The 56,262-nt window shown below is 59.5% G+C and carries 56 protein-coding genes (2 of these 56 cut by a window edge); 28 read left to right on the top strand and 28 right to left on the bottom strand.

Going from position 1 to position 56,262, the window contains the following annotated elements; translation table 11 throughout:
• The 7 genes from dnaJ to AC07V8_RS14455 form a co-directional block, all read right to left on the bottom strand.
• On the bottom strand, window positions 1–675 hold the 5' portion of the coding sequence (dnaJ, locus tag AC07V8_RS14485) for a molecular chaperone DnaJ (protein ID WP_098494138.1). 453 nt of this gene lie to the left of the window's left edge; the window shows 675 of its 1,128 coding nt (coding positions 1–675); it begins with the start codon at window positions 673–675; its stop codon lies off the left edge, out of view.
• Window positions 676–809: 134 nt separating this feature from the next.
• Window positions 810–2,744, bottom strand: coding sequence for a molecular chaperone DnaK (dnaK, locus tag AC07V8_RS14480; RefSeq protein WP_494678821.1), 1,935 nt, complete (start codon window positions 2,742–2,744; stop codon window positions 810–812).
• A gap of 106 nt (window positions 2,745–2,850) precedes the next feature.
• Window positions 2,851–3,399, bottom strand: a complete 549-nt coding sequence (gene grpE, locus AC07V8_RS14475) for a nucleotide exchange factor GrpE (protein WP_199110782.1) — start codon at window positions 3,397–3,399, stop codon at window positions 2,851–2,853.
• Between the two features lie 207 nt (window positions 3,400–3,606).
• Entirely contained in the window at window positions 3,607–3,840 is a 234-nt protein-coding gene (locus tag AC07V8_RS14470; protein ID WP_494678820.1) for a hypothetical protein, read from the bottom strand.
• A gap of 63 nt (window positions 3,841–3,903) precedes the next feature.
• On the bottom strand, window positions 3,904–5,019 hold the full coding sequence (gene hemH, locus AC07V8_RS14465; protein ID WP_494678819.1) for a ferrochelatase: 1,116 nt from the start codon (window positions 5,017–5,019) through the stop codon (window positions 3,904–3,906).
• Window positions 5,020–5,049: 30 nt separating this feature from the next.
• On the bottom strand, window positions 5,050–6,729 hold the full coding sequence (recN, locus tag AC07V8_RS14460; RefSeq protein ID WP_494678818.1) for a DNA repair protein RecN: 1,680 nt from the start codon (window positions 6,727–6,729) through the stop codon (window positions 5,050–5,052).
• A 122-nt stretch (window positions 6,730–6,851) separates the two neighbouring features.
• Complete coding sequence (locus AC07V8_RS14455) at window positions 6,852–7,781, bottom strand: NAD kinase (RefSeq protein WP_494678817.1); 930 nt, start codon at window positions 7,779–7,781, stop codon at window positions 6,852–6,854.
• Between the two features lie 55 nt (window positions 7,782–7,836).
• On the opposite strand from AC07V8_RS14455, the gene AC07V8_RS14450 reads away from it, so the two are divergent.
• The 3 genes from AC07V8_RS14450 (at window position 7,837) to AC07V8_RS14440 (ending at window position 10,054) form a co-directional block, all read left to right on the top strand.
• Window positions 7,837–8,577, top strand: a complete 741-nt coding sequence (locus AC07V8_RS14450; RefSeq protein ID WP_494678816.1) for an HAD family hydrolase — start codon at window positions 7,837–7,839, stop codon at window positions 8,575–8,577.
• Between the two features lie 66 nt (window positions 8,578–8,643).
• The gene (gene hrcA, locus AC07V8_RS14445; RefSeq protein WP_098494144.1) at window positions 8,644–9,666 is read left to right on the top strand and encodes a heat-inducible transcriptional repressor HrcA; all 1,023 of its coding nucleotides are present in this window, start codon (window positions 8,644–8,646) and stop codon (window positions 9,664–9,666) included.
• A gap of 16 nt (window positions 9,667–9,682) precedes the next feature.
• Window positions 9,683–10,054, top strand: coding sequence for a TfoX/Sxy family protein (locus AC07V8_RS14440; RefSeq protein ID WP_494678815.1), 372 nt, complete (start codon window positions 9,683–9,685; stop codon window positions 10,052–10,054).
• An 18-nt stretch (window positions 10,055–10,072) separates the two neighbouring features.
• Here the strand turns inward: AC07V8_RS14440 and fur are convergent, their stop codons facing one another.
• A complete protein-coding gene (fur, locus tag AC07V8_RS14435) occupies window positions 10,073–10,498 on the bottom strand; it encodes a ferric iron uptake transcriptional regulator (RefSeq protein ID WP_038493139.1) in 426 nt (141 codons plus the stop codon).
• Window positions 10,499–10,572: 74 nt separating this feature from the next.
• Here fur and AC07V8_RS14430 point away from each other — a divergent pair, with 74 nt between their 5' ends.
• From AC07V8_RS14430 to bfr, 19 genes are all read left to right on the top strand, one after another.
• The gene (locus AC07V8_RS14430) at window positions 10,573–11,145 is read left to right on the top strand and encodes an outer membrane protein assembly factor BamE (protein ID WP_494678814.1); all 573 of its coding nucleotides are present in this window, start codon (window positions 10,573–10,575) and stop codon (window positions 11,143–11,145) included.
• 105 nt (window positions 11,146–11,250) lie between these two features.
• Window positions 11,251–12,057 (top strand): 4-hydroxy-tetrahydrodipicolinate reductase, encoded by an 807-nt coding sequence (dapB, locus tag AC07V8_RS14425; protein ID WP_494678813.1) that lies wholly within the window; start codon window positions 11,251–11,253, stop codon window positions 12,055–12,057.
• A gap of 91 nt (window positions 12,058–12,148) precedes the next feature.
• A complete protein-coding gene (locus AC07V8_RS14420) occupies window positions 12,149–12,841 on the top strand; it encodes a MotA/TolQ/ExbB proton channel family protein (protein ID WP_098494148.1) in 693 nt (230 codons plus the stop codon).
• A 58-nt stretch (window positions 12,842–12,899) separates the two neighbouring features.
• Complete coding sequence (locus AC07V8_RS14415) at window positions 12,900–13,331, top strand: ExbD/TolR family protein (protein WP_494678812.1); 432 nt, start codon at window positions 12,900–12,902, stop codon at window positions 13,329–13,331.
• 312 nt (window positions 13,332–13,643) lie between these two features.
• On the top strand, window positions 13,644–15,182 hold the full coding sequence (locus tag AC07V8_RS14410; protein WP_494678811.1) for a DUF535 family protein: 1,539 nt from the start codon (window positions 13,644–13,646) through the stop codon (window positions 15,180–15,182).
• 281 nt (window positions 15,183–15,463) lie between these two features.
• Window positions 15,464–18,118, top strand: coding sequence for a leucine--tRNA ligase (leuS, locus tag AC07V8_RS14405; protein WP_494678810.1), 2,655 nt, complete (start codon window positions 15,464–15,466; stop codon window positions 18,116–18,118).
• 59 nt (window positions 18,119–18,177) lie between these two features.
• Window positions 18,178–18,798, top strand: coding sequence for an LPS-assembly lipoprotein LptE (locus tag AC07V8_RS14400; protein WP_494678809.1), 621 nt, complete (start codon window positions 18,178–18,180; stop codon window positions 18,796–18,798).
• 21 nt (window positions 18,799–18,819) lie between these two features.
• Window positions 18,820–19,839, top strand: coding sequence for a DNA polymerase III subunit delta (gene holA / locus AC07V8_RS14395; RefSeq protein WP_494678808.1), 1,020 nt, complete (start codon window positions 18,820–18,822; stop codon window positions 19,837–19,839).
• 54 nt (window positions 19,840–19,893) lie between these two features.
• The gene (locus AC07V8_RS14390; protein ID WP_494678807.1) at window positions 19,894–21,159 is read left to right on the top strand and encodes a glutamate-5-semialdehyde dehydrogenase; all 1,266 of its coding nucleotides are present in this window, start codon (window positions 19,894–19,896) and stop codon (window positions 21,157–21,159) included.
• 115 nt (window positions 21,160–21,274) lie between these two features.
• Window positions 21,275–21,697: a CopD family protein gene (locus AC07V8_RS14385; RefSeq protein ID WP_494678806.1), complete on the top strand. Its 423-nt coding sequence runs from the start codon at window positions 21,275–21,277 to the stop codon at window positions 21,695–21,697.
• Window positions 21,698–21,716: 19 nt separating this feature from the next.
• The gene (locus AC07V8_RS14380) at window positions 21,717–22,319 is read left to right on the top strand and encodes a 2-hydroxychromene-2-carboxylate isomerase (protein ID WP_494678805.1); all 603 of its coding nucleotides are present in this window, start codon (window positions 21,717–21,719) and stop codon (window positions 22,317–22,319) included.
• Between the two features lie 164 nt (window positions 22,320–22,483).
• Window positions 22,484–23,719 carry a THUMP domain-containing class I SAM-dependent RNA methyltransferase gene (locus AC07V8_RS14375; protein WP_494678804.1) on the top strand — a complete coding sequence of 412 codons (1,236 nt, stop codon included), beginning with the start codon at window positions 22,484–22,486 and terminating at the stop codon, window positions 23,717–23,719.
• Window positions 23,720–24,053: 334 nt separating this feature from the next.
• The gene (hemP, locus tag AC07V8_RS14370; protein ID WP_061946525.1) at window positions 24,054–24,251 is read left to right on the top strand and encodes a hemin uptake protein HemP; all 198 of its coding nucleotides are present in this window, start codon (window positions 24,054–24,056) and stop codon (window positions 24,249–24,251) included.
• Window positions 24,252–24,339: 88 nt separating this feature from the next.
• Window positions 24,340–24,660 (top strand): hypothetical protein, encoded by a 321-nt coding sequence (locus AC07V8_RS14365; RefSeq protein ID WP_494678803.1) that lies wholly within the window; start codon window positions 24,340–24,342, stop codon window positions 24,658–24,660.
• Window positions 24,661–24,752: 92 nt separating this feature from the next.
• Complete coding sequence (locus tag AC07V8_RS14360) at window positions 24,753–24,983, top strand: (2Fe-2S)-binding protein (RefSeq protein ID WP_494678802.1); 231 nt, start codon at window positions 24,753–24,755, stop codon at window positions 24,981–24,983.
• A 23-nt stretch (window positions 24,984–25,006) separates the two neighbouring features.
• Window positions 25,007–25,693 carry an energy transducer TonB gene (locus AC07V8_RS14355; protein ID WP_494678801.1) on the top strand — a complete coding sequence of 229 codons (687 nt, stop codon included), beginning with the start codon at window positions 25,007–25,009 and terminating at the stop codon, window positions 25,691–25,693.
• Window positions 25,694–25,760: 67 nt separating this feature from the next.
• Window positions 25,761–26,498 (top strand): MotA/TolQ/ExbB proton channel family protein, encoded by a 738-nt coding sequence (locus AC07V8_RS14350; RefSeq protein ID WP_494678800.1) that lies wholly within the window; start codon window positions 25,761–25,763, stop codon window positions 26,496–26,498.
• Window positions 26,498–26,914: an ExbD/TolR family protein gene (locus tag AC07V8_RS14345; protein ID WP_494678899.1), complete on the top strand. Its 417-nt coding sequence runs from the start codon at window positions 26,498–26,500 to the stop codon at window positions 26,912–26,914. Before AC07V8_RS14350 ends, AC07V8_RS14345 begins: the two co-directional genes overlap by 1 nt.
• A 288-nt stretch (window positions 26,915–27,202) precedes the next feature.
• Window positions 27,203–27,673, top strand: a complete 471-nt coding sequence (bfr, locus tag AC07V8_RS14340; RefSeq protein ID WP_092415272.1) for a bacterioferritin — start codon at window positions 27,203–27,205, stop codon at window positions 27,671–27,673.
• A 59-nt stretch (window positions 27,674–27,732) separates the two neighbouring features.
• Here the strand turns inward: bfr and AC07V8_RS14335 are convergent, their stop codons facing one another.
• From AC07V8_RS14335 to AC07V8_RS14290, 10 genes are all read right to left on the bottom strand, one after another.
• Window positions 27,733–28,077, bottom strand: coding sequence for a DUF167 domain-containing protein (locus tag AC07V8_RS14335; protein WP_494678799.1), 345 nt, complete (start codon window positions 28,075–28,077; stop codon window positions 27,733–27,735).
• Complete coding sequence (locus AC07V8_RS14330; RefSeq protein ID WP_494678798.1) at window positions 28,074–28,616, bottom strand: YggT family protein; 543 nt, start codon at window positions 28,614–28,616, stop codon at window positions 28,074–28,076. The genes AC07V8_RS14335 and AC07V8_RS14330 overlap by 4 nt, the downstream gene beginning before the upstream one ends.
• 346 nt (window positions 28,617–28,962) lie before the next feature.
• Entirely contained in the window at window positions 28,963–29,715 is a 753-nt protein-coding gene (locus AC07V8_RS14325) for a histone H1-like DNA-binding protein (protein WP_494678797.1), read from the bottom strand.
• A 503-nt stretch (window positions 29,716–30,218) separates the two neighbouring features.
• A complete protein-coding gene (locus tag AC07V8_RS14320; protein ID WP_494678796.1) occupies window positions 30,219–31,403 on the bottom strand; it encodes a ribonucleotide-diphosphate reductase subunit beta in 1,185 nt (394 codons plus the stop codon).
• Between the two features lie 141 nt (window positions 31,404–31,544).
• A complete protein-coding gene (locus AC07V8_RS14315; RefSeq protein WP_494678795.1) occupies window positions 31,545–34,469 on the bottom strand; it encodes a ribonucleoside-diphosphate reductase subunit alpha in 2,925 nt (974 codons plus the stop codon).
• A gap of 500 nt (window positions 34,470–34,969) precedes the next feature.
• Entirely contained in the window at window positions 34,970–35,608 is a 639-nt protein-coding gene (gene ampD / locus AC07V8_RS14310; protein WP_494678794.1) for a 1,6-anhydro-N-acetylmuramyl-L-alanine amidase AmpD, read from the bottom strand.
• A gap of 12 nt (window positions 35,609–35,620) precedes the next feature.
• Complete coding sequence (locus tag AC07V8_RS14305) at window positions 35,621–37,102, bottom strand: sigma-54-dependent transcriptional regulator (RefSeq protein WP_494678793.1); 1,482 nt, start codon at window positions 37,100–37,102, stop codon at window positions 35,621–35,623.
• A 23-nt stretch (window positions 37,103–37,125) separates the two neighbouring features.
• Window positions 37,126–38,865, bottom strand: a complete 1,740-nt coding sequence (locus tag AC07V8_RS14300) for a two-component system sensor histidine kinase NtrB (protein ID WP_494678792.1) — start codon at window positions 38,863–38,865, stop codon at window positions 37,126–37,128.
• A gap of 104 nt (window positions 38,866–38,969) precedes the next feature.
• Window positions 38,970–39,236, bottom strand: coding sequence for a PP0621 family protein (locus AC07V8_RS14295; RefSeq protein WP_494678791.1), 267 nt, complete (start codon window positions 39,234–39,236; stop codon window positions 38,970–38,972).
• Entirely contained in the window at window positions 39,233–40,042 is an 810-nt protein-coding gene (locus AC07V8_RS14290; protein WP_211444918.1) for a cytochrome C assembly family protein, read from the bottom strand. Before AC07V8_RS14290 ends, AC07V8_RS14295 begins: the two co-directional genes overlap by 4 nt.
• A gap of 280 nt (window positions 40,043–40,322) precedes the next feature.
• Between AC07V8_RS14290 and ffh the strand changes: the two genes are divergently transcribed.
• A complete protein-coding gene (ffh, locus tag AC07V8_RS14285; protein WP_211473707.1) occupies window positions 40,323–41,690 on the top strand; it encodes a signal recognition particle protein in 1,368 nt (455 codons plus the stop codon).
• 322 nt (window positions 41,691–42,012) lie between these two features.
• The gene (locus tag AC07V8_RS14280; protein WP_211444916.1) at window positions 42,013–42,381 is read left to right on the top strand and encodes an SWIB/MDM2 domain-containing protein; all 369 of its coding nucleotides are present in this window, start codon (window positions 42,013–42,015) and stop codon (window positions 42,379–42,381) included.
• A 114-nt stretch (window positions 42,382–42,495) separates the two neighbouring features.
• Here AC07V8_RS14280 and AC07V8_RS14275 read toward each other — a convergent pair whose 3' ends face one another.
• From AC07V8_RS14275 to AC07V8_RS14255, 5 genes are all read right to left on the bottom strand, one after another.
• Complete coding sequence (locus AC07V8_RS14275; protein ID WP_494678790.1) at window positions 42,496–43,167, bottom strand: hypothetical protein; 672 nt, start codon at window positions 43,165–43,167, stop codon at window positions 42,496–42,498.
• Window positions 43,168–43,264: 97 nt separating this feature from the next.
• Entirely contained in the window at window positions 43,265–44,698 is a 1,434-nt protein-coding gene (locus AC07V8_RS14270) for an alkaline phosphatase (RefSeq protein WP_494678789.1), read from the bottom strand.
• Between the two features lie 73 nt (window positions 44,699–44,771).
• A complete protein-coding gene (locus tag AC07V8_RS14265; RefSeq protein WP_494678788.1) occupies window positions 44,772–46,217 on the bottom strand; it encodes an alkaline phosphatase in 1,446 nt (481 codons plus the stop codon).
• Between the two features lie 280 nt (window positions 46,218–46,497).
• Window positions 46,498–47,118 carry a lytic transglycosylase domain-containing protein gene (locus AC07V8_RS14260; protein ID WP_494678898.1) on the bottom strand — a complete coding sequence of 207 codons (621 nt, stop codon included), beginning with the start codon at window positions 47,116–47,118 and terminating at the stop codon, window positions 46,498–46,500.
• A 107-nt stretch (window positions 47,119–47,225) separates the two neighbouring features.
• Window positions 47,226–48,965, bottom strand: coding sequence for a proline--tRNA ligase (locus AC07V8_RS14255; RefSeq protein ID WP_494678787.1), 1,740 nt, complete (start codon window positions 48,963–48,965; stop codon window positions 47,226–47,228).
• A gap of 260 nt (window positions 48,966–49,225) precedes the next feature.
• On the opposite strand from AC07V8_RS14255, the gene AC07V8_RS14250 reads away from it, so the two are divergent.
• A complete protein-coding gene (locus AC07V8_RS14250) occupies window positions 49,226–49,795 on the top strand; it encodes an RNA pyrophosphohydrolase (protein WP_211444911.1) in 570 nt (189 codons plus the stop codon).
• Window positions 49,796–49,803: 8 nt separating this feature from the next.
• Window positions 49,804–50,388, top strand: coding sequence for a CNP1-like family protein (locus tag AC07V8_RS14245; RefSeq protein WP_494678786.1), 585 nt, complete (start codon window positions 49,804–49,806; stop codon window positions 50,386–50,388).
• Between the two features lie 89 nt (window positions 50,389–50,477).
• Here the strand turns inward: AC07V8_RS14245 and proB are convergent, their stop codons facing one another.
• From proB to rplU, 4 genes are all read right to left on the bottom strand, one after another.
• Complete coding sequence (gene proB, locus AC07V8_RS14240; protein ID WP_211444909.1) at window positions 50,478–51,596, bottom strand: glutamate 5-kinase; 1,119 nt, start codon at window positions 51,594–51,596, stop codon at window positions 50,478–50,480.
• A 124-nt stretch (window positions 51,597–51,720) separates the two neighbouring features.
• Complete coding sequence (gene obgE, locus AC07V8_RS14235; RefSeq protein WP_494678785.1) at window positions 51,721–52,830, bottom strand: GTPase ObgE; 1,110 nt, start codon at window positions 52,828–52,830, stop codon at window positions 51,721–51,723.
• A 273-nt stretch (window positions 52,831–53,103) separates the two neighbouring features.
• Complete coding sequence (rpmA, locus tag AC07V8_RS14230) at window positions 53,104–53,361, bottom strand: 50S ribosomal protein L27 (RefSeq protein WP_014007873.1); 258 nt, start codon at window positions 53,359–53,361, stop codon at window positions 53,104–53,106.
• Window positions 53,362–53,402: 41 nt separating this feature from the next.
• Window positions 53,403–53,714 carry a 50S ribosomal protein L21 gene (gene rplU, locus AC07V8_RS14225; protein WP_098494182.1) on the bottom strand — a complete coding sequence of 104 codons (312 nt, stop codon included), beginning with the start codon at window positions 53,712–53,714 and terminating at the stop codon, window positions 53,403–53,405.
• Between the two features lie 300 nt (window positions 53,715–54,014).
• On the opposite strand from rplU, the gene grxD reads away from it, so the two are divergent.
• Complete coding sequence (gene grxD, locus AC07V8_RS14220; protein WP_061944363.1) at window positions 54,015–54,326, top strand: Grx4 family monothiol glutaredoxin; 312 nt, start codon at window positions 54,015–54,017, stop codon at window positions 54,324–54,326.
• Window positions 54,327–54,334: 8 nt separating this feature from the next.
• Window positions 54,335–54,934, top strand: coding sequence for a UbiX family flavin prenyltransferase (locus AC07V8_RS14215; protein ID WP_494678784.1), 600 nt, complete (start codon window positions 54,335–54,337; stop codon window positions 54,932–54,934).
• 60 nt (window positions 54,935–54,994) lie between these two features.
• Here the strand turns inward: AC07V8_RS14215 and AC07V8_RS14210 are convergent, their stop codons facing one another.
• Window positions 54,995–56,262 carry the 3' portion of a M61 family metallopeptidase gene (locus AC07V8_RS14210; RefSeq protein WP_494678783.1) on the bottom strand. The gene runs 586 nt beyond the window's last position, so only the last 1,268 of its 1,854 coding nucleotides appear in the window; the start codon falls outside the window, past its right edge; the stop codon is at window positions 54,995–54,997.

The raw sequence follows: 56,262 nt of genomic DNA, 5'->3' as shown, positions 1-56,262 counted from the left end.
GTCGATGCCGGACGGGATTTTCACTTCCAGCGTCTTGTTGCGCTTGATGCGGCCGGCGCCGGCGCACGATGGGCATGGTTCGGGAATGATCTTGCCGCTGCCGTGGCATTTCGGGCAAGTCTGCTGGATGCTGAAAAAGCCTTGCTGCATGCGTACCTGGCCGTGGCCGCCGCAGGTCGGGCAGGTGATCGGCTCGGTGCCGGCCTTGGCGCCGCTGCCGTGGCAAGGTTCGCACTCATCCCAGGAAGGTACGCGGATGGTGGTGTCGAAACCGTGCGCAGCCTGTTCCAGCGTGATTTCCAGGTTGTAGCGCAGATCGGCGCCGCGATACACCTGCGGTCCGCCGCCGCGGCCGCCGCGACCGCCGCCGCCACCGAAAATGTCGCCGAAGATGTCGCCGAAGGCATCGGCAAAACCACCCGCGCCGCCACCGCCGCCGCCCATGTTGGGATCGACGCCGGCATGGCCGTAGCGGTCGTAGGCATCCCGCTTTTGCGGATCGGACAGCATTTCGTAGGCTTCTTTCGCCTCTTTGAATTTTTCTTCCGCACCTTTGCTATCCGGATTGCGGTCCGGATGGTGCTTCATTGCGAGCTTGCGGTACGCCTTCTTGATTTCATCATCAGTAGCGTTTTTCGCAACACCCAATATTTCGTAAAAATCACGCTTCGCCATCTTTTTGCACCCTGTTGTTTAAGCGAAAACGCCGAACAGGGCATCGCGAGCGATGGCATCTGTCCGGCGCGTCTTCGCGATGGTCACAATCCCGATCCAAAAATCAGACTGGCGAGCCATCGCTGACGAAGACCTTACTTGTCTTTCACTTCCTTGAAGTCGGCGTCAACCACATCGTCTTCCTTCGGCTTGGCTTCCGCACCGGCTGCGCCTGCTTCGGCGCCGCCGGCTGCAGCTTGCTGCGCCTGCATGTCGGCGTACATCTTTTCGCCCAGCTTTTGCGCCGCGGTGGTCAAGGAGGCTGTCTTGTTGTCGATGGCGGCCTTGTCGCTGCCCTTCAATGCTTCTTCCAGTTCCTTGATGGCGGTTTCGATGCTTGCCTTCTCGCCGGCTTCCAGCTTGTCGCCGTATTCAGCCAGGGACTTCTTGGTCGAATGCACCAGCGCGTCGCCCTGGTTGCGGGCTTCGGCGGCTTCCTTCAGGCGCTTGTCTTCTTCGGCATTCGCCTCGGCGTCGCGCACCATCTTCTGGATCTCTTCTTCCGTCAAGCCGGAGTTGGCCTTGATGGTGATCTTGTTTTCCTTGCCGGTTGCCTTGTCCTTGGCGCCGACGTGCAGAATACCGTTGGCGTCGATGTCGAAGGTGACTTCGATCTGCGGCGTGCCGCGTGCTGCCGGCGGGATGCCTTCCAGGTTGAACTCGCCCAGGCCCTTGTTGCCCGCGGCCATCTCGCGCTCGCCCTGGAACACCTTGATGGTCACGGCCGGCTGGTTGTCGTCGGCAGTCGAGAACACTTGGCTGAACTTGGTCGGGATGGTGGTGTTCTTCTGGATCATCTTGGTCATCACGCCGCCCATGGTTTCGATACCCAGCGACAATGGCGTCACGTCCAGCAGCAGCAAGTCCTTGCGGTCGCCCGACAGAACCGAACCCTGGATCGCGGCGCCAACGGCGACAGCTTCATCCGGATTCACGTCCTTGCGCGGATCCTTGCCGAAAAACTCTTTCACCTTTTCCTGCACCTTCGGCATACGGGTCATGCCGCCGACCAGGATGATGTCGTCGATGTCGGAAACCTTGACGCCGGCGTCCTTGATGGCGATGCGGCAAGGCTCGATGGTCTTGGCGATCAGCTCTTCCACCAGCGATTCCAGCTTGGCGCGGGTCATTTTCAGGTTCAGGTGGACCGGTGCGCCATTGGCCATGGCGATGTACGGCTCGTTGATTTCAGTCTGTTGCGAAGACGACAATTCGATCTTGGCGCGCTCGGCCGATGCCTTGATGCGCTGCAGCGCAATCGCGTCCTTGCCCAGGTCGATGCCGTTGATCTTCTTGAACTCGTCCAGGATGTAGTCGATGATGCGCTGGTCGAAGTCTTCGCCGCCGAGGAAAGTATCGCCGTTGGTGGACAGCACTTCGAACTGCTTTTCGCCATCGACATCGGCGATTTCAATGATGGAAACGTCGAAAGTACCGCCGCCCAGGTCATACACGGCAATCTTGCGGTCGCCCTTTTCCGCCTTGTCCAGGCCGAATGCCAGCGCAGCCGCGGTCGGCTCGTTGATGATGCGCTTGACGTCCAGACCCGCGATGCGGCCGGCGTCCTTGGTAGCCTGACGCTGGGCGTCGTTGAAGTAAGCCGGCACGGTGATCACGGCTTCGGTGACTTCTTCGCCGAGGTAGTCTTCAGCGGTCTTCTTCATCTTGCGCAGCACTTCCGCGGCGATTTGTGGCGGCGCCAGCTTCTGCTCGCGTACGCCTACCCATGCATCGCCGTTGTCGGCTTTGATGATCTGGTAAGGCATCAGCGCGATGTCTTTCTGCACTTCTTTTTCGTCGAATTTGCGGCCGATCAGACGCTTGGTGGCGTACAGCGTGTTGGTCGGATTGGTCACAGCCTGGCGCTTGGCAGGAGCGCCGACCAGGATTTCGCCGTCTTCTTGATAAGCGATGATGGATGGCGTGGTGCGCGCGCCTTCCGAGTTTTCGATCACTTTTGGCTGACCGTTTTCAATAACCGAAACGCAAGAATTGGTGGTACCCAAGTCAATGCCGATAATTTTACCCATGGTGTATGTCCTTTACTGAATATCTGATGAATGTTTGGATGGTCTGAATATAGGGAGCGAAGGCGCGCTTTCAAGCGCTAAACTGTTCGCTCCTGGCGTTTTTTTTCTATTTTCCTTGCGCCACGACGACCAGGGCTGGACGCAACAGACGATCGGCAATGGTGTAGCCCTTTTGCAGCACGGTCACCACGGTATTGGCATCCTGCTCCGCAGGCACGGTCGAGATTGCCTGGTGTTTCATCGGATCGAGCTTCTCGCCGACTTCCGGCGAGATTTCCAGCAAACGGTTTCTTTCGAAGGCGGACGACAGCTGCTTGAGCGTCATTTCCACGCCTTCCTTGAGCGATTCCAGCGAAGGGGTTTCGATCTTCAAAGCCATTTCAAGGTGGTCCTTGACCGGCACCAGCGCCTCGGCAAAACCCTCGATCGCAAATTTGTGCGCACGAGCTATATCGTCCTGGGCCCGGCGGCGGATGTTTTCCGACTCGGCCTTGGCGCGCAGGAAAGCGTCCTGCATTTCCGCGATCTTGGCTTGCGCCTCGGACAGCTGGACTTCCAGCGCCGACTCCGGAATCACCGTTGCATCATCGGCAACAGAGTCTTTTTCTGTTTGCGCCGTCTGTACCGGCTCGTTCTGATTTTCCATGTGTTCCATTCAAAAATCTCCAACAATCAATAACTTATTAACCTGTAGCAGTGCAAATGAGGCTATGCCCTTACTTTTTCAAGGGTTAAAAAACCGCTTGCATGAGATATCGGGCAAGAGCGCCTTCAGCAATGGATTCTGGCAACAAATTGAAACAAAATTTACCAGAACCGGGTTTGCTGCAACGCCACATAGGAGCTATGCTGAAAGCGTGGTTCAAGCAAGAACCGGCTCTTCGGAAGAGTCGCCTGCCCCACTAACAAAAAGGGGAATATCGTGAAACTGCCGTTGATTTCCGCACTTCTGATCGTGTACACCTTGCTCGCGGCTGGGATGATCAGCTATTCGCAACTGGTTGCGCTGTACTAGATTTTGCATTCCGCCCAAAGCTTCCGGGTGCTTGCAGAATAAATAATATTTTATTTCTCCGCCCGAAGTTTGGGCGCTCATTATAGTTGCGCCTTGCCGCCGCGGCGCACCGGCACCCTAAATTTCTGCTGCAAACCCGCTGAATTACTGGCTCGCTCCCAGGGCCAGCGCTTGTTTTTTTGATACTTCCGCCTGCCGTTTCACCTCTTCCCGCTCATCCTCGCTCAGATGGGTAGGCCAGCCTATCATCTGCTCTTCGACCACCGTCGCCATGGCGGCAATCCAGCCGGGCGCCTGGTTCAGGCAGGGAATGAAATGGAACTCCTTGCCGCCCGCATGCAGGAAATCCTGCTTGGCCTCGATTGCAATCTCTTCCAAAGTCTCAAGACAATCGCTGGTGAAGCCCGGACACATGACGTCGACCCGCCTGACCCCTTGCCTGGCGAGCGCCTGCAGGGTCGGCGCGGTGTAAGGCTGCAGCCATTCCGCCTTGCCGAAGCGCGACTGGAAGGTGAGCTGGTACTGCTCCGGTCCCAGCCCCAGCTGCTGGGCCAGCAGACGCGCTGTCTTCTGGCATTCGCAGTGGTAGGGATCGCCCAGCAGCAAGGTACGTTTCGGCACGCCATGAAAACTCATGATCAGCTTGTCAGGCGCGCCATGCATGGCCCAATACGCCAGGACCGAATCTTTCAGGGCCTGAATGTAGGCTTCGTGATCGTGATAGTGCTTGATGAAACGCAGTTCCGGCACATTGCGCACTTGCGCATAGTGGGCGAACACGGCGTCGTAGATCGATGCGGTGGTGGTCGCCGAATACTGCGGATAGGCCGGCAGCACCAGGACGCGCTCGCAGCCATCGGCTTTCAGCTGCTCCAGCACCTCGCCTATGGCAGGACTGCCATAGCGCATGGCGTAGGCCACCTGGACCCGATGTCCGCGCTGGCCCAGATAACCGCGCAACAGCGTAGCCTGCTTGCTGGTATGGACTTTCAGCGGCGAACCGTCGTTGCTCCAGATCGAGGCATATTTATGCGCCGACTTGCTGGAACGGAACGGCAGGATCACGCAGTGCAGGATCAGCCACCAGATCGCCCGCGGGATTTCCACCACGCGCGGATCCGACAGGAATTGCTTCAGGTAGCGCCGCACCGCCTTGGTGGTAGGCGCATCCGGCGTACCCAGATTGACCAGCAGCACCGCGGTCTTGCCGGGTTTGCCGCCGTTGCCATGTATGAACGGTGGTTCTTTCAGAAATGCCATGCGGAGATATCCAGGAAAATAAGAGCGGGATCAGAGCGCCAGCAGCTCGCGCGCGTGCTTGCGGGTGGTCGCGGTGATTTCCAGGCCGCCCAGCATGCGGGCGATTTCTTCAATCCGGTTCTTGGCGTCGAGACCATCGATCGCCGACACCGTTTTATTGCCCTGGCTTTGCTTGCTGACCTGGAAGTGCTGGTTGGCCTGGCTGGCGACCTGCGGCAAATGGGTAACGCACAAGACTTGGCGGTCCTGGCCCAGGCGTTTCAGCAAGCGCCCCACCACCTCGGCGACGCCGCCGCCGATGCCGCTGTCGACTTCGTCGAAAATCAGGGTCGGGGTGGCGGTCGAGCTGGAGGTAATCACTGAAATCGCCAGCGCGATACGCGCCAGCTCGCCGCCGGACGCCACCTTGGCCAGCGCCCGCGGCGCTACGCCGGCATGGCCGGCCACCAGGAATTCCACTTGCTCGACGCCGTAGCTGGCCGGCTCGCAGGGGTTCAGCGCCACCGCAAAGCGGCCGCCGCTCATGCTCAAGTCCTGCATCGCCGCCGTCACCGCCGTGCCCAAGGCCAGCGCCGCCTTGGCGCGCGCCTTCGACATCTTTTGCGCCAGCGTCAGATAGGCCGCTTTCAGCTTTTCTTCCTGCGCGCGCATGGCGTCGAGGTCGCTGGCGTCGGCCAGCTGGCGCAACTGGCCGGACAGCGTCTCCAGTTCCTGCGGCAGTTCGTCCGGCGCCAGGCGGAACTTGCGCCCGGCCGAATGGATCGCTTCCATGCGGTCTTCCACCTGGTGCAGGCGCGCCGGATCGAGCTCGACCCGGCTCAGGTAATCATTCAAGGCATACACCGCTTCCTGCAGCTGGATGCGGGCCGGCTCCAGCGCTTCCAGCACCGGCTTGAGGCTGCTGTCGACATCCACCAGCTTGCCGATTTTCTGGTTCAGCGCCGACAGCTGCGACAGCATCGGCGGCGTGTCGTCAGCATCGTTCTCGGAAATCACGTTGAGCGCTTCCTGCGCCCCTTCGATCAGGCTGGCGGCATGCGACAGGCGGCTGTGCTCATTGGTGATTTCATCCCACTCGCCCGGCTTGACCGCCAGCTTTTCCAGCTCTCCCACCTGCCATTCGAGCCGCTCGCGTTCCAGCAGGACGTTCTTGGCATTGGTTTCAAATTCTTCGCGCTGGCGCGCCAGCGAGCGCCAGCTTTTGAAAGCGGCGGCCAACGCCAGCAGATCGTCGGACAAGCCGGCCTGGCCATCCAGCAGCAGCCGTTGCGCATCGTTTTTCAGCAGTGACTGGTGCGCGTGCTGGCCGTGGATATCGACCAGCATTTCGCCCAGCTCGCGCAGCTGGCCGGCAGTGGCGGCAACGCCATTGATGAAGGCTTTCGAGCGGCCGGCGTTATCGATCACGCGGCGCATCAGGATCAGCCCGTCTTCGCTGCCGAATTCATTGCGCTCAAGCCAGGCGATAGCCTCGGTATCGACGCCGGCGGCGCCGTCGGCCAACACGAATTCCGCCGTGACGTCGGCCTTGGCGGCGCCCTCGCGCACCACGCTGGCGTCGCCGCGGCCGCCCAGCGCCAGCGCCAGGGCATCGATCAGGATCGACTTGCCGGCGCCGGTTTCGCCGGTGAATACAGTAAAGCCAGCGGCGAACTCAAGCTCGATGGCATCGACAATGACAAAATCGCGGATGGAAAGTGTGCGCAGCATGGAAGTCTGGGATGGGCTCAAAAATGGATGTCAATATAGCGCGGACCGCCATGGCAGTGGCAAAGTCGCAAGGAAATACAAAATACAGCAACGGCGTGGCTTAACAGCTTACATGATAGCGATTACTTCAGTTGTCCTTCCGCCGACGGGTACTCGTTCCAGTGAAGTTTCTGGCGCAGGGTAGCGTAGTAGCTCCAGCCCGCCGGATGCAAAAAGGTAATGGTGTGCTCGGAGCGCCGGATCAGGATGCGGTCGCCGTGCTGCAGGCTGGCCAGCGACTGCATGTCGAAATTGGCGCTCATGTCGCGGCCGTTGACGATCTCGATCACAATTTCACTGCTGTCCGGGATCACGATCGGCCGGTTCGACAGCGCATGCGGCGCAATCGGCACCAGCACGATGCCGCCCAGCGAAGGATGCAGCAACGGCCCGCCGGCGGACAAGGCATAGGCGGTAGAGCCGGTCGGCGTCGCCACGATCAGGCCGTCGGAGCGCTGGTTGTACATGAAGCGGCCGTCGACTTCGACCATCAGTTCGGCCATGCCGGAACCGGCGCCGCGCGTCACCACCACGTCGTTGAAGGCCAGCGCGCTGAAAATCTGCTGGCCGTCGCGCATCACCGCGCTCTGCAACAGGCTGCGTCGCTCAGACTCGACCTGGCCGTCGAGCATCTCGCCCAGCACCGGCAGCATCCGCTCCAGCGAAATATCGGTAATGAAACCCAGCCGGCCCTGGTTGATGCCGATCAGCGGCACATCATAGGGCGCCAGCTGGCGCGCAATCCCCAGCATGGTGCCGTCGCCGCCGACAATGATGGCAGCGTCGGCCTGCTCGCCGATCTGCTCGGGAGTCATGGCGGCGATACCGGGCAAGGCGACATTCTGCGCCGTCTCCGCCTCCAGCACCACGTGATGGCCGCGCCCTTGCAGGAAATCGACGATTTCGGTCAGCGATTCGGAAATGCCGGCGGCAAAATACTTGCCGACGATCGCAATGGTCTTCGGCACAGGTTCAGCCAAATTCGCTGGAGAAGGTAATTTTATAGGCCACATGCTGGCGATTAGACCATAATTTAGGCTTGCAATGAAGGAGACGCACGTGGCTCTGATGAATAATTCAACACCCTCCCCCCATTCGCAGCCGGGCAAGCCGCAGATCGTCAAAGCGGTTCTGTTCGATCTTGACGATACGCTATGGCCGATCGCGCCGGTGATCGCGCGCGCCGAACAAATCCTGTTCGCGTGGCTGCAGGCCAATGCCGAGGCGGTTACCCGCCAGTTCAGCATCGACAGCCTGCGCCAGCAGCGGCTGCAGCTGGCAGCCACCGATCCGGTGTTCCGCTTCGACCTGTGGAAGCTGCGCCATGCGGCGCTGAGCGCGGCCTTGCGCAGCGTCGGCGAAGATCCGGCCAAGGCGGATGCCGCCATGGCCGTGTTTTCCGAAGCGCGCCATGCGGTGACGCCGTTTGCCGACGTCCAGCCGGTATTGAGCCGGCTGCAGCGCCGCCTGCCGCTGGGTACCGTCTCGAACGGCTTTGCCGATCTTGGGAAAATCGGCCTGGCCGGCCATTTCCAGGCCTCGATCGCGGCCCACAGCTTCGGCAGCGGCAAGCCCGATCCGGCGATTTTCCACGCTTCCTGCGCCGCCCTCAAGGTAGCGCCGCAGGAAGCCCTGTACGTCGGCGACGACCCCATGCTGGACGTGGTCGGCGCCCAGCAGGCCGGCTTGCAGGCGGTGTGGATCAATCGCTTTGAGCGCGCGCTGCCGGACGGCGTCCAGCCGCAAGCCAGCTGCACCAGCCTGGATGAACTGGAGGCATGGCTCGAACAAACGCGATTTGCTGGCTAAAACAGTGTATAAGTGCAGTCATAAGGCGCTGGCATGCAAGCACAGCGCTCGCTAAAATAGACCCATATGCAACTAGATAATCGCGCTCAAACCCTGCTCAAGGCCCTGGTCGAACGGTATATTGCCGACGGCCAGCCGGTCGGCTCGCGCGCCCTGTCCAAGATCTCGGGACTGGAGCTGTCGCCGGCGACCATCCGCAACATCATGGCCGACCTCGAGGAAATGGGCTTCGTCGCCAGTCCCCATACTTCTGCCGGACGGGTGCCGACGCCGCGCGGCTACCGCATGTTCGTCGATACCCTGCTGACGGTCGAGGCCATCGACGAGACCGCGCTCGAATCGAAAATGCAAAACAGCCTGCAGCCCAGCTCGCAGCAGAAAATCATCACCAATGCAGCGCAAGTGTTGTCATCCTTATCGCATTTTGCCGGCGTCGTGCTGAGTCCGCGACGCGAATCGATTTTCCAGCAGATCGAATTCCTGCGGCTGTCGGAAAAACGCATCCTGCTGGTGATCGTCAGCCCCAGCGGCGACGTCCAGAACCGCTTGCTGCTGACCGATGTCGACTACAGTCCGGCGAAACTGGTGCAGGCAGCCAACTATATCAACCAGCATTACGGCGGCCTCAGCCTGGACGACGTCCGCCTGCGCCTGCAAGGCGAATTGCGCAAGCTGCGCGACGACATGACCTGGCTGATGCAGGCCGCGGTGGAAGCCGGCAGCGATGCCATGACCGACAACAGCGACGAAGTGGTGATTTCCGGCGAACGCAATCTGCTCAGCGTGACCGACCTGTCGTCCAACATGGATTCCTTGCGCAAGCTGTTCGACATGTTCGAGCAAAAAACCGGCCTGATGCAGTTGCTCGATATTTCCGGCAAGGCCACCGGCGTGCAGATCTTCATCGGCGGCGAATCGCAGCTGGTGCCGATGGATGAGATGAGCGTGGTGACGGCGCCGTATGAAGTCAACGGCAAGATCGTCGGCACGCTGGGCGTGATCGGGCCGACGCGGATGGCTTATGAACGGGTGATCCCGATCGTGAATATCACCGCCAAGCTGCTGTCGAACGCCCTGAGCCACAGCTGACCCCAAGCGCCGCCGCATGTCGCGCAACGACGCCATCATCGACTATATCCGCGAGCTGCTGGAGCCGTTTGGCGCGATCAGCGCGCGCCGCATGTTCGGCGGTTACGGCATCTATCACGACAGCGTGATGATCGGCCTGGTCGCCGACGGCACCTTGTTTCTCAAGACCGATGAACAGACCCGGCCGCAGTTTGCCGCCGCCGGTTGCCGGCCTTTCGTTACCGAGAGCAAGGGGAAGGCGATTGAGATGAGCTACTGGTCGGCGCCGGAAGACGCCATGGATTCGGCCGACGCCATGACGCCGTGGGCGCGGCTGGCTTATGCGGCGGCAGTGCGCAAGGCTAACGCCAAGCCGGCGCCTAAGGCAGCCAAGACACGTACGCGCTGAGCGGCAGCAAACAAGGGATCAGGCCTTTTTCTTGCGGCAGTCGCGGCAATGGCCGTACAGGGCCAGCGCATGGTCGGCGATTTCAAAGCCATGTTCCTTGGCGACGATTTTCTGGCGCTTTTCAATTTCTTCGTCGTAAAACTCTTCGACCAGGCCGCAATCCAGGCAGACCAGATGGTCGTGGTGCGAGCCTTCGTTGAGTTCGAACACGGCCTTGCCGGTTTCAAAGTGGTTGCGTTGCAACAGGCCTGCTTGCTCAAATTGCGTCAGTACGCGGTACACAGTTGCCAGGCCGACATCAAGATTTTCGCTGAGCAAGATCTTGTAGACGTCTTCAGCGCTCAGGTGCCGCACTTCGCTGTTCTGGAAGATTTCCAGGATTTTCAGGCGTGGCAATGTGGCTTTGAGGCCGCTGGCTTTTAGTTCGGATGGATTGTTCGGCATGTTTTGGTCACAAATGGATGATCTGCTTTATCATATAGCGTTTTAGCACAGTTGCTCAATCAATTGAGATCCTTATGCGAATGTTGCTCTCCCCTGTCCGTACCTCCGCTTTGACCGCTAGCTTTGTCCTGATGGCCGCACTGGCCGGCTGCGCCTCGAAAAATCCCTTGCTGGACAGCCCTGCCGCAACTGCGCCGGGCGACGCTGCCACAGCGACTGCCGCCGCCGACACCAGCGGCGTGCAAACCATCAAGCATCGCCGCTTCCTCGGCGTTTTTTCCCCGTATCGTATAGATATACAACAGGGGAACTTCGTTTCCAAGGAAATGCTGGCCCAAGTTAAAGAAGGCATGACACGCGAACAAGTGCGTTTTGCGCTCGGCACGCCTTTGGTGACCGACATCTTCCACGATGACCGCTGGGACTATGTGTTCCGCCTGCAAAAGGGCAATGGCGAAGTCACCACCAGCCGGGTCAGCGCTTTCTTCAACGGCAACCTGCTGGCGCGCATAGAAGGCGGCAACCTGCCTACCGAGAACGACTACCTGGACCGGATCTCCGGCGGCGCGGCGGAAGCCAAGAAGAGCGTCAAGAATGTCGAAATCGCACCAACCGTGCCTAGCGCGCCTGCCCCTGCCAAAAACTAAGCGCGCATCGAGGGGAAGGCCGGCGTTGCCCTGCAGCCCACAGCTCTCCCCTCAGCCGGCCAAGTTCAAGCAATCAAGATCCACTGTTCAGATCGCCGAATTAACATGACTCAGATGAAAATAGCCGTTGCAGGCGCCTCCGGACGTATGGGACGCATGCTGGTCGAAGCAATCCAGAACGCCGACGACGCCATGCTGGTGGGCGCGCTTGGCGTGCCGGATGCGCCGGAACTGGGCAGCGATGCCGCCGCCTTCCTCGGCAAGCCTGCCGGCGTCCCGATCGAAGCCGACTTGGCCAAGGGCCTGGCGCACGCTGCCTACCTGATCGATTTCACCCGCCCCGAAGGCACGCTGAAGCATCTCGAATACTGCGCCGCCCACGGCATCAAGATGATTATCGGCACCACCGGCTTCGATGAAGCCGGCAAGGCGGCGATCGCGGCAGCGGCAAAAAAGACCGCCATCGTGTTCGCTCCCAACATGAGCGTCGGCGTCAATGTCACCATGAAGCTGCTGGAACTGGCCGCCAAGACCTTTTCCCATGGCTACGATATCGAAATCATCGAAGCGCACCATCGGCACAAGGTCGATGCGCCTTCCGGCACGGCGCTGATGATGGGTGAAGTGATCGCCGCGGCGCAAGGGCGCAAGCTGGACGATGTCGCGGTCTATGCCCGCGAAGGCGTCACCGGCGAACGCGATCCGTCCTCGATAGGCTTTGCCGCGATCCGCGGCGGCGATATCGTCGGCGACCATACGGTGCTGTTTGCCGGCATCGGCGAGCGCATCGAGATCACGCACAAGTCTTCCAGCCGCGTGACCTATGTGCACGGCAGCCTGCGCGCCGCCCGCTTCCTGAGCGACAAAAGCAGCGGCCTGTACGACATGCAAGACGTGCTGGGCTTGCGCTGATTTTCCGTGCCGGTCTGGCAGCTGCCAGGCCGGCTGCTGCACTGCTGTGATGCTGCCGCCGTCACGGCGCTAATCTTCTCGGATCGACGCCATGGATCAATCTCTCGGACTAGCCCGCTACTGGGCGCAAACTGACGCCATCTCCCACTCGGTTGCCTATGTGCTGGTAATCATGTCTGTGGTCAGCTGGTTTTATATCCTGTCGAAAGCCTGGAGTTCGTGGCGCATCCGCCGCAGCGCCGCCGCGCTCGACGATTTCTGGCAGGCGCCGACGCTGGAAGTGGCGATTGCCGGCATCAAGCCTTTCGATTCCGAAAACGTCTTTTCGCCGCTGGCCAGCCAGGCAGCCGACGCCGCCGCCATCAAACCGCCCGCCCCGGGCACTCCGGCGGCTTCCCTGAATGCCGCTTCCGATCCGGGCGAACTGATCACCCGCACCTTGCGCCGTGAAATCAATCGCGTTTCGTCGCGCCTGGAAAGCGGCCTGACCCTGCTGGCGTCGGTAGGCTCGACGGCGCCGTTCGTCGGCCTGTTCGGCACGGTCTGGGGCATTTACCATGCGCTGGAAGCGGTTTCGTCCAGCGGCACCATCCAGATCGACAAAGTCGCCGGTCCAGTGGGCGAAGCGCTGATCATGACCGCCCTCGGCCTGGTGGTGGCGATTCCGGCGGTGCTGGCGTATAACGCCTTTACCCGCGTCAACCGGATTACACTGTCGGAACTGGATGCATTTGCGCATGACCTGCATGCTTACCTGACTACCGGCAGCCGGGTCGGCAAATAATTCAACGCGGCCGGATAACGGCAATCCGACAATCCATTTAACCGATTCGAGGCAAATCATGGCTTTTGGCGGCTTCAACGATAACCAGAACCAGGCGCCGATGGCGGATATCAATATCACGCCTATGGTCGACGTCATGCTGGTGCTGCTGGTGATCTTCATCATCACCGCGCCGCTGTTCACCCACGCCATCAAGGTTGACCTGCCCAGCGCGCAGTCGGCGCCAGCGCCGGAAAAGCCCGAGACCATCTCGCTCTCCATAGACCGCAGCGGCAAGATGTTCTGGAATAACGACCAGGTGAGCGAAAACGAACTGGCCAACCGCATCGTGGCCTCGGCGCAGCAGCAGCCGCAGCCGGAACTGCAATTGCGCGCCGACAAGGATACCCGCTACGAAATCCTGGCGCAGGTGATGTCGCTGGCGCAAAACAACGGCCTGGCCAAGATCGGCTTTGTCACGGTGCCCTCCAAGAACGACGCCGCCAAGTAATCCCTCACTCCGCTTTACACACTGAGATCTGGCCGCCCGGCCAGAGTCCCCTCTGTATCTGTTTGTATCTGCCGCCAGCTGATTGCAGCCGCGCGCTTTGTCCTCGTGCCTGTCATCCCTAGCAATAATTTCCCGCTGGAAACCCAATAATTTGCTTTGAATAGCGCCGGATAGCACTTTTACATGTAACATCATATTTTCATTTGTATCTTTATATATCAACAAACTACAATAACAAATGATAGTAACGAATAATTTCAATCTGACAATTATTTCCGCATTGCCTCGCCACCTTTCTGATCGCCCAAGCATATGACACTGTCCTCTTACAATCACTTGCTAGGGACGACCGGCCATTCCGGATTCATCGGCCTGCCCTTGCTGCTGGCGCTGACGATTGCCGAGTGGGGCGTGTATCTGGTGCCGACCAGCCTGCTGGCCCTGTGGATCAGCGGCGGCAAAGAAACCCGCATCACTTCCCTCAAGGCGGTAGTGACCATGGCGGCGGCCGTACTGGCCAGCAAAGCCGTTGCGCTGCTGTGGGCCGCTACGCAACCGACGGTAGAAGACGGCGGTTATACCTACCAGCCCCAGGGCGAGCATTACCTGAGCCCAAGCGTCACGATTGCCATCATCCTGGCCACCGGCCTGACGCTCTGGACCGCACGGGCCATCAAGATCAAATGGGTCGGCGTGCTGCTGGTAGTGCTGTCGCTCGCCGTCAGCTGGGCCAAGGTCTTTCTCGGCATGCACTATCCGCTGGATATCTTCGGCGCCGGCCTGGTCTCGCTGGCCATGATGCTGGCCATGAATTCGAAGTACGGCAAGATGGCCAGCGACGGCGCCGTCAGATTCATCAACAGCCGCCTGCGAAGCCTGGCATTGCTGTCGGAGCTGTCGCACTTTTTCTCAATCCCGGCGACGCCGCACAAGCCTGGCCATCGCCATGGCCGGCAACGCGTTACCTTGCTTAGCTGCCTGCAGCACTCGCCGCGCGGCTTGTCCTACTACGCCAAACAGATCAAGCTGAGCGCCCGCACGCTGCTGCACTACCGCCAAACCCGGCGCTGGCTAGCCTACTGGAACGCATCGCCGATGCACGCCAGCCTGGCGCAGGCGACGCCGCGGCTGCTGCAGAAAATCTACCGGCCATATCAATCGTTGCGCCTGCGCAGCGAAGAAAGGATGGATCTTCTGGTAAGCCATTACAACTTTATTTTCCGGCAAGACCTTGCCGCCCTGGTGCTGCAAGCGGCAAAATCGCCGCTGCTGCTGGGCAGCTTCAGCGGCAAGTCCGGGGTCGTCTACGAGATCCGGCTGTCGGCGATCGCCACGCTGGACCGGGAAGGCGAACTGGCGCTGGATTTGTGCTGCGACCAAAAGCGCCTGTTCTCGGTTGCCTTTACCTTCCATGGCAGCGAACTGCGCCCGGCCATCGGCATCGGTTGCCTGCAAGGGCCACGCGGCGACGACGCCCAGGAACGCGTGCGCCACGCCACCCGCGACATGTTCGGCATGCGGCCTAAGGGCTTGATGGTGCGCCTGGTCAGGGAAATCGGCCGCGCCTATGGCTGCCGGCAGCTGATCCTGGTGGGAAACCAGAATCGGGTGATGTTCCATCAGGTGCGCGCCGGCCAGGTTTTTGCCGATTATGATGATTTTTGGCAAGAAATTGGCGCAGTGCGCCGCGCCGACGGCGAGTACCAGCTCTGCTGCGACGACATTCCGTCGCCTAACCTGCAGGAAATCCCTTCCCACAAGCGCTCGGAAGCGCGCAAGCGCATCGATCTGACGGAACGCGCGGTACAGGCCGCATTAGGCGGCTTTTCCGGTAAATTCGAGCGCGCCTAGAGCCTCGTGTTCCAGCCACCGGCGTCAAGCGTTGCGTGACGCCACGCGTCCCATGCGCTAAAGCGGCATCCGAACCAGTATAATCATCGGTTCGGGGTCGATGAGGCAATGTTTCGCGGATCGTGAAATACTGCCCCAGCCCAGCAAGTTCCCATTCCGAACCGCACCAATAACGATCAGAAGCGCCCCGCTCGTCCCGGCCTGCATTTCCGCCGACGGCATGGCTGCTGCTGGCGCCGTTTGCGGTGCGGGCGGATAACATTCACTTTTTAGCTCCCGTCATGCAAGAAAAATATAGTTCAACCGACGTCGAAAAATCAGCACAAGACTATTGGCAATCCATAGACGCCTACAAGGCTGTCGAGCATGCCAAGGACAAGAACGGCCAGGATAAAAAGAAGTTCTACGCCTGCTCCATGCTGCCTTACCCATCGGGCAAGCTGCACATGGGCCATGTGCGCAACTACACCATCAACGACGTCATGTACCGCTACCTGCGGATGAACGGCTACAACGTGCTGATGCCGATGGGCTGGGACGCTTTCGGCATGCCGGCGGAAAACGCCGCCATGGCCAACGGCGTGCCGCCGGCGCAATGGACCTATGCCAACATCGCGCACATGAAAAAGCAGTTGCAGGCGATGGGCCTGGCGATCGACTGGTCGCGCGAAATGACCGCCTGCACGCCGGAATACTATAAGTGGAACCAGTGGATGTTCCTGAAGATGCTGGAGCAAGGCATCATCTACAAGAAGACCGGCACCGTGAACTGGGATCCAATCGACCAGACCGTGCTGGCCAACGAGCAGGTGGTCGACGGCCGCGGCTGGCGTTCCGGCGCGCTGATCGAAAAGCGCGAAATCCCGATGTACTACGCCAAGATCACCGATTACGCCGAAGAGTTGCTGGAACACGTGGAAACCAAGCTGCCAGGCTGGCCGGAACGGGTGCGCCTGATGCAGGCCAACTGGATTGGCAAGTCGACCGGGGTGCGCTTCGCCTTTCCCCACAAGATCGAAGAAGACGGCAAGCTGATCCAGGACGGCAAGCTGTGGGTATTCACCACCCGCGCCGACACCATCAAGGGCGTGACTTTCTGCGCGGTGGCGCCGGAACATGCGCTGGCGACCTTCGCCGCCAAGAGCAATCCGGAGCTGGCTGAATTCATCGCCGAATGCAAAAAAGGCAGCGTCATCGAAGCCGACATGGCGACCATGGAAAAGAAAGGCATGCCGACCGGCTTGCACGTGTCGCATCCGCTGACCGGCCAGCTGATCGAAGTCTGGGTCGGCAACTACGTCCTGATCACCTACGGCGACGGCGCCGTGATGGGCGTGCCGGCGCACGACGAGCGCGACTTCGCCTTCGCCCAGAAATATGTATTGCCGATCCGTCCGGTGATCGCGGTGGCAGGCAAGACCTACTCCGATGAAAGCTGGCACGAATGGTATGGCGACAAGGAAAACGGCGTCTGCGTCGATTCCGGCAAGTACGACGGCCTCAACTACCAGCAGGCAGTCGATGCGGTGGCAGCCGACCTGGCGGCGCACGGCCTGGGTGAAAAGAAGATCACCTACCGCCTGCGCGACTGGGGCATCTCGCGCCAGCGTTACTGGGGCACGCCGATCCCGATCATCCACTGCGGCGAATGCGGCGACGTGCCGGTGCCGGAAAAAGACCTGCCGGTGATCCTGCCGGAAGACTGCGTGCCGGACGGCAGCGGCAATCCGCTCAACAAGCATGAAAAATTCCTGCACGTCGACTGCCCCAAATGCGGCAAGCCGGCGCGCCGCGAAACCGACACCATGGACACCTTCGTCGATTCGTCCTGGTATTACATGCGCTATTGCTCGCCCTATCGTAAGGACGGCAACGACACCATGGTCGATTCCCGCAACGATTACTGGATGCCGATGGACCAGTATATCGGCGGCATCGAGCACGCCGTGCTGCATCTGCTGTACGCGCGCTTCTGGACCAAGGTCATGCGCGATTTCGGCCTGATCAAGTTCGACGAGCCGTTCACCAACCTGCTGACGCAAGGCATGGTGCTGAACGAAACCTATTTCCGCGAAGACGCCAGCGGCAAGAAGACCTGGCACAATCCGGAAGACGTCGACCTGACCTTCGACGACAAGGGGCGGCCGCTGACGGCGATCCTGAAATCGGACGGCCAGCCGGTGGAGATCGGCGGCACCGAGAAGATGTCGAAGTCGAAAAACAACGGCATCGATCCGCAAGCCCAGATCGACCAGTACGGCGCCGACACCGCGCGCCTGTTCACCATGTTTGCCTCGCCGCCGGAACAGACCCTGGAGTGGTCGGGCACCGGCGTCGAAGGCGCCAACCGTTTCCTGCGCCGGGTGTGGGCCTTCAGCTATGCACGTGCCGCCAGCATCACGCCTGGCGTCGCCGCCGATTTCGCCAGCCTCAACGATGTCCAGAAAACCTTGCGCCGCGAAGTCCACAAGATCCTGCAGCAGGCTGACCACGACCTCAAGCGCATCCAGTACAACACGGTGGTTTCAGCCTGCATGAAAATGCTGAACACGCTGGAAGCGGCCAAGCTCGACCAGTCGCCGGCCAGCAATGCGGTCCTGACCGAAGGCTTGTCGATTTTCCTGCGCGTGCTCAATCCGGTTGCGCCGCACATCACCCACACCTTGTGGCAAGAGCTCGGCTTTGCCGCGGTATACGGCGACCTGCTCGACGCCAGCTGGCCGGAAGTCGACGCCAAGGCGCTGGAGCAGAGCGAGATCGAATTGATGATCCAGGTGAACGGCAAGCTGCGCGGCAGCATCACCGTCGCCAAGGATGCCGACAAGGCCAGCATCGAGGCGGCGGCGCTGGCCAACGAGAATGTGCAGAAATATCTCGAAGGCGCGCCCAAGAAAATCATCGTGGTGCCTGGAAAACTGGTCAACATCGTCGCCTAGGCGAATGCCGGGGCCGGATCTGCGGATCCGGCCCGAATCTTGAAACAAGGAATGCCTGAATGTCGAATAGAATGCCTCTCAGAATGCCCGCTTCCCGCAACTGGCTGCGCTGGCCTGCCGTGCTGCTGATCACGGCAATGTTGAGCGCCTGCGGATTTCACCTGCGCGGCTCGGCGAACCTGCCCTTCAGTTCGCTGTACATGACTTTCGCTCCTACGTCTCCCCTGGGGATCGAGCTGAAGCGCAATATCGTCGCCAGCGGCAATACCAAGGTGCTGTCGAAACCGGAAGGCGCCGAAGCCACGCTGGGCGTGCTCAGCGAGACCCGCGAGAAAGTCATCCTGACTACCAACAGTTCCGGCCGTCCAAGCGAGTACATGCTGTACTACCGCCTGACTTTCCATGTCACCGACGCGCAAAACAAGGAATTGCTGGCGCCGACGCTGATCACGCTGAAACGCGACATCAGCTACAACTCGTCGCAGGAATTGTCCAAGGACGCCGAAGAAGTGCTGCTCTACCGCGACATGCAATCCGACATGGTGCAGCAGATCCTGCGCCGCCTGGCCGCCATCAAGACGGCGCAGCCGACGCAGCCTGAAGCGGCACCAAAAGCGGCGCCGGCAGCGACGCCGGAGGTAGCGCCTGCAGCTGCTCCAACCGCCGCGCCGGCCAAATAATCAGTGCAAAGGTAAAAGTGCATGCAATTGCGGTTTGACGCGCTCGACGGCCACCTGGGGAAAACCCTGGCTCCCCTGTATGTGATCACCAGCGACGAGCATCTGCTGGCGCTGGAGGCCTCCGACAAGATACGTAAAAGCGCGCGCAGCCACGGCTGCAGCGAGCGCGACGTGCTGGTGGTCGACCGCAGCTTCAAATGGGGCGAGCTGCTGGCCGCCAACCAGTCGCAATCGCTGTTCGGCGATAAAAAGCTGATCGAATTGCGCATCCCCGGCGGCAAGCCGGGCAAAGATGGCGGCCAAGCCTTGCAAAGCTACACCGCCACGCTGAATCCGGACAATGTCACCATCATCAGCCTGCCCAAACTCGACTGGGCGACGCAAAAGGCGGCCTGGGTCGCCAGCCTGCAACAGGCCGCGGTATACATTGATATCCCGCTGGTCGAGCGGGCGCAGCTGCCGAACTGGATCGGCGTCCGCCTGGCGGCGCAGCAGCAAAGCGCGGACCGCCAGTCGCTGGATTTCATCGCCGACCGGGTCGAGGGCAACCTGCTGGCGGCGCACCAGGAGATCCAGAAGCTGGCATTGCTGCATCCGCCCGGCAAGCTCAGCTTCGAACAATGCCACGATGCAGTCCTCAACGTCGCGCGCTATGATGTCTTCAAGCTCAATGAAGCGATGCTGGTGGGCGATACCGCCCGCCTGGTGCGCATGATGGACGGTTTGAAAGGTGAAGGCGAAGCCCTGCCGCTGGTGCTGTGGGCGGTTTCCGAGGAAATCCGCACCTTGCTGAAATTGAAATCGGCCGCCGCCCAGGGGCGTCCTATCCCGGCGCTGCTGAAGGAATATCGCATCTGGGGGCCGCGCGAACGCTTGATGGAGCCGGCACTGCGGCGCTTGAGCCTGGCGACGCTGGAAGCGGCGTTGAAAGATGCGGCGCAGGTCGACAAGATGGTCAAGGGCTTGCGCGCCAAGGCGTTCAGCGGCGATGCCTGGGATGCACTGCTGCAATTGGGCTTGAAAATTGCGCAGAGCAGTTGAGCAAAGCAGTTGAACCAGATCCAAGAATGACAAAGAAGCTAAGAACATAGGCATATGGACATCCAACAATACATGACTGCAGTCGGACAACGCGCCCGCGCCGCATCGCGCGCCATGGCGCGTGCCGACACCGCCGTGAAAAACCGTGCGCTGACCCTGATTGCCGCTGCCATCCGCCGCGATGCCGAACTGCTGCGCGCCGCCAATCAGGCCGATCTGGCGGCCGCCCGCGCCAACGGCCTGGCGCCCGCCATGCTGGACCGGCTGACGCTGTCGGACCAGGCCATCGACACCATGATCGCCGGACTCGAACAGATTGTCTCCTTGCCCGATCCGATCGGCGAAATGTCGGACATGAAGTACCGTCCCAGCGGCATCCAGGTCGGCCAGATGCGGGTGCCGCTGGGCGTCATCGGCATCATCTACGAAGCGCGTCCGAACGTCACGGTAGATGCCGCCGGCCTGTGCATCAAGAGCGGCAACGCCACCATCCTGCGCGGCGGCTCGGAAGCCCATCATTGCAACCAGGCGCTGGCCAGGCTGGTGCAGGAAGGCCTGGCTGGCGCAGGCCTGCCGCCGGATGCGGTGCAGGTGGTCGACACCACCGACCGCGCCGCCGTCGGCGCCCTGATCACCATGCCGCAGTATGTCGACGTCATCGTGCCGCGCGGCGGCAAGGGCTTGATCGCCCGCCTGATCGAAGAAACCACGGTGCCGATGATCAAGCACCTGGACGGCATCTGCCACGTCTACATCGACGACCAGGCGGACCTGGCGAAGGCGGCGGACATCGCCTTCAACGCCAAGTGCCATCGCTACGGCACCTGCAACACCATGGAAACCTTGCTGGTGGCGCGCAGCATCGCGCCGCAGATCCTGCCGCGACTGGCCATTCTGTACCAAGGCAAGCAAGTCGAATTGCGCGCTGACGCCGAGGCGCAGGCCATCCTGCAAGGCTATCCGCAACTGAGCGCGGCCACGGAAGAAGACTGGCGCACCGAATACCTGGCAGCGATCCTGGCGGTGAAGATCGTCGCCGATGTCGATGAAGCCATAGCCCATATCAACACCTACTCGTCGCAGCATACCGACAGCATCGTCACCGAGAATCACTCGCGGGCAATGCGCTTCCTGCGCGAAGTCGATTCCGCCTCGGTGATGATCAATGCCTCGACCCGCTTTGCCGACGGTTTCGAATTCGGCCTGGGCGCCGAAATCGGCATCTCCAACGACAAGCTGCATGCGCGCGGACCGGTCGGCCTCGATGGCCTGACTTCGCTAAAATACGTCGTGTTTGGACATGGTGAAGTGCGCCAGTAGTTGTTAAGACAAGTCCGCGCAAGCACGAAAGGCACGAAAAAACCTTGTTTTGTTTTCGTGCCTTTCCTGTTTTCACGGATCGCCCGACCATCAATGGTAAAAAAGGAAATCGCCCATGCTCTGGATCAAATCGCTGCATATCGTCTTCATCGCCTCCTGGTTTGCCGGCTTGTTTTACCTGCCGCGCATCCTGGTCAACCTGGCGCAGGAAACCAATCCGGCCGCCACGCAGCGGCTGCTGCTGATGGCGCGCAAGCTGTATCGCTTCACGACGATCCTGTCGTTCCCGGCGGTGTTGTTCGGCGCCTGGATGTGGCTGGGCTACGGCATCGGCAAAGGCCCCGGCAACGGCTGGATGCACGCGAAATTATTCCTGGTCATCCTGGTGATCGGCTACCACCATGCCTGCGGCAGCCTGCTGAAGAAGTTTGAAAAAGGCGCGAATACGCGCAGCCATGTGTGGTTGCGCTACTTCAACGAAGTGCCGGTTCTGCTATTGCTGGCCATTGTGATCCTGGTTGTTGTCAAACCGTTCTAACGCTACCCGAGGCCCTGTCATGAGCAAGCTTTGTGAATATTATTTCGCGCCGCATTCGCCTTTCGCCTATCTGGGCCACGCCCGCCTGGTAGCGCTGGCCAAGCAATACAATGTCAAAATCGCATTGAAGCCCTGCGACTTGTCCAAGGTGTTCAACACTTCCGGCGGATTGCCGCTGGCCAAGCGGGCGCCTCAGCGCCAAGCCTACCGCCTGGAAGAGCTGCGGCGCTGGAGCGAATATCTGCAGATTCCTTTGAATCTGCAGCCGACTTTCTTCCCGGTGCAGAGCGACAATGCGGCAAAACTGATCATCGCCACCCAGCTGGCGCATGGAACGGACGCAGCACTGGCGCTGACCGGGGCTATAATGCGGGCAGTCTGGGCGGAACAGCGCAATATTGCCGACGAGGCCACGCTGGCGGCCATCGCCTCGGAACTTGGCCACGATGGCAAGACCTTGCTGAAATCGGCGGAAACCGCCAGCGTGCAGAGCGAGTTCGACCGTTTTACCGACGAAGCGATTTCCGCCAGTATCTTCGGCGCGCCCTGGTATGTGGTCGATGGCGAAGCATTCTGGGGCCAGGACCGGTTGGACTTCGTCGAGCGCGCGTTCGCCAGATAAATTGTTTTGTAGGGTGGGCACATCGTGCACACGCGTGAACTCACTTCACGTACACACCTGTTTCGATGCCGTATTGGCCCGCACTCCGGTGATGACGGTCACGCGTGGGCACGATGTGCCCACCCTACGCAAAATTGTAATACCAACGGATAAAAGGTCCTCCCATGTCACACACATCTACCGATAAGCACTCCTATTTTTGCCCCTGCCCGCGTGGCCTGGAAGCCGCGCTGGCGGAAGAGCTGGAGGAAATCGCCCAGTTCAGCGCCCCTGCGGTCACGCTCAAGGTGCATACCCAGGTGCCCGGCGGCGTGCATTGCTCCGGCTTGCTGAGCGACGCCTGGCGCATCAACCTGCATTCGCGTATCGCCAGCCGTGTGCTGCTGCGCCTGACGCACGGCGCCTACAAGAATGAAAACGATATCTATGACATGACGCTGGAACAGGAATGGGAAAGCTGGTTCCCCGTCAGCCATACCATCCGGGTCGACGTCACCGCCGTCAAATCACCCCTGCGCAGCTTGCAGTTCACCACGCTCAAAATCAAGGACGGCATCTGCGACCGCTTCCGCGATCTGTGCAACGAACGGCCATCGGTCGATACCGGCACGCCGGACATGCGCATCGTCGGCTTCCTCGATGCGCACAATTTCACGCTCTACCTCGATACGTCCGGCGAAGCCTTGTTCAAGCGCGGCTGGCGCGCCGAAACCGGCGATGCGCCGCTGCGCGAAAACCTCGCCGCCGGCCTGCTGCGTACTTCCGGCTGGAAGCCTGGCACGGTATTGTTCGACCCGATGTGCGGCTCCGGCACCATCCTGATCGAGGCGGCCCAGATCCTGGCCGGCATTCCGGCCGGCGCCCGCCGCCGCTTCGCGTTCGAGAAATTCAACGATTTCGAAAGCGAAAAATGGCTGGCCATCAAAGGCAGCTTCAAGCCTCATCCCCTGCCGACCACGCCGACCATTTTCGGCAGCGACATTTCGGGCGACATGGTGCAGATCGCGCTCAACAACCTGCGCAACGCCGGCATCCTGTTCGACGTGCCGGTCAAACAGATCGAGGCGCAGGAAGTCAAGCCGCCTAGCGATGCCGAAGGCGGCATCATGCTGACCAACCCGCCGTATGGCGAGCGGATCGGCGTGCGCGGCGACAGCACCCTGAGCAGCGACGACCTGCTGACCGCCTTCTTCACCGCCTTCAGCACCACGCTCAAGCAACGCTTTGCCGGCTGGAGCATCTTCCTGTTCTCGGCCGACCTCGGCCTGCCCAAGCTGCTGCGCCTGAAAGAAGCGCGCAAGACGCCGTTCTTCAACGGCGCCCTGGAATGCCGCCTGTTCCGCTTCGACATGGTGGCCGGCTTCAACCGGCGCGAAGCGGCCAAGCCCAAGGCTGAATGAGATTGATCCCTGCCTAGGCGGCCCCACCTGGTTAGCAATTCATCATCAAACAAGCGCAATCTTTGCGCTTGTTTCACATCCAGCCTGCCCCTTTTCTGCGAGCAGCAAATTCCCCGCCTCGCCAGAAACTGCCCGATCCTGCTGCCGCCAGCCGATTTCACCCGCTCCGCACAGCAGCATTTCCGCTGCGCATCACGGCCAGCTCTTGCGCCGTATTGCCGGTCAAACATCATTCTGTAGCGCAGCGGCACGCCGCGCTAAAAGCACTTGCATTCCCTGCGCAAGTAGCGAATAATACAAATACGAATTGTTCGCATTTACAGAAAGGACTATTATGAGCCACTCGATACGACGCGAAGCACATCTTGAAAAAGCCCCTGTGTCCAGCATCACGAAGTCCGTTGCATCTGCAGTCACGCGAATCAAGAGCCAGGATCTGTTCAAGCAAATGCGCGAGCTTGAAATCGATCACGGCGGCAGAATTTATAAACTCAGGCTCACCCAGCTGAACAAGTTGATCCTGACTGCTTAAGCAGCTCAACAGGCAGTTTTATCCGCCATAACTTGTGAAGCCCGCCTGCATCATACGGAAGCCAGCCAGTCACTATAGGAGTTACTTGATGGTCTCTGAGAAAATCAATCCGGCTTTCGTGGAGCCCAACGGCGCGCCGGCGCAGCCGGAACTGCTGGTCTCGGCGGTGCTGCACCTGATGTCGCAGTACACGACGAACAGCCAGGAAGCCAGCGCGTGCGTCAAGCTGGCCTCGGTAATCGAGCGGCATTTGAAGGCGCTGGCCGATCTGCCGAACCTGGCGCCGGTGCTGCGCGCTACTTGCCTGCAGTTGTCGGAACAATGGGGCACGGTGGTGGAAAGCACCATGCCGGCGCCGGAAAAATACAACCTGTTCAGCAGGTTGGTCGCCGCAAACCGCTTGTGTTAGAGAAATATCGATAAACCATAAGGCCGCGATGACCTCTTTGTCGGCCGACTTTTATTTTTAATCTGCCTCTCACTATGGCAGTAGGATGCAAAATGATTGTTTGTGTATGCAACAACGTCTCTGATAGAAAGATCCGCCAGGCGGTGGATTCGGGCATGTCTTCCATGGCCGAGCTGCGCGAAAACCTGGGGATTGCCACCTGCTGCGGCAAGTGCCATACCTGCGCCAAAAGCGTATTGCGCGAGTGCCTGGATAACAAGGCGCCTGTAGCCCTTCGTCACGTTCACGCCATGGTGTTCCAGCAAAACATACAAGCCGCTTAATGCCGGATGGGATGAGCGCAGCCATGTCGTCAGCAGCAATCAGTTACCCTGCGCTTGCATGGAAAAAAGTCAGACGCATCGGTCCCCTTGGGACGATCCTGCTGCTCCACGTCGCCTTCTTCTGGGCGCTGGAAAGTGGCCTGATTCACCAGGCTGCGCAAGCGATGCCCAAGGAAATCTTCGCCAGCTTCATCACGCCGGAAAAGGCTCCTGAGCCTACGCCGCCCAAGCCGCAGCCGGCCGCGCCGAAGACCGTCGCCGTAGTAAAGAAAAGCATCACGCCTCCGCGCCCTGCGCCGGTTGTCAACAACACCCCCTCTGAAACCGCGATTTCCGTCCCAGCAGCACCGCCGCAACCATCGCAGCACGAAGAAGCCCCGGCCGCACCGGCGCCAGCTCAGGCGGCAGTCGCAGCACCGGCGCAGCCGCGCACCATTACCTCCGGGGTGGAATACATCCAGCCGCCCGACGTCAAGTATCCGGCGATTTCCAAGCGCATGGGTGAAGAAGGCAAGGCGGTCATCCGCGTCCTGATCAATGACAAGGGCCGCGCGGAGCGGGTCGAGGTGCAGAAATCGTCCGGTTCCGACAGGCTCGACGATGCAGCCAAGCAAGCCGTGATGCGCGCCTTGTTCAAGCCCTATATGGAAGACGGCAAGGCGTTGCCGGTATTCGCCATCGTGCCCATCAATTTTCAGTTATCCAATTAATCAAAGGCCCTGCCTGGCGCAGGGCCGATGCAGCCGCACTTACATCACAGATACAAGGGAGTTCATCATGGAAGCAAGTCCATACGGATTAGAGGCGCTCTGGGGCCAGGGCGATTTCGTCATTAAAGGCGTGGCGGTGCTGCTGGTCGCGATGTCGATCGCATCGTGGTACGTGATACTGACCAAGGCGTTGCAGATCCTGCGCTTCCAGCGCGCCGCGCATGCCGCCGGCCACCAGTTCTGGGATACCACCAGCTTGCCGGAAGGGATCGCCACGCTGGGCACCGAGAATCCGTTTGCCGAAGTAGCGCAGGCCGGCGTATCTTCGATGCGGCATCACGCCGCGCACAAAGGCCATTTGCACGACCAGCTGTCAGTCAGCGACTGGGTCACGCTGTCGCTGCGCCAGGCGATCGACGAAGTCTCCGGCAAGCTGCAGACCGGCATGGCGGTGCTGGCCTCGGTTGGTTCGACCGCGCCGTTCGTCGGCCTGTTCGGCACCGTCTGGGGCATTTATCACGCGCTGGTGTCGATCGGCACTTCCGGCCAGGCCAGCATCGACAAGGTTGCCGGTCCGGTCGGCGAAGCGCTGATCATGACCGCGCTCGGACTGGCGGTGGCGATTCCGGCGACCTTCGGCTATAACGCCCTGGTGCGCGGCAACAAGACGATTATCGCCAAACTGAACAAGTTCGGCTTCGACCTGCATGCGCTGTTTGTCACCGGTTCCCGCTCCAGCAGCGAAGTGGACAACCACAGCGGTTCAGGCAATGGCGCCAAGCTGGTCGCCGTGAAAGGCGCATGATGGGCATGGGTTCCCTGTCCGATTCGGACGACGATTTCAATCCGGAGATCAACACCACGCCGCTGGTGGACGTGATGCTGGTGCTGCTGATCATCTTCATCATGACCATCCCGGTGATGAACCACGCGGTGAAGATCGACCTGCCGCGCGCCACCAACCAGCCGGACCAGGTCAAGCCGGAAAGCATCAATCTGTCGATAGCCGCCGACGGCAAGCTGTTCTGGAACGAAGAAGCGGTTGACCGCAATGAACTGGCTGCGCGGATTGCGGCAGCGGCGCAAAAGCAGCCGCAGCCGGAGCTGCATTTGCGCGCGGCGCGCACCGTGCAGTATGAAAAAGTCGCCCAGGTGATGGCCGCTGCCCAGTCCGGCGGCCTCGGGAAAATCGGTTTCGTTACCGAACCCGACGCCAAGTAGGCCGGCCCTGCCCGGCTGCCTGTACCCGATAGAGCCTGCCATGGTTTCATGCGCAGGCTCTATTTACATGGGCCGCTGGCGAGAACCTGCTGACAATCAGGTAGATGCACAAATCACAATGAAAATGATTCGCGCTATCTCATGGTGAAAAAGCTTTTTGCTTGCGCTATCATGGCTGCGATTTCGGTTGAATTTCGGTTAAACACCGCTCCGATCGCGTGAGAAGCCGGCATAAATCCCCCCTGTTATCGCCGCTCCACTCTGCCCCAACACCATAGCGAGGTTCCCATGCAAGGCGAAAAACAAATCATCACGCTGCTCAATGCGCAGCTGACCAACGAACTGACAGCGATCAACCAGTACTTCCTGCACGCCCGCATGTACAAGCACTGGGGCCTGGAAAAGCTCGGCAAGAAAGAATACGAAGAATCGATCGGCGAAATGAAGCACGCCGACAAGCTGATCGACCGCATCCTGATGCTGAACGGCCTGCCGAACCTGCAGGCGCTGCACAAGCTGATGATAGGCGAGTCGACGCCGGAGATGCTGCAATGCGACCTGAAGCTGGAGCAAGGCGCCCAGAAGACCGTCAAGGAAGGCATCGCCGCTTGCGAAAAGGCCGGCGATTATGTGTCGCGCGAATTGTTCGTTGAAATCCTGGAAGACACCGAAGAGCATATCGACTGGCTGGAAACCCAGCTCGACCTGATCGACAAGGTCGGCCTGCAAAACTATCTGCAAAGCCAGATGGACGCCTAAAATACTTGCAGCAAATGCAAAACGGCTTCCGACACAGCGTCGGGAGCCGTTTTTTTTGTCTACGGTGCCGCGGCCAGCAAGCTGCGCACCACGGCAGCCACCGTCAGTTGCGGTCCGGTCAGCTCGACCAGCTTTTTCTTGCTGGTCTGGCCGTGGGTGATGTTGATGCGGCTACGCGGCAGGTCCAGCAGCTCCGCCAGGAAACGGATCAGGGCTTCATTCGCCTTGCCTTCAATCGGCTGCGCCTGCAGGCGCAGCTTGAGCACGTCTTCCAGCGGACCGATTACCTGGCTTTTCTTGGCATTCGGCGTCACCTGCAGCGCCAGGCGCACGCCGCCGGCCATCGGCGAGCACCAGGCAGCATCCTGCCCGGCAGGCGTGCCAGCGCCGGCGCTGCGGCTCATGCCACTATCGAAATCAGATAAATCACCAGCTGATGCACCACCCTCAAGAGTATCAGTGCCGCCAGCGGCGACAGATCGACGCTGCCGACCAGCGGGATAATCCGGCGCAAGGGACGCAGCAGCGGTTCATTCAGGGCCCGCACGAACGGCGCCAGCGGCGCATGCGGATTCACCCAGCTGAAAACCGCTTCGATGATCAGCAATGCAATCAAGCCGTAGAAGACCCACTGGAAAAACAGCAATGCCGACAGACTGAAGATCAGGGAGGCATTGAACGCCGAGCGTACGCCCAGTTCCAGCAGGATGCAGGCGACAGCCACCAGCACCGCGCCGATCAGGCTGGCCCAGTCGTAGCCGCCGACTCCCGGCAGCAGCCGGCGCAACGGCTTTACCGCCCAGTCAGACAGCGTAAAGATGAATTGCGCAAGCTGCTGCGGAGGGCGCACGCGCACCGCCTGAATCCAGAAGCGCAGCAACAGGACGCCGCCGAGGACGCTGGCGATGGTTTCGATAATCAAGCTAAAGATATTCTGCAACACGACGTGTTTCCTTTTCCAGATGATGCAATGATTTTGACTTGCCGGCGGCAGCGCGGGCTGGACCACCCAGCCAATATACTAGAACTCATTTGATAAATCTTGGCGATGTGCGTTCTCCGGAACGGTGGAAGCAGGAGAGATAGTTTGCAATCGGGAAGAAAGAATGCCGCGGCTCAGGAGGAAGAATACTTGCTATGGCGGCCCCGGTCGCGATCGTGGCTTGCTGAAGACCAAACGGGTCCTCAATACTTGCGCGCACCCGCAAAAATAAAAACCCGCTGGACAGCGCTAGGCTGTGCAGCGGGCGATGCATCCGGGTTTAATCAGATGCGCTGGCAAACCCTGATTACGGGCGTGTGCCAGTTGGGAATGGCCAAGCTGCTGCCGGGTTCAGCACCGTTGTTGCTGCTGCTGGCGCTGCTGCCGGCTTGGCTGCTGGCTTCTTGGCTGCAGGTTTCGCTGCGGCCTTTTTAACAGCTGGCTTAGCTGCAGCTGGTTTCGCTGCTGCTTTAGCTACCGGCTTTTTTGCTGCTGGCTTAGCCGCGACTTTCTTAACTGCCGGCTTTTTGGCCGCTGGTTTCGCTGCTGCTTTAGCTACCGGTTTTGCTGCTGCTTTCTTAGCTACTGGCTTTTTGGCCGCGACAGCTTTCTTGGCAACCGGCTTCTTGGCTGCTGGCTTTGCTGCTGCTTTCTTAGCTACTGGCTTTTTGGCCGCGACAGCTTTCTTGGCAACTGGCTTCTTAGCTGCTGGTTTTGCTGCTGCTTTCTTGGCTACTGGCTTTTTGGCCGCGACAGCTTTCTTAGCAACTGGCTTCTTGGCCGCTGCTGGTTTTGCTGCTGCTTTCTTAGCTACTGGCTTTTTGGCCGCGACAGCTTTCTTAGCAACTGGCTTCTTAGCTGCTGGTTTTGCTGCTGCTTTCGCTGCAGGCTTGGCTGCTGCTTTCTTAGCTACTGGCTTTTTGGCCGCGACAGCTTTCTTAGCAACTGGTTTCTTAGCTGCTGGTTTTGCTGCTGCCTTAGCTGCTACTGGCTTCTTAGCCGGAGCTGCCTTCTTCGCAGCGGGTTTCTTCGCTGCGGCTTTCTTTGTTGCTGTTGCCATTTTGTTTCTCCTTCACGTGATGGAAAAAATCAAGCTCCAAGTTGGAAACCCGACGAACCCATCGCGATGGGAACGGCGGATTATTCATCGGCGCAATCAACTCTGCTTGCGCTAATGAATTCGGCACCAGCTGAACTGCTCCATCCCCTCATTGATGCAGCACTTCAGCCATTATCGGCTAGGGTCTTTTCGCCAGTTCCAAGACTGGGGAGAAGATCTTCGCAACACCTGTCGGCGGCGATCCCTAACCAAAAAAACGCCAGCGGCTAGGCCGGCGTCGGAATTCTGTTACAAAAATTTTTAGATTTTTCCAAAGAAAACGCCGCCAAACCCGATTGAATCGGGGTAAGCGGCGACAACAGATAAGTACGTTTCTGTCTTTGGTTGTTCATTAAGTTTGGAAATCACCTTTCAGTTTGCAGACTTTTTTATGTACTAAGCGCTGCAGGTCTCCTCACCTCATCCATCCACTGCTATTAATTCTTGTCCGAGATCTGAAGCCTTTATTCCCAGTTCAGTGCACCGCCGGTTTGATATTCGATTACGCGAGTCTCAAAAAAGTTGCGTTCTTTTTTCAGATCGATCATCTCACTCATCCAGGGGAAGGGATTTTCTTCCTGAGGGAACATCGGGTCCAGTCCGATCTGTTGCGCGCGGCGATTTGCGATGAACCGCAAATACCCTTTGAACATTGGCGCATTCAAACCGAGCACTCCACGCGGCATTGTATCCTCTGCGTAGCGATATTCCAACTCCACTGCGCTTAAAAACAACGCTTTAATTTCATCGCGGAATTCGGGCGTCCACAAATGCGGGTTTTCCATCTTGATCGTGTTGATCAAATCGATCCCGAAATTGCAGTGCATCGACTCGTCGCGCAGAATGTATTGATACTGCTCGGCGGCGCCCATCATCTTGTTCTGGCGGCCCAGCGCAAGGATCTGCGTGAAGCCGACGTAGAAGAAAAGGCCTTCCATGATGCAGGCAAACACGATCAGCGAGCGCAGCAGTTTCTGATCGTTTTCAGTAGTGCCGGTCTTGAACTCAGGATCGGTCAGCGTATTGATGAAGGGGATCAGGAACTCGTCTTTGTCGCGGATCGATTTGACTTCGTGGTAGGCGTTGAAGATTTCCGCCTCGTCCAGGCCCAGCGATTCCACGATGTACTGGTAGGCATGCGTGTGGATCGCTTCTTCAAACGCCTGGCGCAGCAGGTACTGGCGGCATTCCGGCGCAGTGATGTGGCGGTAGGTGCCAAGCACGATATTGTTGGCCGCCAGCGAGTCGGCGGTGACGAAGAATCCCAGGTTGCGCTTGACCAGACGGCGTTCGTCTTCGGTCAGGCCGTTCGGATTCTTCCACAGCTCGATATCGCGCTGCATGTTGATTTCCTGCGGCATCCAGTGGTTGGCGCAGCCGGCCAGGTACTTGTCCCAAGCCCATTTGTACTTGAACGGCACCAGCTGGTTGACGTCGGTGTGGCCGTTGATGATGCGCTTGTCGGCTGCATTGACGCGATGCGTGGTGTCGACCGCAGGCGCTGCGGCGGCAGTTGCATATCCTTCCATCAATGACGGCTTGAAAGCGGTATCGGACATTTGCGGGCGGCCCGAGGGGATAAACCCTGGCTGCGCCGGCGGGGTACGAGGAGCGGGCGCCGAACTTTTTTCTTCATCCCAGGAGAGCATTCTTTATTCCTTTATCTTTGTAGGGTGGGCACCCGTGCCCACGCGTGACGTCAAATCCGTCACCAGGTTTGTTTCGGTAACGCGTGGGCAAAAAACTTGCCCACCCTACTTTTCATTGTTTCGTTTTATATCTGAACAGTATTACTGGCAAGCTTCGCATTCCTCGAATCCTGGATCGCCGGGACGCATGGTGCATGCCGGGCCATCCAGTTCCTGCGGCGCTGCTTCCACTGCTGCAGTGCCGTAAGTCGCTGCCGCGCCGCCGCTCATGCCGCCGTCTACCGCCACCGCATTCAGAGCGCCGGTTTTCGAAGTCGACTTCTCGGTATGCGTTGCGCCGATGGTACGCAGGTAGTAGGTGGTCTTGAGGCCACGCAACCACGCCAGCTTGTAGGTTTCATCCAGCTTCTTGCCGGATGCGCCTGCCATATAGATATTCAGCGACTGCGCCTGGTCGATCCATTTCTGGCGGCGCGATGCAGCTTCCACCAGCCAGGACGGTTCAACTTCGAAGGCCGTTGCATAGATGTCGCGCAGATCTTGCGGAATGCGGTCGATCTTGGCCAGGCTGCCGTCGAAATACTTGAGGTCGGAGATCATGACTTCATCCCACAGACCGCGCGCTTTCAAGTCGCGCACCAGGTATGCATTGATTTCGGTGAACTCGCCGGACAGGTTCGATTTCACGTACAGGTTCTGGTAAGTCGGTTCGATACATGCCGATACACCGATGATGTTCGAGATCGTCGCTGTCGGCGCAATCGCCACGCAGTTCGAGTTACGCATGCCGAATTCCTTGATGCGGGCACGCAACTGGGTCCAGTCCAGCGCTTCCGACATGTCGGCTTCGAGGTAGCCGCCGCGTTCTTCCGCCAGCAATTTCAGGGAATCCTGCGGCAGGATGCCACGATCCCACAGGGAACCGCGATAGCTGCTGTAACGGCCGCGCTCTTCCGCCAGTTCGGTCGATGCCCAATAGGCGTGGTAGCAGACTGCTTCCATCGAGGTATCGGCAAATTCAACCGCTGCTTTCGAGGCATAAGGCAAGCGCATCATGTGCAAGCAATCCTGGAAACCCATGATGCCGAGACCAACCGGACGGTGCCGCAGGTTGGAATCGCGCGCCTTCTTCACTGCATAATAGTTAATATCGATCACATTATCCAGCATGCGCATCGCAGTATTGATGGTTTTCTGCAATTTGGCATGATCCAGCTGGCCGTCTTTCATGTGCGCCGGCAGGTTGACCGAGCCCAGATTGCAGACCGCGATCTCGGATTCGTTGGTGTTCAGCGTGATCTCGGTGCACAGGTTGGAGCTGTGCACCATGCCGACGTGCTGCTGCGGCGAACGGATGTTGCATGGATCCTTGAAGGTAATCCATGGGTGGCCGGTTTCGAACAGCATCGACAGCATCTTGCGCCACAGGTCGAGCGCCTGGATCTTCTTGAACAGACGCAGCTCGCCGCGGGCAGCCTTGGCTTCGTAGCCGGTATAGGCGGCTTCGAAAGCCTTGCCGACCTTGTCATGCAGGTCCGGCGCATCGCTTGGCGAGAACAGGGTCCACTCGCCCTTTTCCATCACGCGCTTCATGAATAGGTCCGGAATCCAGTTGGCGGTGTTCATGTCGTGGGTGCGGCGGCGGTCGTCGCCGGTGTTTTTACGCAGGTCGAGGAATTCCTCGATGTCCATGTGCCAGGTTTCCAGGTAGGCGCAGACCGCGCCCTTGCGCTTGCCGCCCTGGTTGACCGCCACGGCGGTATCGTTGACCACCTTCAGGAACGGCACCACGCCTTGCGACTTGCCGTTGGTGCCCTTGATATGGGCGCCCAGCGAACGCACCGGCGTCCAGTCGTTGCCCAGGCCGCCGGCGTACTTCGCCAGCAGAGCGTTTTCCTTGATGGCTTCGTAGATGCCGTCGAGATCGTCGGCTACCGTCGTCAGGTAGCAGGACGACAGCTGCGAGCGCTGGGTGCCGGAGTTGAACAGGGTCGGCGTCGAGCTCATGAAGTCGAAGCTGGACAGCAGGTTGTAGAACTCGATGGCGCGCGCTTCGCGGTTGACTTCATTCAGCGCCAGGCCCATCGCCACGCGCATGTAGAAAGCCTGCGGCATTTCGATGCGGATATCGCGCACGTGCAGGAAATAGCGGTCATACAGCGTTTGCAGGCCGAGGTAACCGAATTGCAGGTCGCGCTCGGGTTGCAGGGCTTCGCCCAGTACAGCCAGGTCGAACTGGGCCAGCTTGGCATCGAGCAGATCGGCTTCAATACCCTTTTTAATAAACTTCGGGAAATATTCAAGATATTCCGCCGGCGCGTCAGCTTGCGCCACTTCCTTGCCGAACACTTCCTTGCGGATGGTGTGCATCAGCAGACGCGCGGTGACCGTGCTATAGGCAGGGTCCTTTTCCATCAGCGCACGGGCAGCCAGGATCGCCGACTTGTGCAGCTCTTCCACCGGCACGCCGTCGTACAGGTTCTTGACGGTCTCGGCCAGAATGGCTTCTGCGTCGACATGCGTTTCCAGGCCGATGCAGGCAGCGGTAATCAGGTCGCGCACCTGGTTCATGTCCAGCGCGCGGCGCTGGCCATCTTCCGTGACGAACAGTTCGGCGCCGCCAGCCACCGACTTGGCTGCCGGCTGCTGCTGCGAACGCTCTTCCATGCGCTTGGCGCGATACAGCACGTAGGCACGCGCCACATCGTGTTCGCCGGAGCGCATCAGGGACAGTTCGACCTGGTCCTGAATATCTTCGATATGGAAGGTGCCGCCGTTCGGCTGCCGGCGCACCAGGGCGGCGACAACGTTGGAGGTCAGCTGCTCAACCAGTTCGCGCACCCGCGCCGAGGCCGCGCCCTGGCCGCCGTTGACGGCGAGGAAGGCCTTGGTGACGGCGATCGAGATCTTGGATGGCTCAAAGCCGACCACGGCGCCATTGCGCCGGATAATTCTGTAGTCGCCAAAACTGCTGCCTACCTTGACGGGAGAGCCGCTACCGGTTGCTGACGGAACACCAGCAACTTCGGCTGATGATTTAACGGAAATTTCTTGAGTAGATTGCACTGAGCCTCCCGAGACTGTGAAAGCAGACGAACTCATTACGCCTGCTGTTATTAATTAGAACCGTGGAACCGTTGATGGTTCAGATACCGCTGCTTCTTGCTGATTCTTGCTGATTCTTGCTGATTGTTGCTACTTCTTGCTGTTCCCACATCCGTCATTGCGCTGTCGGCGATCTCTCCGCAGGCGCTCATGACTGATGCCCAAAACTGGATAACACGAGAAAATTTAGCGTTAAAAAGGGGTACGCGATGACCAACAATCAATGACCGACAACAAATCCAGAGGCCGCTTAGCAGCCTGTCCGACACCTGCATTCATACTGATATGAGTACAAAAACAAAACACCACAAAGTGGACAGGCCATGCAAAACAAGCCAATGAAGAGATACAAAAAAACACTACATATAGTTTTCTGGATTTGATTTTTACTAATTGTAGTACCTAGCCCCTGCCGATGCAATCCAAAAGTAGGATCTTTTTTATATTCAAAAAGAGACTATTCAATTGACTTTTTTTGCCATGGCAGGAAAGCGCAAAGGCGGCTTGCCGGAGATTTCCGGCACATGCCCGGCTAAGGCTTGCTGGTATTGGGTCCAGTCGAAAAACGGACCCGGGTCGGTCTTTCTGCCCGGCGCGACATGTTCGTGTCCGGCCACTGCGGTCAGCGGATAACGCCATTGCAACGCATGGGTCAGCGCAGCCAGCGCACCATATTGCATCACGGAAAATTCTTCGAAATCGGTCCCTTCCAGCTCGATCCCGATCGAGAAATCATTGCAGCGTTCACGTCCTTCGAAACTGGAAACGCCGGCGTGCCAGGCGCGCTCATTGGCAGACACGAACTGGATCACGCCACCGTCGCGCACAATCAGGAAATGGGAAGAAACCCGCAGCGGCCGCAGCTGTTCAAAATAAGGATGCGCATCATACGCTAAACGGTTGCCGAACAGGTCGGCGATATACGGACCGCCAAACTGTCCGGGCGGCAGACTGATGTTATGGATCACCAGCAGATCGATGACGCTGCCGTCCGGCCGGGCATCGCAGTTAGGCGACGACTGGCGCACCACTTCATCGGGACGGCACCAGCCGTCGGGGCCGACTTCGAAGTAAGGGTGAAGCGTACTCTGCTCCGTCATTGTTACCTTGCCTTAGTCTTGCTCGTGAATCGATAAACGCTGCATGCGGTAACGCAGCTGGCGGAAGCTGATGCCCAGCAGATCGGCCGCCTTGGTCCGGTTAAAGTGCGTGCGCGTCAACGCCCGCCGGATGACATCGCGCTCGATATCGTCCAGGTAGTCCGGCAGCGACGGCGGCAGCTCGGAACCGCTCAGCAACACTGTCGCGGCGGCGGCAACCGGCTCGAAACCGGCTGCTGCGCCGGTAACCGGGCCGGCGCCTGCATCGTCAGGATAGCCCTGATCCGGGCTTTGCGTCTCCAGCGCGCGGCCGTTGCCGCCGCCCTTGAGGCCGAGATCCGCTACTTCAATCACACCGTCGTTGGCAAACGCCAGCGCCCGCTCCAGGATATTTTCCAGCTCGCGCACATTGCCCGGGAAGGCGTAGGCGCATAAAGCTTCCATGGCTGCCGGCGCCAGCGTCACCTGCCCCGCCTGCGGCGCAAACACCGACAAGCGCGCCAGCACTGCGCCGATCAGCAAGCCAAGATCATCCAGGCGTTCGCGCAAGGGCGGCAGTTTTAATTCGATAACATTCAAACGATAGTACAAATCCTGGCGAAATCTACCTGATTCGACGCACTCGGCCAGATTCTGATGGGTGGCGCTGATCAAACGGACGTCCACCGGCTCTTCCACCGTCGCCCCGACCTTGCGCACGCGCCGCTCCTGGATCGCGCGCAACAGCTTGACCTGCATCGCCAGCGGCAGGTCGGCGACCTCATCCAGCAGCAGGGTGCCGCCGTTGGCGGCCTGGAAAAATCCTTCGCGGTCATCGGCGGCGCCGGTGAACGCGCCTTTGCGGTAGCCGAAGAATTCGGCCTCCATCAAGGCTTCCGGAATGGCGCCGCAATTGACCGCGACAAAGGGCTTGTCGGCGCGCGGGCTGAGCGCATGGATATCGCGCGCCGCCAGCTCCTTGCCGCTGCCTGACTCGCCGGTAATCGCCACCGGCGCCATGCTGCGCGCCAGCCGCACAATCTGGGTGCGCAATTCCTGCATGGCGGCGGACTGGCCGATCAGACGCAAGGCGTTGCCGTTGCTGCGAGCCTTGACATCGCCGGACTGACGCTGGTTCTCGGCCGGCTTGCCGATGCGCAGCGCCGATTGCACCATCAGGCGCAGCTGGTCCAGCGCCACCGGCTTCGACAGATAGTCGAAAGCGCCGGCTTTCAAGGCCACCACGGCGTTGTCGGCGCTGCCGTAGGCGGTAATCACGGCGATCGGAATCACCTTGTCGCCGCTGGTGACTTCGCGCACCAGCTCGATGCCGAGGCCGTCCGGCAGCCGCATGTCCGTCAGGATCAGTGCATATTCATTGCTGGCCAGATGGCTGCGCGCAGCGGCCAGGCTGTCGGCGCTGTCGACATCGAGTCCCATCTTGACCAGTGCGATCTCGAGCAGTTCGCGCAGGTGGGCTTCGTCATCGACGACCAGAATACGGGGTGAAGTCATGGCAATGGTCTTTTTTAATAGTTCTAGTCAGCTAATGACAGAGGATCACGGGGAGCAAACGCAATAACAAAACGACCACTCACATGGCTGGAATTCTGTCCTTGAACATCATGCCGGTATTCATAATCGAGTAATGCGCCGTTATTCAAACACAATTCGCGCGCCAAAAACAAGCCCAGTCCGGTGCCCTTGCTGGAGGTGGTGTAAAACGGCTCGAACAGGTGCGCGCGCACCGCCGGCGAAATCGGTTCGCCATCGTCCTGCACATGCAGCTCCAGCCGTCCGGCGACGCTGGACATGATATGCAAACGCATCCCGCCCGGCCGGCCGCTGGCGTAGCGCACCGCATTCGACAGCAGATTGGTCACCACCTCGCGCAAATGCAGCGGATCGAACCAGACGTGGTAGCGGTCCGTCAGGTCGATCTGGAGGGCGATGGCGCCGGGCGCCACCGCGTGCGTCTGCTTGAAATCATTGACGATATCGTGCAGCAGCGGCGCCAGCTGGATCGGTTCCAGCTGGCGCTGCGCCTTGCGCGACAGCTTCAGGATATCCTCGATCATGCGGTCCAGGCGCGCCACGTTGTCTTCGACGATCGTCACCAGCCGCGCTTGCGTCTGGCTGCCCGCCTCCTCAGAGAGCAAGGTGGCGGCATAGGAAATCGAGGCCAGCGGATTGCGCACTTCATGGGCGATGCTGGCGGTCAGGCGGCCCATGGCGGCCAGCTTCAGCTGCTGCGCCTGGTTTTCGATTTCGCTGACATCCTGCAGGAAAATGACGGCGCGATACTCGCTCAGTTCGCGCATCCTGACCGCGGCAAAGCGCACTTTCAGATGCGCCGCCAGCTCGCGTCGCCCGCTCCAGTCAATCGCCGCCGCTTCCTGGCCCAGATCGTCGGTATGCTTGATGGTCACAAATACCGCCTCGCCGACCACCGGCGCGCCGGGCCGCGGCAAATCGCTGACCCTAGATTCCCAGGCAAACAGCGCATCGGTGATCGGCGCCAGCAAGGCATAATCGCTCAGCTTATGGCGCGGCTCGTCGTCCGACATCGGGAACGACAGGCCCAGCATCCTTTCCGCCGCCGGATTGGCCATGATCAGCGTGCCGATCGGATCGACCACCAGCAAGCCGTCGCCCATGTCCTTGATGGCGATGCGGTTGATGTCCATCTGCACCCGCAAATCCCGGCCGCGCTGGGTAGCCAGCTCTTCCTGCTTGATCAGTTTGTGCGCCAGGCGGTTGATCACCAGCACGGCAAAGAAGAAGGCGCCGCCATACAAGCCGGCTTGCACGGTGGAGATATCCGGAGAGGATTGCAGAATCTGGTAACCGCTGTCCGCCAGCAGCACCATGGTCGCGATCGAGACAAAAAACAGCGCTACCAGCAAGGGCGCCAGAATCGCCGCGCCGGCCAGCGGGAACAGATACAGGATCGCCAGGCCGCTTTTGGCGCCGCCGGCGCCTATATACAGAATCGACACCGCGACCAGGTCCACCGAGATCGGCAGCACGATCTGCACTATGTACTGGCGCCGGTGATAGGCCGTCACCAGCGTGAAGAGGACGGCGCACAGCAGATAGGCGCCGCAGGTTTCGGCTCCCGTGAAGAGTTGGGAAAACCATATCTCGCCTTTGCTTTGGCTGCTGACATAGGCAAGCATCACCATGGCAACCACGATCCGCGTCACATTGAAGGTTTGCAGCGTGCGCCAGAAAGTGTCAGGCTTTTCGCTCTGCGAAGTGAGGCTGGAGCTGGTCATGCGCAAATATCCTGTCTCGCGATGAATGTTGAAATTCCGGACTGGCCGCCCTCGGCAGGCGAGCCCGGCCCGGAATGAGCGCAAATGTTCAAGTATTGAGCACGCTAGGAAGAATGCAGGCGGCGATGTTCAGCGCTGCAGAAAGGCGCGCCGGAGGCATCGGCAATCGCTTCCGACGCCGGAAAGTGGATGCCGCAATGGACGCAAGCCACCATCGCCTCAGCCTGCGCCGGTTCATTGGCGGCGGAGGGCGCACCGCCAGAAGATGGGGATCCCGTCGAGGACGAACGATCGCGGCCGAGATTTTTCTGCAGACGCTGCAGCCAGACGATAACGGCCAGCACAATGACAATTAAAATAATGAATTTCATACCAATACCCGATGCAACACAACTTCAAGCACGAAACGGCTCCCTACATACGCCAGTAACAAAATGGCAAACCCGGTCAAGGTAAAACTGAGCGCAGTGCGGCCGCGCCAGCCCTGCCATCGGCGGCCGGCCAGCAACAGGCCGAACAGCGCCCATGACAACATGGTGAAAATGGTCTTGTGATCCCATTTGAAGGCCTTGTTGAACAATTCTTCCGAAAACACCACGCCCGACAGCACGGTCAGCGTCAGCAGGAAAAATCCGAAAGCAATCAGGCGGAACAGCAGTTTTTCCATGGTCAGCAGCGCCGGCAGGCGATCCAGCGCCAGCCCGAACCAGCCGGCCTTGACGCCGCCCGGCCGGGTATGCAGGCGCGATTCCTGCAACACCATCAGCACCGCGTGGAAAGCGGCGATCGTGAGCGTACTGTAAGCCAGGATGGAAATCACGATATGCCACAGGAAAACCGGCGACTTGCCGTTCAGAGGCACCATATTCCCTGGAAACACTGCGGGCAGGACCGCCGCCAGGGCCGCCATCGGCAACACCAGCACCCGCAGGCCGTCAAGGGTGTAGTTGCGGTTTTCAAGCCAATAGGCCGCCACCGACACCCATAAGGTCGCCGACAGCATCATGGAAAAGCCGACCCGCAACTGTTCCGGCCCGACCACGTCGGCCCACAGCACGCCGCCATGCAGCAACCAGGCGGCGGCAACGACAATCGAAATAGTCTGGCGCCGGCTCGACGGCAAAAAGGTGCAGCCTATATATAGCAGCGCCACCAGAACGAAAAGAGATGTTTGCATCGTGTAAGTTTACAACATGTGGCGTCTGCGCGGCGTGCTCAAACAAGGCGAACATGCATGCGGTCGAAGCCCGGCTTCATTTCTTGCAACTTGCACATCGTTTCTCTCCTGCCATTTAATGCACAGACCTTTGCTGCGCCCCTGAATGCTAGGTGTTTGCCCGGCATCAGGTAAAATGGCGGTTTACAAGCATTACTGTGACCTTTTGCAGCGCGCTGGCGCATCAGCTGCGCTAGTTCATATTGACCGATTGCACCTCTTCTGGAAACGCTGCGTACCCATGCTCGACAATCTTACCCAACGCCTCGCCAAAGTCGTCAAAACCATGCGCGGCGAAGCGCGCCTCACCGAAACCAATACCGCGGAAATGCTGCGCGAAGTCCGCCTGGCTTTGCTGGAAGCCGACGTCGCCTTGCCTGCCGTGCGCGAATTTATCGCCAACGTTAAACAAAAGGCGCTGGGCGAAGAGGTAATTGCTTCGCTGACCCCGGGCCAGGCTCTGGTCGGCGTGGTGCAGCGCGAGCTGGCTTCGCTGATGGGCGCCGATCTCGGCCCGGAAGCTTCGCAGCTGAGTTTTGCCACGCAGCCGCCGGCCATTATCCTGATGGCGGGCCTGCAAGGTGCGGGTAAAACCACCACCGTCGGCAAGCTCGCCAAGTATCTGCGTGAACAAAAGAAGAAAAAAGTACTGACTGTTTCCGCCGACGTCTACCGTCCAGCGGCGATCGGCCAGCTGCAAACCGTGACGGCGCAGGTCGGCGCCGATTTCTTTCCGACCGAGATCAGCGACAAGCCGGTGGATATCGCACTGGCCGCGCTGGACTATGCCAAGCGCCACTACCACGACGTCCTGATCATCGACACCGCCGGCCGCCTCGGCATCGACGAAGCGATGATGAAGGAAATCAGCGCGATCCATGCCGCCGTCAAGCCGATCGAAACCCTGTTCGTGGTCGACGCCATGCTCGGCCAGGACGCCATCAATACCGCCAAGGCCTTCAACGACGCCTTGCCGCTGACCGGCATCGTGCTGACCAAGCTGGACGGCGATGCGCGCGGCGGCGCGGCGCTGTCGGTGCGGCATATCACCGGCAAACCGATCAAGTTTGCCGGCACCGCAGAAAAACTGGACGGCCTGGAAGCGTTCGACCCAACCCGCATGGCCAACCGCATCCTCGGCATGGGCGATATCCTGGCGCTGGTCGAAGAAGCGCAGAAAGGCGTCGATGTCGCCGCGGCCAAGGACCTGGCGCACAAAATCAAGGGCGGCGGCAAATTCGACCTGAACGACTTCAAGGCGCAGCTCGGCCAGATGAAGAAAATGGGCGGCCTGTCGAACCTGATGGATAAGCTGCCGGCGCAATTCCAGCAAGCCGCCGGCGGCGCTAACATGGACCAGGCGGAGAAACAGGTACGCCGCATGGAAGGCATCATCAATTCGATGACCGCCCAGGAACGGGCCAAACCGGAGCTGATCAAGGCCTCGCGCAAGCGCCGCATCGCCGTCGGCGCCGGGGTGCAGGTGCAGGAAGTGAACCGCATGCTGTCGCAATTTGACCAAATGCAGTCGATGATGAAAAAGCTCAAGGGCGGCGGCATGATGAAAATGATGCGCGGCATGAAGGGCATGATGCCAGGCATGCGCTAAACGCTGCACCGGCACTGCCGCAAGAACCGAAAAGCCTTGCAAATCATTGACTTGCAAGGCTTTTCAGCAAATCGGAGCGCTCCGGGACGCTCCGCAGCGGCCACCGGCGCCAACTGTTACCTGCCCGGAATTTCTGCAGATCATCGCAAACGGCCGCTCAAGCGCGCCAGTCCGTGGTTTTTCGCGGCTCGGCAGGGCTTGCGCTTCCGTATCAAATCCCGCACAAACCCATAAAAAACGCTTGCATCGCCAAGAAAAGCGCAACACTATTAGCGATGCGTGCTTGACGCATTTTTCCCATATCCCTGAAGGAGGCTCAAAGATGGCCACAGCAGCAAAAAAACCAGCAGCGAAGAAAGCTGTCGCACCTGCGAAAGCACCGACCAAATCGGCGCCAAAGGCAGCTCCTAAAAAAGTCACTGCAACCGGTACCGTAGCGCGCAAGCCGAATGCAGCATTCATGAAACCACTGACGCCATCGGCCACGCTGGCTGCGGTCGTCGGCGCGGCCCCGCTGCCACGCACTGAAGTCACCAAGAAAGTGTGGGAGTACATCAAGAAGCACAATCTGCAAAATCCAGCAAACAAGCGCAATATTGTTGCAGATGACAAATTGAAAGCTGTCTTTGGCGGCAAAAAAGAAGTGTCGATGTTTGAAATGACAAAACTCATTTCCGATCACTTGAAATAATGCTTGGGGCTTAGCCGCAGTCTTTTGCGCCGCCCTGGGTGCCAAACAAAAACGCCCGCATCGCGCGGGCGTTTTTGTATCCGCGGCATTTGCAACGCGACCTGACGGCCGGCCTCAATCGAGCAAATCGGAATAGTCGATTTCTGCATAGCCCGCCAAGGTATTCCACGGCAATACCTTAGGCGCCTCAACTACGCTGACCACCGTTTCGCGGCGCGCATTGCCATGCGCCTCCAGCGACTCTACCCGGCGCGGATACTGGCCTTTAACATCCCAGCTGACGCGCACCGTCAGATCGCCCCGCTTGCTTTCATATTGCTGTACGCCGTCCTTGACTGCACCAATTGCCCGCATGCTTTTCAGGCTTTGCGGATCGCTCAGGAAAAACGTGCTGCCCCAGCTGCCGTTGAAACCGATATTGCCGTAGTACTGGGAGTCGACCTTGATGCTGCGGCGCTGATGGCGCTCGATCAGCCGCGCATCGAGCGCGCCATCGGCCAGGCGCCGCACCCACATCGGCGAGCTGCCGGCGTCCGGGTGGCTATGGCCGCTGTGGGCGTCGCTGTGATCATGTTCGTCGGCGGACTTGCCGGCGATCAGGCGTTCGGTCCAGACCTGGTCGTTGCGGCGGTACACGCGCTCGGTGAATGTGGTTTCGCGTTTGACGCCGTCGCGCCCGATGGTCATCGCATAGTGCCTCACCTGTAAATTCTGATCCGGACCACTGACATTTTCCGCCGCCATCGCCACCGGCATCAGCGCCGCCATGGCCAGTACAGCAAGCATCAAGCCATTCCTGCATTTTTTAAAACAGATCATTTTTCCACCAAAAAAATGCCGCCACCGGAACGATGGCGGCGTAAGTACTACTCAGGTAAGCGTCTTACAGGCCAAGCGCATTCTTGACCTTGCCAAACACCTTGATGTTTTCAAAGGTGCCTTTGAAACTGTCGCTGCCGGCGCCGGCGGAAAACAGCATGACGTCGCCGCCGCCGTGGGTTTCCGAACCGGGCGAGCCGGCAAAGCGCACGCCGACCTGCTGCAGGTAGTCGTCGGCTTCGGTATCGACATTGGTCAGGTCGCGGTCTTCCGGCCGCCGCGGCGCGCTGCCATTGCCGAACACCAGCGTGGTATAGGGCTTGCCGTCGGCCGCCAGCGCCAGTTTGCCGTCAGCGTAATTGGCGACTTTGCCGAGGATGGGATTGCCGCGCTTGGGATAGCCGTTGAAGCCCATGGCATGGTCATGATCCGCGGTGACCACGATCAAGGTGTCTTTCAAGTCGACCAGTTCCAGCGCCTTCTTGATCGCCGCATCGAAAGCCAGCGTATCTTCCAGCGCGCGCTTGGCGTTGGTGCCGTGCAGGGCATGGTCGATGCGGCCGCCTTCCACCATCAGGAAATAGCCGTTCGGATTTTTCTTCAGCACGCCGATGGCTTTCTCCGTCATCTCGGCCAGGCTAGGCTGGTTCAGTTTCTTCTTGACCCGGTCCAGCTCGTAATCCATGTCGCTGGCGGTAAACAAGCCGAGCAGCTTGCTGACGCTGGCAAGATTGACGTTCCTCAATTCAGTGCCGGAAGCGACGTAGGTATAGCCGGCAGCCTTGAACAGGCTCAGCGGATCCAGATTATCGTTGCGCTTGCTGGCCGGATCGGACTTCGGCAAGAAGTGGCGCAGGCCGCCGCCGAGCAAGACATCGACGCCGTCCTTCAGCGCCAGGTTGTAGCGCGGGGCGCCTGGCGTCGCCTGCTCGGTGATGGTGTTGTAGGCATCGCGGTTGCAGACGTGAGCGTAGGTTGCCGCCGGCGTCGCGTGGCTGATGCGGGTGGTGCTGACGGCGCCGACCGCCTTGCCCGCGCCCTTCGATAACTCCAGCAAGGTCTGCACCGCCTGGCCATTGCCGGCAACGCAGGTCGAGTCGGCATTGTTCTGATACGGCTTGCCGTTGGCATCGAAGGCATTGGTGTCGGAAGACATCGAGATGACGTCGTTCTTCATCTTGACGCCGGTCATGTAGGCCGCCATCGACGGCGCGCTGTCGGTAGTCTGGCCATCCAGCGAGAAAGTCTTGACGCGGGCGGTACGGTTCAGCGTCTCCATCGTCAGGCGGCCGGCTTCGCCATGGCCATAGATGCGTGCTGCCGTGACGGTCACCGGCCCCATGCCGTCACCGAGGAAAAAGATCACGTTCTTTGCTTTTGCCGGCGCCGCATCGGCGGCCTGGGCCTGCCCGCCGCACAGCAGCGCCAGCGCGCACAAGGCGGCGCCCTGGCGGAGGCGATGCGGGAATTGCTTGGAAGCTGCTAGATTGATTTTCATGTCTGACCTTTGGACTCTTTGTTGCGTTTTGCTTGATGGTTGCGCGACTCATTCGCGTGGTTCGCGGGAGGCCTCACAGGCCGACGGCCTTTTTCACCAGGCCGAACACCTCGGTGTTGTCGAGCACGCCGCGGATGTTCTCGGCACCCATGCCCTGCGCACCGATAAAGACATTGGTGCCGCCATGCGTCTCGCCGCCCGCTTCGGTCGGGATCACCGATTCTTGCAGATAGTCTTTGTCAGCCACCTGCATGTCCGACAAGGCGCCGCGCGTAGCCAGATGGTTGGGGCCGTTGCCAAAGCCGATCACGGTGTACGGGTTATTGTTGATGTCGCGCTCGGGCTGGCCGGTCAGGACATTTTTCACCAGGCCGAGCACGCCCGGCTCGCTGCTGGTGGTCTTGCCGGTGCGCTTGGCGTAACCGTTCAGCAGGATCGAATGATCGTGATCAGCGGTGACCACTACCAGGGTGTTCTTCAAGCCGGGATCGACTTGCTGCATCTTGTCCAGCGCGACCTTGATGGCATCGTCGAAAGCGACGGTTTCCTGCAAGGCGCGGCGGGCGTTGGTGGCGTGCAGCGCGTGATCGATGCGGCCGCCCTCCACCATCAGGAAAAAACCGCTCTTCTTGCTATTCAGCAGATCGATCGACTTGGCGGTCATCTGCGCCAGGCTCGGTTCCTTGGCCGCGTCGCGGTCGAGGTCGTAAGTCATGTGGTCCTTGTTGAACAGGCCCACCACTTTCGGCGCCGTGTTGCTGAGCTTGTCGAAGTCGGCGAAATTGGCCGCGTAGGCATATCCCGCGGCCTTGAATTCAGCAACCAGATCGCGGCTGTCGCTGCGCTTGCTGTCGGCATCGGTCTTCGGCAGAAAGTGACGGCGGCCGCCGCCAAAGATCACGTCGACGCCATCGCTCAGCTTGCTGTTGAAACCGGCGCCCTTAGGCGTCAGCTGCGCGGCGATATTGTTTTCGCCGTCGCGGTGGCAGATATGCGAATACGTCGCCGCCGGCGTCGCGTGGGTGATCCTGGTAGTGGTCACGACGCCGGTGCTGTAGCCCTTCGCTTTCATGATCTCCAGCAGGGTATCGGCGGGTGTGCCATTGCCGCTCGGACAAGTGCTGTCGGCGCCGCTGACATAGCTCTTGCCGCCGGCGTCGCGGGCGCTGGTATTGGCTGACATCGAGATCACCTCGTTGTTCGCCTTGACCCCGGTCATGTAGGCCGCCATCGACGGTGCGCTGTCGGTGACCTGGGCATCGTTTGAATAAGTCGTGACGAAGCCGGTTTCCGGCAAGGTATCGAGAGTCAAATCGCTCTCTTCGCCTACCTTGTAAATGCGGGCCGCCGTCATGGTGGCGATGCCCATACCGTCGCCCAGGAAGAAAATCACGTTCTTTGCCGCCGGCTTGACTTCCGGCCGCTCGACCGGCGCCTCCACCAGGGAATTGCTGGAACCGCTACACCCCGCCAGCGCCACCGACGCCGTGGCGGCGGCAATCAACGTACTTAATTTCATTCATCGCTCCGTGTTGTCAATCAGAAATATGCAAGTATTTGTAATAATTTGTTACAACTGTAACCGCATCTTGTTACAACTTGATGACGTTGAGAGATTTGCGCCAAGCCTTAGAGAAATTCCTGTTGGCGCAGGAACAGCGGGCGGGCAAGCGCTGCGGCCGGACGGCAGAAAGCCGGCCCGCGCGTTGCCGGACCAGCTATCTGGATCATGCTTGAGGGGAAAACAGCAGATGGGAGGCGGCGAGCGCCGGGCGCGCCGCAGTCAGGACAACGAGTAATTACTGGTGGGCGGAGACCGTATGCAACGGTGAAGCATCCTTGTATTCCCAGCGCTTCCAGGCGGCCAGCACGGCATTGGGATATTCGGGGCGGCCGCGGCTGCCGTTATAGCGGCCCAGCGCAAGATACAGATTGCCCTTTTCCATATCGATGTACATGCGCAGGATGGAACAGCCGTAGCGCAGATTGGTTTGCATGTTGAACAGCTTGCTGCGGTCGGAATCGCCGATCACGCGGCTCCAGAACGGCATGACCTGCATGTAGCCGTGGGCGCTGACGCTGGACAAGGCATATTTGCGAAAAGCCGATTCCACCTGGATCAGGCCCAGCACCATGCCGGGATCGAGGCCGGCGCGCTTGGCTTCATACCAGGCGGTTTCCAGGAATTCGATGCGCATCTGCGCATCCGGCAGTTTTTTCTTCAGGCGTTCCGACATCTCGCCCAGCCAGTACAGGTACTGGATGCGCTGGTCGATATCGCTGAACTGGGGTTTCGGCGGCCGCGCATCATTGATGGCGCGCGACAAAGCCAGGCGCACCGAATCCGCCAGCTCTTCTTCTTTTTGATTTCCGGCATGCGCCATGCCGCTCAACAGCAGCAAGATGGACAGCACGCTCATCCAGCGAGACCAGCGCAATCGATACTCCCTTAGAAACACTTTTTATTTTTCAAGGAGTATACAAAGAAAACGGCGCAAGAAACCGTTGCGCCGTGATTTTGTTGTATTTAGGAAACTAGCTTAGCTTTGATGAAGGCTTCCATCTCGACCAGCGGCACCTGCGTGGCTTCGGTGTCGCGCCGTCCCTGGTATTCGATCTGGCCATCTTTCAAGCCACGGTCGCCGATCACGATGCGATGCGGTACGCCGATCAGTTCCCAGTCGGCAAACATGGCGCCCGGGCGTTCGCCGCGGTCATCCAGGATGACGTCGACGCCGGCGGCGAGCAGCGCTTCGTACAGCTTGTCGGTTTCGGCCTTGACCGCCTCGCTGCGGTCGTAGCCCATCGGGCATACAACGACTTCAAACGGCGCGATGGCCAGCGGCCAGATGATGCCCTTGTCGTCGAAATTCTGCTCGATCGCAGCGCCCAGGATGCGGGTGATGCCGATGCCGTAGCAGCCCATCTGCAACAGTTGCGGCTTGCCGCCTTCGTCCAGGAAAGTCGCCTTCATGGCTTCCGAGTAGGCAGTGCCGAGCTGGAACACGTGGCCGACTTCGATGCCGCGCAGGATCGCCAATGCGCCCTTGCCGTCCGGCGACGGATCGCCTTCCACCACATTGCGGATATCGAACACCATAGGCTCAGGCAAGTCGCGGCCCCAGTTGACGCCGGTGTAATGGAAATCGACTTCGTTGGCGCCGCTGACAAAATCGTGCATGTTTGCCACATTGACATCCGCCACCACAGTCACCGGCTTCTTGGTGTTGACTGGGCCGAGATAGCCAGGCGGCGTGCCGAAATACTCGACGATTTCCTGCTCGGTAGCGAAACGATAACCAGCCAGGCCGGGGATCTTGTTAGCCTTGATTTCGTTCAGCTCGTGGTCGCCGCGCAGCATCAACAGCCACACCACCTTGCTGGCAGGCGCCTTATCCGTTGCTTCTTTTTCAACGGTGAGCACGATAGACTTGATGGTTTGCGTCAAAGGCAGCTGCAGCAGCTCGGCCACCGCTTCGCACTTGGCCTTGCCTGGCGTCGCCGTCTTGGTCAGCGCCTGTGCCGGCGCCGCGCGGGTCGGAATCAGCGGCAGGGATTCGGCCGCCTCCATATTGGCGGCGTAATCCGAATTCGGGCAGTACACGATGGCGTCTTCGCCGGTCGCTGCGATGACATGGAATTCGTGCGAACCGGTGCCGCCGATGGCGCCGTTATCGGCCGCCACGGCGCGGAACTGCAGGCCGAAGCGGTTGAAAATACGCACGTAGGCGTCGTACATGATCTGGTAGGACTGCTTCAGGCCGTCCAGGTCGCGGTCGAAGGAATAAGCATCCTTCATGGTGAATTCACGGCCGCGCATGAGGCCGAAGCGCGGCCGGCGCTCATCGCGGAACTTGGTCTGGATATGGTAAAAATTCACCGGCAGCTTGCGGTAGGAGCGCAGTTCCGTACGGGCGATGTCAGTAATCACTTCTTCCGAAGTCGGCTGGATGATGAAGTCGCGGCCGTGACGGTCCTTGACGCGCATCAGTTCGGCGCCGTATTTCTGCCAGCGCCCGGTTTCCTGCCAGAGTTCAGCCGGCTGCACTACCGGCATCAGCAATTCCACAGCTCCCGAACGGTTCATTTCCTGGCGCACAATATTCTCGACCTTGCGGATCACGCGCAGGCCCATCGGCATATAGGTGTAGATGCCGGAACTGATGCGCTTGATCATGCCGGCGCGCATCATCAGTTTATGGCTGACGATTTCCGCGTCGGATGGGGCTTCTTTGAGCGTGGAGATAAAAAAACGGGAGGCGCGCATAACGATGAATTCTTTTTAAAAAGAGAGGGTTATAATCAACTCAATTTTAAAGGATTAGCTGGCTGATGCGCCTACTCTTTGCACATTTGATTGATGTTCTGGCCATAGACACCCCTGGCCGGGGCAGATTGCGCGCCTAATCGGGCGAGGACAGAGTGGTTGACCGGGGCTAGACCGGCAGCTTTGTTCCGCAATGATGACAGCAAGCAAGGAATCAGGCAGGAGAACCGCCTGGCCGCAGAAAGTTTTGAGGTAACAACATGCTTGACCGTGAAGGCTTTCGCCCGAACGTCGGCATTATCTTGCTCAATACCCAGAATGAAGTCTGGTGGGGCAAGCGCGTGCGCGAACACTCGTGGCAATTTCCACAGGGCGGTATCAAATACGGTGAAACCCCGGAGCAGGCCATGTTTCGTGAACTCGAGGAAGAAATCGGGTTGAAGGCGGAACACGTCAAGATCATCGGCCGTACCCGCGACTGGCTGCGCTATGAAGTGCCCGACCATTTCATCAAGCGCGACGTGCGCGGGCATTATCGCGGCCAGAAGCAGATCTGGTTCCTGCTGCGCATGACCGGACGCGACTGCGACGTCAACCTGCGCCTGACCGAACACCCCGAATTCGACGCCTGGCGCTGGCATGACTACTGGGTGCCGCTGGATGTCGTGATCGAATTCAAGCGGGATGTCTATCAGCGCGCCTTGCAAGAATTATCACGTTTCCTGACGCGTCCCTTGCAGAGCGCGCCGCATCACGCCCGTCATCTGCGCACCGGCCATGGGCCGCGTGCAGCGAACCAATCCACACCCGCTGAACCCGAAAAAAAGTGAGCGCCTCCATGGCTTTTGTTTTACGCATCCCCGTTTCCCAAATATCACGACTGCTGGCCGCCGGCCTGCTGTTGCTGGGCATGAGCGCACACGTGCATGCCGATTCCTTCGACCAAGGCAGCGCCATGAAAATGAATCCCGGCGATTTCGACGACGATGACGACGGCAAGTCATGGCAGGAAATCAAGACCGAGATTCCGCCGGCGCCGCAGGCGGCCAACCTGGTGTCGTTCTATGTCAGCCCGACCGCCACCATGAATTTCTTCATCGACCTCAAATCGATCTCGGCGGGTAAAGATGGCGTAGTGCGCTATACGCTGGTCAGCAAGAGCGAGGCCGGAGCGCAAAATGTCAGCTATGAGGGAATCCGCTGCCAGACTTATGAGAGCAAGCTGTATGCGTTCGGCCAGAAAGATGGCAGCTGGTCGCGGGCGCGCCTGAACGACTGGAAACGGATCAATGATTCTGCCGGCAACCGGCATCACGCTTCCCTGGCGAGAGACTATCTTTGCCAGGATGGCATGGTGGCAGGCAAAGTTGAAGATATCCGCAGCAGAATCACCAGCAATCGCCCGATCAAGCCGGGCAGCTGATCACCAGCCTCACCTGAATGAAAAACGGCTCCTGCGTTCTGCGGAGCCGTTTTTTTATTGCCTGCGGTGACCGTGCTGCCGCAATCGGCTCAGACCAATACCATATTGTCCCGATGAATCAATTCCGATTCTTCGACAAAGCCGAGGATGGCCTGGATTTCCGAGGATGGATGGCGCATGATGCGGCGCGCTTCGGAACTGGTGTAATTGCTGATGCCGCGCGCGATGGCATGACCATCGGCGTCGGTGCAGGTAATCACGTCGCCGCGGCCAAATTCGCCAGACACTGCAGTGACGCCGATAGGCAGCAGGGATTTCCCCTCGTTGCGCAGCTTTTGCACAGCGCCGGCGTCCAGCATGACCTTGCCTGCGGTTTTCAGATGATCCGCCATCCATTGCTTGCGCGCAGTCAGTTGTCCGGTTTGCGCAAGCAACTGCGTGCCGATGGCTTCGCCGCCGGCGAGCCTGGTCAGCACCGCATCTTCGCGGCCCCAGGCAATCACCGTATGGGCGCCGGAGCTGGCGGCACGCTTGGCAGCCAGAATCTTGGTGATCATGCCGCCGCGGCCAATGCTGGTGCCGGCATCGCCTGCCATGACTTCCAGCGCCGGATCGCCGGCTTTCGCCTCATGCACGAATTCGGCATTCGGGTCCTTGCGCGGATCAGCGGTGAATAAGCCTTTCTGATCAGTCAGGATGATCAGGGCATCGCCCTCAATCAGGTTGGCGACCAGCGCACCCAAGGTATCGTTGTCGCCAAACTTGATTTCATCGGTCACCACGGTGTCGTTCTCGTTGATGATCGCCACTACGCCAAAGCGCAGCAGGGTGAACAGGGTCGAGCGCGCGTTCAGATAGCGTTCGCGGTCGGCCAGGTCGGCGTGCGTCAGCAGTACCTGGGCGGTACGGATATTGTGGGCGCGGAAACTGGTTTCGTAGATTTGCGCCAGGCCCATCTGGCCGACGGCGGCGCAAGCCTGCAATTCGTCGATGCTGGTCGGCCGCTTGTCGAAACCCAGCCTTTGCATGCCTTCGGCCACCGCACCGGAACTGACCAGCACCACTTCCTTGCCCATGGCCCGCAATTCGGCGATCTGGGTCGCCCATTTGGCGATGGCGCCGGCATCCAGCCCCTTGCCGTCATTGGTTACCAGGGAGGATCCGACCTTGATGATGATGCGCTTGGCTTTTTGAATGACGGAATTCATGTGTTTATCTATAGCAGCTGTCCCGCCGCCAACGGCACAAGGCGACGGACAAAAACAACGGACAAAAATAAGGCCGCGATCAATGCAGGAACTCCCCCATCGACAACGGCCGCCAACCAGCCGTTTAATCCAGGATCTTGAAACGCGGATCGTCCGGATCGATAGACAGGATGGCTTGCGCTTCCACCACCATGTGCGTCTCTTCCGATCGGGTTTCCTGCTGGCGCTTTTCCGCCAGGTAGCCGTAGATCTCGGTCACCAGTTCTGGACAGCCATCGCGGTTCAGCGCGGAAATTTCAAATACCGGGCCTTTCCAGCCGAAGCGCTTGATGAAATCCTTGACGCGCTTGACGCGCTCGCCTTCCGGGATCACGTCGATCTTGTTCAGCACCAGCCAGCGCGGCTTGTCGAACAGCGACTGATCGTATTTCTTCAATTCCTTGACGATCGCCTTGGCTTCCTTGACCGGATCGACCGTGTCTTCGAACGGCGCCAGATCGACGATGTGCAACAGCAAACCGGTGCGCTGCAAGTGCTTCAGGAACTGGATACCCAGTCCGGCGCCCTCTGCCGCGCCTTCGATCAAGCCTGGGATGTCGGCAATCACGAAACTCTTTTCGTGGCTGACGCGGACCACGCCCAGGTTCGGATGCAAGGTGGTGAACGGGTAGTCGGCGATCTTCGGGCGGGCATTCGACACCGCGGTGATGAAAGTCGACTTGCCGGCATTCGGCTGTCCCAGCAGGCCGACGTCGGCCAGCACCTTCAGCTCCAGCCGCAGTTCACGGCGTTCGCCTTCCTTGCCGTCGCTTTTCTGGCGCGGCGCGCGGTTGGTCGAGGATTTGAAGTGGATATTGCCCCAGCCGCCCTCGCCGCCCTTGGCCAGCAGCACTTCCTGGCCGTGATCGGTCAGGTCGGCGATGGCTTCGCCGGTGTTGATGTCGACGATCAGCGTACCGACCGGCATGCGCAGCTTGATATCGTCCGCGCCCTTGCCGTAACAATCCGAGCCACGGCCGTTTTCGCCGCGGCCGGCGCGATGCATCTTGGAAAAGCGATAGTCGACCAGGGTGTTGATATTGCGGTCGGCAACGGCCCAGATACTGCCGCCTACGCCGCCATCGCCACCGTCAGGGCCGCCAAACGGGCGGAATTTTTCACGGCAAAAACTCGCAACCCCATTGCCGCCATCGCCGGCAATGACTTCGATTTTTGCTTCATCTATAAACTTCATTCGAAGATCCTAATGAGGTTGGAGGTTAAATTCTTATTGAAATGCACAGGTAACTTTACCGATTTTTGCGCATTGTTGCAGCGGCCACGCTGGCCCTCATTGCAATAGCGACAACCCTGCCAGACGCAATCCGCCGCAGCGGCATGAAATCGCCGCGCAAGCTTTGCTGTCCGTGCAGTGTTTTACGACCAGAAACTAAAAAGGCTCTACCAGCGGCAGAGCCTTTCGCAGCAAGGCCAGCGGCCTTGCTTGTGTCGACGCTTAGAGTGTTGCTTAAGCTGCTACGACAGTAACGTAGTTACGCTGGGTAGCGCCCTTGGTTACGAATTGTACTTTGCCGTCGATCAGTGCGAACAGGGTGTGATCCTTGCCCATGCCAACATTTTCGCCTGGATGCGTCTTGGTGCCGCGTTGACGAATAATGATGCCGCCGGCGTTGATCGCCTGGCCACCGTAGACCTTGACGCCGAGTCGTTTTGACTCTGAGTCACGGCCGTTGCGCGTAGTGCCGCCGCCTTTTTTATGTGCCATTTAAAACTCCTGGTATCTGGTTAAGTCAATCGCCGCCGGTATTAGCCGTTGATCGAAACGATTTGAATTTCGGTGTAATTTTGACGATGGCCTTGATGCTTCTGATAATGCTTACGACGACGCATTTTGAAGATCTTGACTTTATCGTGGCGACCTTGCGCCAATACCTTAACCGACACCGTAGCACCTTCGACCAATGGCGCCCCGAATTTCAGGGAATCGCCAGCGCCAACTGCAAGCACTTGATCAATAGTGAGTTCGGTGCCAATGTCTGCAGGTATCTGTTCTATTTTGAGTTTTTCGCCGGCAACAACTTTATATTGTTTGCCACCGGTTTTTATGACCGCGTACATATGAAACCTCATCGAAATGATTGAAGACTATTAAAAAAATTTCTTTCCTAAAACACCATAATCAGCGACAAGCAAACGCAAAATCGCTGGGCGGAATCGGGAGAACCTGAGATTGTACATGGACTTGGACCTTTCGTCAAAATCTCTTGACAAGTGCGGAATTCACCACACTTCCACGCTTCCTCCCGGCAACTTCGGCACTATCGAAGCCGTGAGCCGTCTCATAAGGCCAGACTCACCAGCAGCGCAGCGGCCTTTTTCATATAATGGCGGTATTCTGAACTTTTTTAAGGTATTGCCATGAGCGATGTACAAGCGTGGATCAAGGAAACCGTGACCAGCAACCCAGTGGTGCTGTTCATGAAAGGAACCGCGCAGTTCCCACAATGCGGATTTTCCGGCCGCGCCATCCAGTTGTTGAAGACCAGCGGCGCTGAAAACATCGTCACGATCAATGTCCTGGAAGACCCGGTTGTGCGCCAAGGCATCAAGGATTACTCCAACTGGCCTACCATTCCGCAGCTTTACGTCAACGGCGAATTCGTCGGCGGCTCGGACATCATGAATGAAATGTTCGAATCCGGCGAACTGCAAACCCTGTTGAAGGCCTGAGACCGCCCGTGGTCTCTGCCGGCCCGTTGCCGCCGCCGCGCCGCCTGATCGTCGCCATCACCGGCGCCACCGGCGTCATCTACGGCGTGCGGCTGCTGCAACTGCTGCGTGAGCTGCCCGGCGTCGAAAGCCATCTGATCATTTCCGAGGCCGGCGTGCTGAACCTGCACCAGGAGCTGGAAATGCGCCGCAAGCAGGTCGAAGCGCTGGCCGACGTAGTCCACAATGTGCGCGATGTCGGCGCTTCCATCGCCAGCGGTTCGTTCCAGTCCGACGGCATGATCGTCGCGCCCTGTTCCATGAAAACCCTGGCTTCGGTCGCGCACGGCCTGTCGGACAATCTGATTGCTCGCGCCGCGGACGTGGTTCTCAAGGAACGCCGGCGCCTGGTGCTGATGGTGCGCGAAACGCCTTTCAACCTGGCGCATCTGCGCAACATGACCAGCGTCACCGAAATGGGCGGTATCATTTTCCCGCCGCTGCCAGGGTTTTATCACCGGCCGCAAAGCATCGCGGAAATGGTCGACCATACGCTGGGGCGGGTGCTGGACCTGTTCGCTATCGAACATGCGCTGACGCCACGCTGGAATGGCTTGAAGGCGGAATAAAAAAACCGGGCAGCTCAAATCTGCCCGGTTTTTTATCGGCTGTACATCTGCAGAGCCCACTCAACGGCTGTTGCGCCCTGCCAGCCACGCACTGCGCATTGCGGTACCGAGCGCCGGCTTGGCTTCCGCATCGAGACTAACCTGCGGCGCGCTATCGGCCAGCAGACGAACGCTGAAAGCCAGCAGCTCGTCGCGCCGGAAAGCGTGGACCGAAATGGTGTCGCCAACCCGATACCGCGCCAGCAAGGTATCCAGCTTGGCAGGCACCCGGATGCCATCGATCGCCACCAGCACATCGCCGGCCGACAAGCCGGCGCGATGGCCGGCGCCACCTTCATATACATTGGCCAGCCTGCAGTCGCCGCCGCTGTAGGCGATGCGCGCGCCCAGCGAAGGCTTGCCCGGCTTGCGCTGGTCCGCCACTACGATGCCGGTCGGCGCCAACAGCTTCGCCAACGGCAAATCGTCGGTGGCGCGCACGTAACGGTCGAAGAAACGCTTTAGTTTGAGGCCGGTGATTTCGTCGAACAAGGCTTCGACGGCGGCCTCGCTGACGCCACGGCCGCCCAAGCCATTGTCGGCATAAAAATCGCGGCCGTATTTTTGCCACAGGGCGCGCATCACATCATCCAGCGATTTCCTGCCCTTGGTTTCCGTGCGGATGGTCAGGTCCAGCGCCAACGCTACCAGCGAACCCTTGGTGTAATAGCTGACAATCGCATTCGGCGCGTTTTCGTCCTGGCGATAATATTTAACCCAGGCGTCAAAGCTGGATTCCGCCACGCTTTGCTTGTGGCGGCCGCTGCCCAGCAGCACGCCATTGACGGTCTTTTCAACCAGCTTGAAATACGCTGCCTGGTCGATCAGGCCGCTGCGCAACAGCATCAGGTCGTCGTAATAACTGGTGAAGCCTTCGAACAGCCACAGCAGCGGCGTATAGTTTTCCACTTGCAGATCGTACGGCGCGAAGGCTGCCGGCTTGATGCGCTTGACGTTCCAGGTATGGAAATATTCGTGGCTGCAAAGACCGAGGAAAGTACGGTAGCCGTCGCTCATTTCCGCCTGCCCCTTGACCGGCAAGTCGGCGCGCGCGCAGATCAGGGCGGTCGATGCGCGATGCTCCAGGCCGCCATAGCCGTCGCCTACCGCCAGGGTCATGAATACATAGCGCTCCATCGGCGCGCGCCTGGCGAACTTGCTGCCGGCCGGCTCGAAGAAAGCAATCTGGGTTTCGCAAATCTTTTTCAGGTCCGCGCTCAGGCGCGCCAGATCGAGATTCGGCACATTGCCGGTGATCGCCATTTCATGCGGCACGCCATGCGCCTTGA

The sequence above is a fragment of the Collimonas sp. GW821-FHT02H07 genome (assembly GCF_059421505.1).
This window is presented reverse-complemented; position numbering and strand designations above follow the sequence as displayed.

What these genes read in the sequence shown, in the direction of transcription:
- dnaK (WP_494678821.1), bottom strand. Translation starts at nt 2,744, where the DNA reads ATGGGTAAAATTATCGGCATTGACTTGGGTACCACCAATTCTTGCGTT.
- grpE (WP_199110782.1), bottom strand. Translation starts at nt 3,399, where the DNA reads ATGGAACACATGGAAAATCAGAACGAGCCGGTACAGACGGCGCAAACA.
- AC07V8_RS14470 (WP_494678820.1), bottom strand. Translation starts at nt 3,840, where the DNA reads ATGAGCGCCCAAACTTCGGGCGGAGAAATAAAATATTATTTATTCTGC.
- hemH (WP_494678819.1), bottom strand. Translation starts at nt 5,019, where the DNA reads ATGGCATTTCTGAAAGAACCACCGTTCATACATGGCAACGGCGGCAAA.
- recN (WP_494678818.1), bottom strand. Translation starts at nt 6,729, where the DNA reads ATGCTGCGCACACTTTCCATCCGCGATTTTGTCATTGTCGATGCCATC.
- AC07V8_RS14455 (WP_494678817.1), bottom strand. Translation starts at nt 7,781, where the DNA reads ATGTGGCCTATAAAATTACCTTCTCCAGCGAATTTGGCTGAACCTGTG.
- AC07V8_RS14450 (WP_494678816.1), top strand. Translation starts at nt 7,837, where the DNA reads ATGAATAATTCAACACCCTCCCCCCATTCGCAGCCGGGCAAGCCGCAG.
- hrcA (WP_098494144.1), top strand. Translation starts at nt 8,644, where the DNA reads ATGCAACTAGATAATCGCGCTCAAACCCTGCTCAAGGCCCTGGTCGAA.
- AC07V8_RS14440 (WP_494678815.1), top strand. Translation starts at nt 9,683, where the DNA reads ATGTCGCGCAACGACGCCATCATCGACTATATCCGCGAGCTGCTGGAG.
- fur (WP_038493139.1), bottom strand. Translation starts at nt 10,498, where the DNA reads ATGCCGAACAATCCATCCGAACTAAAAGCCAGCGGCCTCAAAGCCACA.
- AC07V8_RS14430 (WP_494678814.1), top strand. Translation starts at nt 10,573, where the DNA reads ATGCGAATGTTGCTCTCCCCTGTCCGTACCTCCGCTTTGACCGCTAGC.
- dapB (WP_494678813.1), top strand. Translation starts at nt 11,251, where the DNA reads ATGACTCAGATGAAAATAGCCGTTGCAGGCGCCTCCGGACGTATGGGA.
- AC07V8_RS14420 (WP_098494148.1), top strand. Translation starts at nt 12,149, where the DNA reads ATGGATCAATCTCTCGGACTAGCCCGCTACTGGGCGCAAACTGACGCC.
- AC07V8_RS14415 (WP_494678812.1), top strand. Translation starts at nt 12,900, where the DNA reads ATGGCTTTTGGCGGCTTCAACGATAACCAGAACCAGGCGCCGATGGCG.
- AC07V8_RS14410 (WP_494678811.1), top strand. Translation starts at nt 13,644, where the DNA reads ATGACACTGTCCTCTTACAATCACTTGCTAGGGACGACCGGCCATTCC.
- leuS (WP_494678810.1), top strand. Translation starts at nt 15,464, where the DNA reads ATGCAAGAAAAATATAGTTCAACCGACGTCGAAAAATCAGCACAAGAC.
- AC07V8_RS14400 (WP_494678809.1), top strand. Translation starts at nt 18,178, where the DNA reads ATGTCGAATAGAATGCCTCTCAGAATGCCCGCTTCCCGCAACTGGCTG.
- holA (WP_494678808.1), top strand. Translation starts at nt 18,820, where the DNA reads ATGCAATTGCGGTTTGACGCGCTCGACGGCCACCTGGGGAAAACCCTG.
- AC07V8_RS14390 (WP_494678807.1), top strand. Translation starts at nt 19,894, where the DNA reads ATGGACATCCAACAATACATGACTGCAGTCGGACAACGCGCCCGCGCC.
- AC07V8_RS14385 (WP_494678806.1), top strand. Translation starts at nt 21,275, where the DNA reads ATGCTCTGGATCAAATCGCTGCATATCGTCTTCATCGCCTCCTGGTTT.
- AC07V8_RS14380 (WP_494678805.1), top strand. Translation starts at nt 21,717, where the DNA reads ATGAGCAAGCTTTGTGAATATTATTTCGCGCCGCATTCGCCTTTCGCC.
- AC07V8_RS14375 (WP_494678804.1), top strand. Translation starts at nt 22,484, where the DNA reads ATGTCACACACATCTACCGATAAGCACTCCTATTTTTGCCCCTGCCCG.
- hemP (WP_061946525.1), top strand. Translation starts at nt 24,054, where the DNA reads ATGAGCCACTCGATACGACGCGAAGCACATCTTGAAAAAGCCCCTGTG.
- AC07V8_RS14365 (WP_494678803.1), top strand. Translation starts at nt 24,340, where the DNA reads ATGGTCTCTGAGAAAATCAATCCGGCTTTCGTGGAGCCCAACGGCGCG.
- AC07V8_RS14360 (WP_494678802.1), top strand. Translation starts at nt 24,753, where the DNA reads ATGATTGTTTGTGTATGCAACAACGTCTCTGATAGAAAGATCCGCCAG.
- AC07V8_RS14355 (WP_494678801.1), top strand. Translation starts at nt 25,007, where the DNA reads ATGTCGTCAGCAGCAATCAGTTACCCTGCGCTTGCATGGAAAAAAGTC.
- AC07V8_RS14350 (WP_494678800.1), top strand. Translation starts at nt 25,761, where the DNA reads ATGGAAGCAAGTCCATACGGATTAGAGGCGCTCTGGGGCCAGGGCGAT.
- AC07V8_RS14345 (WP_494678899.1), top strand. Translation starts at nt 26,498, where the DNA reads ATGGGCATGGGTTCCCTGTCCGATTCGGACGACGATTTCAATCCGGAG.
- bfr (WP_092415272.1), top strand. Translation starts at nt 27,203, where the DNA reads ATGCAAGGCGAAAAACAAATCATCACGCTGCTCAATGCGCAGCTGACC.
- AC07V8_RS14335 (WP_494678799.1), bottom strand. Translation starts at nt 28,077, where the DNA reads ATGAGCCGCAGCGCCGGCGCTGGCACGCCTGCCGGGCAGGATGCTGCC.
- AC07V8_RS14325 (WP_494678797.1), bottom strand. Translation starts at nt 29,715, where the DNA reads ATGGCAACAGCAACAAAGAAAGCCGCAGCGAAGAAACCCGCTGCGAAG.
- AC07V8_RS14320 (WP_494678796.1), bottom strand. Translation starts at nt 31,403, where the DNA reads ATGCTCTCCTGGGATGAAGAAAAAAGTTCGGCGCCCGCTCCTCGTACC.
- ampD (WP_494678794.1), bottom strand. Translation starts at nt 35,608, where the DNA reads ATGACGGAGCAGAGTACGCTTCACCCTTACTTCGAAGTCGGCCCCGAC.
- AC07V8_RS14305 (WP_494678793.1), bottom strand. Translation starts at nt 37,102, where the DNA reads ATGACTTCACCCCGTATTCTGGTCGTCGATGACGAAGCCCACCTGCGC.
- AC07V8_RS14300 (WP_494678792.1), bottom strand. Translation starts at nt 38,865, where the DNA reads ATGACCAGCTCCAGCCTCACTTCGCAGAGCGAAAAGCCTGACACTTTC.
- AC07V8_RS14295 (WP_494678791.1), bottom strand. Translation starts at nt 39,236, where the DNA reads ATGAAATTCATTATTTTAATTGTCATTGTGCTGGCCGTTATCGTCTGG.
- AC07V8_RS14290 (WP_211444918.1), bottom strand. Translation starts at nt 40,042, where the DNA reads ATGCAAACATCTCTTTTCGTTCTGGTGGCGCTGCTATATATAGGCTGC.
- ffh (WP_211473707.1), top strand. Translation starts at nt 40,323, where the DNA reads ATGCTCGACAATCTTACCCAACGCCTCGCCAAAGTCGTCAAAACCATG.
- AC07V8_RS14280 (WP_211444916.1), top strand. Translation starts at nt 42,013, where the DNA reads ATGGCCACAGCAGCAAAAAAACCAGCAGCGAAGAAAGCTGTCGCACCT.
- AC07V8_RS14275 (WP_494678790.1), bottom strand. Translation starts at nt 43,167, where the DNA reads ATGCTTGCTGTACTGGCCATGGCGGCGCTGATGCCGGTGGCGATGGCG.
- AC07V8_RS14270 (WP_494678789.1), bottom strand. Translation starts at nt 44,698, where the DNA reads ATGAAAATCAATCTAGCAGCTTCCAAGCAATTCCCGCATCGCCTCCGC.
- AC07V8_RS14265 (WP_494678788.1), bottom strand. Translation starts at nt 46,217, where the DNA reads ATGAAATTAAGTACGTTGATTGCCGCCGCCACGGCGTCGGTGGCGCTG.
- AC07V8_RS14260 (WP_494678898.1), bottom strand. Translation starts at nt 47,118, where the DNA reads ATGAGCGTGCTGTCCATCTTGCTGCTGTTGAGCGGCATGGCGCATGCC.
- AC07V8_RS14255 (WP_494678787.1), bottom strand. Translation starts at nt 48,965, where the DNA reads ATGCGCGCCTCCCGTTTTTTTATCTCCACGCTCAAAGAAGCCCCATCC.
- AC07V8_RS14250 (WP_211444911.1), top strand. Translation starts at nt 49,226, where the DNA reads ATGCTTGACCGTGAAGGCTTTCGCCCGAACGTCGGCATTATCTTGCTC.
- AC07V8_RS14245 (WP_494678786.1), top strand. Translation starts at nt 49,804, where the DNA reads ATGGCTTTTGTTTTACGCATCCCCGTTTCCCAAATATCACGACTGCTG.
- proB (WP_211444909.1), bottom strand. Translation starts at nt 51,596, where the DNA reads ATGAATTCCGTCATTCAAAAAGCCAAGCGCATCATCATCAAGGTCGGA.
- obgE (WP_494678785.1), bottom strand. Translation starts at nt 52,830, where the DNA reads ATGAAGTTTATAGATGAAGCAAAAATCGAAGTCATTGCCGGCGATGGC.
- rpmA (WP_014007873.1), bottom strand. Translation starts at nt 53,361, where the DNA reads ATGGCACATAAAAAAGGCGGCGGCACTACGCGCAACGGCCGTGACTCA.
- rplU (WP_098494182.1), bottom strand. Translation starts at nt 53,714, where the DNA reads ATGTACGCGGTCATAAAAACCGGTGGCAAACAATATAAAGTTGTTGCC.
- grxD (WP_061944363.1), top strand. Translation starts at nt 54,015, where the DNA reads ATGAGCGATGTACAAGCGTGGATCAAGGAAACCGTGACCAGCAACCCA.